At 48.2% G+C, this 57,479-nt stretch carries 55 protein-coding genes, 1 tRNA gene and 1 riboswitch (2 of these 57 cut by a window edge); of the genes, 45 read left to right on the top strand and 11 right to left on the bottom strand.

Going from position 1 to position 57,479, the window contains the following annotated elements:
* The 4 genes from CLFS41_RS20565 to radA form a co-directional block, all read left to right on the top strand.
* Positions 1–243 carry the end of an ATP--guanido phosphotransferase gene (locus tag CLFS41_RS20565; RefSeq protein WP_007863837.1) on the top strand. It extends 798 nt beyond the left edge of the window, so the window shows 243 of its 1,041 coding nt (coding positions 799–1,041); its start codon lies beyond the left edge, outside the window; it ends in the stop codon at positions 241–243.
* Positions 244–268: 25 nt separating this feature from the next.
* Positions 269–2,821, top strand: a complete 2,553-nt coding sequence (locus CLFS41_RS20560) for an ATP-dependent Clp protease ATP-binding subunit (protein ID WP_045093324.1) — start codon at positions 269–271, stop codon at positions 2,819–2,821.
* A gap of 107 nt (positions 2,822–2,928) precedes the next feature.
* Entirely contained in the window at positions 2,929–3,345 is a 417-nt protein-coding gene (locus tag CLFS41_RS20555) for a hypothetical protein (RefSeq protein ID WP_007863841.1), read from the top strand.
* 97 nt (positions 3,346–3,442) lie between these two features.
* On the top strand, positions 3,443–4,825 hold the full coding sequence (gene radA, locus CLFS41_RS20550) for a DNA repair protein RadA (protein ID WP_040416687.1): 1,383 nt from the start codon (positions 3,443–3,445) through the stop codon (positions 4,823–4,825).
* A gap of 26 nt (positions 4,826–4,851) precedes the next feature.
* Here radA and CLFS41_RS20545 read toward each other — a convergent pair whose 3' ends face one another.
* Positions 4,852–6,543, bottom strand: coding sequence for a sensor domain-containing diguanylate cyclase (locus CLFS41_RS20545; protein ID WP_045093323.1), 1,692 nt, complete (start codon positions 6,541–6,543; stop codon positions 4,852–4,854).
* Between the two features lie 238 nt (positions 6,544–6,781).
* Between CLFS41_RS20545 and CLFS41_RS20540 the strand changes: the two genes are divergently transcribed.
* From CLFS41_RS20540 to CLFS41_RS20510, 5 genes are all read left to right on the top strand, one after another.
* A tRNA-Trp gene (locus CLFS41_RS20540) sits at positions 6,782–6,852 on the top strand.
* Positions 6,853–7,486: 634 nt separating this feature from the next.
* Positions 7,487–7,750, top strand: coding sequence for a hypothetical protein (locus CLFS41_RS20535; protein ID WP_007863849.1), 264 nt, complete (start codon positions 7,487–7,489; stop codon positions 7,748–7,750).
* 1,153 nt (positions 7,751–8,903) lie between these two features.
* Complete coding sequence (locus CLFS41_RS20520) at positions 8,904–9,833, top strand: LysR family transcriptional regulator (RefSeq protein ID WP_040416618.1); 930 nt, start codon at positions 8,904–8,906, stop codon at positions 9,831–9,833.
* Positions 9,834–10,060: 227 nt separating this feature from the next.
* The gene (locus CLFS41_RS20515; RefSeq protein WP_045093320.1) at positions 10,061–11,092 is read left to right on the top strand and encodes a uroporphyrinogen decarboxylase family protein; all 1,032 of its coding nucleotides are present in this window, start codon (positions 10,061–10,063) and stop codon (positions 11,090–11,092) included.
* Positions 11,093–11,127: 35 nt separating this feature from the next.
* Positions 11,128–12,366, top strand: coding sequence for an SLC13 family permease (locus tag CLFS41_RS20510; protein WP_045093319.1), 1,239 nt, complete (start codon positions 11,128–11,130; stop codon positions 12,364–12,366).
* Between the two features lie 220 nt (positions 12,367–12,586).
* Here the strand turns inward: CLFS41_RS20510 and CLFS41_RS20505 are convergent, their stop codons facing one another.
* A complete protein-coding gene (locus CLFS41_RS20505) occupies positions 12,587–13,051 on the bottom strand; it encodes a TspO/MBR family protein (RefSeq protein ID WP_045093318.1) in 465 nt (154 codons plus the stop codon).
* Between the two features lie 92 nt (positions 13,052–13,143).
* On the opposite strand from CLFS41_RS20505, the gene CLFS41_RS20500 reads away from it, so the two are divergent.
* Positions 13,144–13,425 (top strand): DUF503 domain-containing protein, encoded by a 282-nt coding sequence (locus CLFS41_RS20500; protein WP_045093317.1) that lies wholly within the window; start codon positions 13,144–13,146, stop codon positions 13,423–13,425.
* A 16-nt stretch (positions 13,426–13,441) separates the two neighbouring features.
* Positions 13,442–13,981 (top strand): RNA 2'-phosphotransferase, encoded by a 540-nt coding sequence (locus CLFS41_RS20495; RefSeq protein WP_045093316.1) that lies wholly within the window; start codon positions 13,442–13,444, stop codon positions 13,979–13,981.
* An 81-nt stretch (positions 13,982–14,062) separates the two neighbouring features.
* Here the strand turns inward: CLFS41_RS20495 and CLFS41_RS20490 are convergent, their stop codons facing one another.
* The 4 genes from CLFS41_RS20490 to CLFS41_RS20475 all read right to left on the bottom strand — a co-directional run bounded on the left by CLFS41_RS20490 (position 14,063) and on the right by CLFS41_RS20475 (position 17,217).
* Positions 14,063–14,239 (bottom strand): (2Fe-2S)-binding protein, encoded by a 177-nt coding sequence (locus CLFS41_RS20490; RefSeq protein ID WP_007863857.1) that lies wholly within the window; start codon positions 14,237–14,239, stop codon positions 14,063–14,065.
* A gap of 97 nt (positions 14,240–14,336) precedes the next feature.
* Positions 14,337–14,687: a cupin domain-containing protein gene (locus CLFS41_RS20485; RefSeq protein ID WP_007863858.1), complete on the bottom strand. Its 351-nt coding sequence runs from the start codon at positions 14,685–14,687 to the stop codon at positions 14,337–14,339.
* 20 nt (positions 14,688–14,707) lie between these two features.
* The gene (gene lsrK / locus CLFS41_RS20480; protein WP_045093315.1) at positions 14,708–16,273 is read right to left on the bottom strand and encodes an autoinducer-2 kinase; all 1,566 of its coding nucleotides are present in this window, start codon (positions 16,271–16,273) and stop codon (positions 14,708–14,710) included.
* Positions 16,274–16,302: 29 nt separating this feature from the next.
* Positions 16,303–17,217, bottom strand: a complete 915-nt coding sequence (locus CLFS41_RS20475; protein WP_045093314.1) for a sugar-binding transcriptional regulator — start codon at positions 17,215–17,217, stop codon at positions 16,303–16,305.
* Positions 17,218–17,582: 365 nt separating this feature from the next.
* On the opposite strand from CLFS41_RS20475, the gene CLFS41_RS20470 reads away from it, so the two are divergent.
* The 5 genes from CLFS41_RS20470 (at position 17,583) to lsrF (ending at position 23,366) form a co-directional block, all read left to right on the top strand.
* A complete protein-coding gene (locus CLFS41_RS20470; protein ID WP_007863866.1) occupies positions 17,583–19,106 on the top strand; it encodes a sugar ABC transporter ATP-binding protein in 1,524 nt (507 codons plus the stop codon).
* A gap of 16 nt (positions 19,107–19,122) precedes the next feature.
* Positions 19,123–20,142: an ABC transporter permease gene (locus CLFS41_RS20465; RefSeq protein ID WP_007863868.1), complete on the top strand. Its 1,020-nt coding sequence runs from the start codon at positions 19,123–19,125 to the stop codon at positions 20,140–20,142.
* The gene (locus CLFS41_RS20460; RefSeq protein WP_007863869.1) at positions 20,139–21,128 is read left to right on the top strand and encodes an ABC transporter permease; all 990 of its coding nucleotides are present in this window, start codon (positions 20,139–20,141) and stop codon (positions 21,126–21,128) included. The genes CLFS41_RS20465 and CLFS41_RS20460 overlap by 4 nt, the downstream gene beginning before the upstream one ends.
* 112 nt (positions 21,129–21,240) lie before the next feature.
* A complete protein-coding gene (locus tag CLFS41_RS20455; protein WP_045093313.1) occupies positions 21,241–22,425 on the top strand; it encodes a substrate-binding domain-containing protein in 1,185 nt (394 codons plus the stop codon).
* 62 nt (positions 22,426–22,487) lie between these two features.
* Complete coding sequence (gene lsrF / locus CLFS41_RS20450) at positions 22,488–23,366, top strand: 3-hydroxy-5-phosphonooxypentane-2,4-dione thiolase (protein WP_045093312.1); 879 nt, start codon at positions 22,488–22,490, stop codon at positions 23,364–23,366.
* A gap of 291 nt (positions 23,367–23,657) precedes the next feature.
* Here lsrF and CLFS41_RS20445 read toward each other — a convergent pair whose 3' ends face one another.
* Positions 23,658–24,206 carry a ferritin-like domain-containing protein gene (locus CLFS41_RS20445; RefSeq protein WP_045093311.1) on the bottom strand — a complete coding sequence of 183 codons (549 nt, stop codon included), beginning with the start codon at positions 24,204–24,206 and terminating at the stop codon, positions 23,658–23,660.
* 242 nt (positions 24,207–24,448) lie between these two features.
* Between CLFS41_RS20445 and CLFS41_RS20440 the strand changes: the two genes are divergently transcribed.
* The 9 genes from CLFS41_RS20440 (at position 24,449) to CLFS41_RS20400 (ending at position 33,954) form a co-directional block, all read left to right on the top strand.
* Complete coding sequence (locus tag CLFS41_RS20440; RefSeq protein WP_007863877.1) at positions 24,449–24,910, top strand: peptidoglycan-binding protein; 462 nt, start codon at positions 24,449–24,451, stop codon at positions 24,908–24,910.
* Positions 24,911–25,054: 144 nt separating this feature from the next.
* A riboswitch (purine riboswitch) is annotated at positions 25,055–25,151 on the top strand.
* A gap of 140 nt (positions 25,152–25,291) precedes the next feature.
* Positions 25,292–26,725, top strand: coding sequence for an NCS2 family permease (locus tag CLFS41_RS20435; protein ID WP_207740175.1), 1,434 nt, complete (start codon positions 25,292–25,294; stop codon positions 26,723–26,725).
* A gap of 126 nt (positions 26,726–26,851) precedes the next feature.
* Complete coding sequence (locus CLFS41_RS20430) at positions 26,852–27,538, top strand: response regulator transcription factor (protein WP_045093309.1); 687 nt, start codon at positions 26,852–26,854, stop codon at positions 27,536–27,538.
* 8 nt (positions 27,539–27,546) lie between these two features.
* Positions 27,547–28,584, top strand: a complete 1,038-nt coding sequence (locus CLFS41_RS20425; RefSeq protein ID WP_045093308.1) for a HAMP domain-containing sensor histidine kinase — start codon at positions 27,547–27,549, stop codon at positions 28,582–28,584.
* A gap of 73 nt (positions 28,585–28,657) precedes the next feature.
* Positions 28,658–29,341 (top strand): ABC transporter ATP-binding protein, encoded by a 684-nt coding sequence (locus tag CLFS41_RS20420; RefSeq protein WP_045093307.1) that lies wholly within the window; start codon positions 28,658–28,660, stop codon positions 29,339–29,341.
* On the top strand, positions 29,338–31,161 hold the full coding sequence (locus tag CLFS41_RS20415; protein ID WP_045093306.1) for an ABC transporter permease: 1,824 nt from the start codon (positions 29,338–29,340) through the stop codon (positions 31,159–31,161). Before CLFS41_RS20420 ends, CLFS41_RS20415 begins: the two co-directional genes overlap by 4 nt.
* Before the next feature lie 89 nt (positions 31,162–31,250).
* Positions 31,251–31,985, top strand: a complete 735-nt coding sequence (locus CLFS41_RS20410) for a hypothetical protein (protein WP_045093305.1) — start codon at positions 31,251–31,253, stop codon at positions 31,983–31,985.
* Positions 31,986–32,263: 278 nt separating this feature from the next.
* The gene (locus tag CLFS41_RS20405) at positions 32,264–32,746 is read left to right on the top strand and encodes a dCMP deaminase family protein (RefSeq protein ID WP_007863901.1); all 483 of its coding nucleotides are present in this window, start codon (positions 32,264–32,266) and stop codon (positions 32,744–32,746) included.
* Positions 32,747–32,883: 137 nt separating this feature from the next.
* Entirely contained in the window at positions 32,884–33,954 is a 1,071-nt protein-coding gene (locus CLFS41_RS20400) for a 5'-3' exonuclease H3TH domain-containing protein (protein ID WP_045093441.1), read from the top strand.
* A 21-nt stretch (positions 33,955–33,975) separates the two neighbouring features.
* Here CLFS41_RS20400 and CLFS41_RS20395 read toward each other — a convergent pair whose 3' ends face one another.
* Both CLFS41_RS20395 and CLFS41_RS20390 read right to left on the bottom strand, forming a co-directional pair.
* Positions 33,976–34,251 carry a GNAT family N-acetyltransferase gene (locus tag CLFS41_RS20395; RefSeq protein ID WP_007863903.1) on the bottom strand — a complete coding sequence of 92 codons (276 nt, stop codon included), beginning with the start codon at positions 34,249–34,251 and terminating at the stop codon, positions 33,976–33,978.
* Between the two features lie 136 nt (positions 34,252–34,387).
* Positions 34,388–35,857: a GntR family transcriptional regulator gene (locus tag CLFS41_RS20390; RefSeq protein ID WP_045093304.1), complete on the bottom strand. Its 1,470-nt coding sequence runs from the start codon at positions 35,855–35,857 to the stop codon at positions 34,388–34,390.
* A 204-nt stretch (positions 35,858–36,061) separates the two neighbouring features.
* Between CLFS41_RS20390 and CLFS41_RS20385 the strand changes: the two genes are divergently transcribed.
* The 3 genes from CLFS41_RS20385 (at position 36,062) to CLFS41_RS20380 (ending at position 39,934) form a co-directional block, all read left to right on the top strand.
* Entirely contained in the window at positions 36,062–38,335 is a 2,274-nt protein-coding gene (locus CLFS41_RS20385) for an EAL domain-containing protein (protein WP_045093303.1), read from the top strand.
* Between the two features lie 151 nt (positions 38,336–38,486).
* Positions 38,487–38,633, top strand: a complete 147-nt coding sequence (locus CLFS41_RS30480) for a hypothetical protein (protein WP_007863907.1) — start codon at positions 38,487–38,489, stop codon at positions 38,631–38,633.
* A 149-nt stretch (positions 38,634–38,782) separates the two neighbouring features.
* Positions 38,783–39,934 carry a DUF4317 domain-containing protein gene (locus CLFS41_RS20380; protein ID WP_045093302.1) on the top strand — a complete coding sequence of 384 codons (1,152 nt, stop codon included), beginning with the start codon at positions 38,783–38,785 and terminating at the stop codon, positions 39,932–39,934.
* 73 nt (positions 39,935–40,007) lie between these two features.
* Here the strand turns inward: CLFS41_RS20380 and CLFS41_RS20375 are convergent, their stop codons facing one another.
* Positions 40,008–40,430 (bottom strand): hemerythrin family protein, encoded by a 423-nt coding sequence (locus CLFS41_RS20375; RefSeq protein WP_007863909.1) that lies wholly within the window; start codon positions 40,428–40,430, stop codon positions 40,008–40,010.
* A gap of 271 nt (positions 40,431–40,701) precedes the next feature.
* Between CLFS41_RS20375 and CLFS41_RS20370 the strand changes: the two genes are divergently transcribed.
* From CLFS41_RS20370 to CLFS41_RS20350, 6 genes are all read left to right on the top strand, one after another.
* Positions 40,702–41,157, top strand: coding sequence for an NUMOD1 domain-containing DNA-binding protein (locus tag CLFS41_RS20370; protein ID WP_007863910.1), 456 nt, complete (start codon positions 40,702–40,704; stop codon positions 41,155–41,157).
* A 222-nt stretch (positions 41,158–41,379) separates the two neighbouring features.
* On the top strand, positions 41,380–41,535 hold the full coding sequence (locus CLFS41_RS30155; RefSeq protein WP_007863912.1) for a hypothetical protein: 156 nt from the start codon (positions 41,380–41,382) through the stop codon (positions 41,533–41,535).
* Positions 41,525–41,935, top strand: a complete 411-nt coding sequence (locus CLFS41_RS20365) for a PH domain-containing protein (RefSeq protein WP_045093301.1) — start codon at positions 41,525–41,527, stop codon at positions 41,933–41,935. The genes CLFS41_RS30155 and CLFS41_RS20365 overlap by 11 nt, the downstream gene beginning before the upstream one ends.
* Before the next feature lie 24 nt (positions 41,936–41,959).
* Complete coding sequence (locus CLFS41_RS20360) at positions 41,960–43,198, top strand: 6-phosphofructokinase (RefSeq protein ID WP_007863915.1); 1,239 nt, start codon at positions 41,960–41,962, stop codon at positions 43,196–43,198.
* 322 nt (positions 43,199–43,520) lie between these two features.
* Positions 43,521–43,766: an HPr family phosphocarrier protein gene (locus CLFS41_RS20355; RefSeq protein WP_007863918.1), complete on the top strand. Its 246-nt coding sequence runs from the start codon at positions 43,521–43,523 to the stop codon at positions 43,764–43,766.
* A gap of 161 nt (positions 43,767–43,927) precedes the next feature.
* Positions 43,928–46,384 (top strand): ATP-dependent DNA helicase, encoded by a 2,457-nt coding sequence (locus CLFS41_RS20350; RefSeq protein WP_330376790.1) that lies wholly within the window; start codon positions 43,928–43,930, stop codon positions 46,382–46,384.
* Here CLFS41_RS20350 and CLFS41_RS20345 read toward each other — a convergent pair.
* Complete coding sequence (locus CLFS41_RS20345; RefSeq protein WP_007863922.1) at positions 46,365–47,243, bottom strand: LysR family transcriptional regulator; 879 nt, start codon at positions 47,241–47,243, stop codon at positions 46,365–46,367. The two genes, CLFS41_RS20350 and CLFS41_RS20345, sit on opposite strands and share 20 nt — an antisense overlap.
* A 152-nt stretch (positions 47,244–47,395) precedes the next feature.
* Between CLFS41_RS20345 and CLFS41_RS20340 the strand changes: the two genes are divergently transcribed.
* The 11 genes from CLFS41_RS20340 to CLFS41_RS20290 all read left to right on the top strand — a co-directional run.
* Positions 47,396–47,995 carry a sigma-70 domain-containing protein gene (locus tag CLFS41_RS20340; protein WP_045093300.1) on the top strand — a complete coding sequence of 200 codons (600 nt, stop codon included), beginning with the start codon at positions 47,396–47,398 and terminating at the stop codon, positions 47,993–47,995.
* Between the two features lie 13 nt (positions 47,996–48,008).
* Entirely contained in the window at positions 48,009–48,614 is a 606-nt protein-coding gene (locus CLFS41_RS20335) for a histidine phosphatase family protein (protein WP_045093299.1), read from the top strand.
* Positions 48,615–48,788: 174 nt separating this feature from the next.
* Positions 48,789–50,036, top strand: a complete 1,248-nt coding sequence (locus CLFS41_RS20330; protein WP_045093298.1) for a 6-phosphofructokinase — start codon at positions 48,789–48,791, stop codon at positions 50,034–50,036.
* Between the two features lie 91 nt (positions 50,037–50,127).
* The gene (locus CLFS41_RS20325; protein WP_045093297.1) at positions 50,128–50,931 is read left to right on the top strand and encodes an alpha/beta hydrolase; all 804 of its coding nucleotides are present in this window, start codon (positions 50,128–50,130) and stop codon (positions 50,929–50,931) included.
* 19 nt (positions 50,932–50,950) lie between these two features.
* Positions 50,951–51,670, top strand: a complete 720-nt coding sequence (locus CLFS41_RS29120) for a GntR family transcriptional regulator (protein ID WP_048930659.1) — start codon at positions 50,951–50,953, stop codon at positions 51,668–51,670.
* A 44-nt stretch (positions 51,671–51,714) separates the two neighbouring features.
* Positions 51,715–52,545 carry a helix-turn-helix domain-containing protein gene (locus CLFS41_RS20315; protein ID WP_045093296.1) on the top strand — a complete coding sequence of 277 codons (831 nt, stop codon included), beginning with the start codon at positions 51,715–51,717 and terminating at the stop codon, positions 52,543–52,545.
* A gap of 260 nt (positions 52,546–52,805) precedes the next feature.
* Positions 52,806–53,921 carry a mannonate dehydratase gene (locus tag CLFS41_RS20310; protein WP_200895103.1) on the top strand — a complete coding sequence of 372 codons (1,116 nt, stop codon included), beginning with the start codon at positions 52,806–52,808 and terminating at the stop codon, positions 53,919–53,921.
* The gene (locus tag CLFS41_RS20305) at positions 53,911–54,684 is read left to right on the top strand and encodes an SDR family oxidoreductase (protein ID WP_045093295.1); all 774 of its coding nucleotides are present in this window, start codon (positions 53,911–53,913) and stop codon (positions 54,682–54,684) included. Before CLFS41_RS20310 ends, CLFS41_RS20305 begins: the two co-directional genes overlap by 11 nt.
* Before the next feature lie 44 nt (positions 54,685–54,728).
* Positions 54,729–56,123 carry a glucuronate isomerase gene (gene uxaC, locus CLFS41_RS20300; RefSeq protein WP_045093294.1) on the top strand — a complete coding sequence of 465 codons (1,395 nt, stop codon included), beginning with the start codon at positions 54,729–54,731 and terminating at the stop codon, positions 56,121–56,123.
* A gap of 157 nt (positions 56,124–56,280) precedes the next feature.
* Positions 56,281–57,336 (top strand): C4-dicarboxylate TRAP transporter substrate-binding protein, encoded by a 1,056-nt coding sequence (locus tag CLFS41_RS20295; RefSeq protein ID WP_007863941.1) that lies wholly within the window; start codon positions 56,281–56,283, stop codon positions 57,334–57,336.
* Positions 57,337–57,360: 24 nt separating this feature from the next.
* Positions 57,361–57,479 carry the 5' end (the start) of a TRAP transporter small permease gene (locus CLFS41_RS20290; protein WP_007863942.1) on the top strand. The gene runs 358 nt beyond the window's last position, so only the first 119 of its 477 coding nucleotides appear in the window; it begins with the start codon at positions 57,361–57,363; its stop codon lies beyond the right edge, outside the window.

Here is a 57,479-nt window from a genome sequence, read left to right as displayed (position 1 = left end):
GTTCTCAAATATGCAAGGAAGATATCTGAAAAGGATGCGCGCATCTTCATTTCCCAGCTAATGGCAGGGGAGGAGGACGGACTGATGTCCTTTGATAAAAAATGTTCCCTTTACAACCTGGTTCTGGGTATTAAGCCCGCAAACCTGAATCTTTGGGCAAAGCGTCCCCTGGATAAGGATGAGATGGACTCTGTAAGGGCAGCATATGTGAGACAGAATCTACCTGAGATAGAAGTTAAGTAACACTTGTAAGGAGGACATAAAACTTATGATGGAACGATATACACAGCAGGCCCAGGAAGCGCTGGGACTGGCAGTGGGCGTGGCGGAGAGCCTGAACCATGGATATGTGGGCACGGAGCATCTTCTCATCGGCCTGCTGCAGGAAGGAACCGGCGTTGCGGCCAAGGTGCTGGAGGACAATGGGGTGGAGGAGGATCGGGTGATCGAACTGGTAAGCCAGCTGATCGCGCCTAATCCCACCATTCAGACTACCAACCAGACCGCATATACCCCAAGGGCCCGCAGGGTCATAGAGAACAGCTACAGGGAGGCAGTGCGTTTTAAGGCGGCACAGATAGGAACGGAGCACATCCTTATAGCCATCCTCAGGGAAGGCGACTGTGTGGCAAGCAGGCTTCTCAACACCATTGGTGTCAGCATCCAGAAGCTTTATATCGATCTGCTGGCAGCTATGGGGGAGGATGCCCCTGCTGTAAAAGATGATATTTCAGGCGCAAAGGGAGGCAGAAAAAGCAATGCCACACCAACCCTGGACAGCTACAGCCGCAACCTGACACAGCTGGCGGCGGACGGAAGGCTGGATCCTGTGATCGGACGGGAGCAGGAGATACAGAGGGTGATCCAGATCCTGAGCCGCAGAACCAAGAATAATCCCTGCCTGATCGGAGAACCGGGCGTGGGCAAGACCGCTGTTGTGGAGGGGCTGGCCCAGATGATCGTTTCCGGCAATGTGCCGGAAACCATTGCGGACAAGAGGGTCATGACCCTGGACCTGTCCGGTATGGTTGCCGGTTCCAAGTACAGGGGAGAGTTTGAGGAGCGGATTAAGAAGGTGATCTCTGAAGTGATCGATTCAGGGGATGTGCTGCTGTTTATCGATGAGATCCATACGATCATCGGAGCCGGCGGAGCGGAGGGCGCGCTGGACGCGTCCAATATCCTGAAACCATCCCTGGCAAGAGGAGAGCTGCAGCTTATCGGCGCCACCACCATCAACGAATACCGCAAATATATTGAGAAGGACTCCGCGCTGGAGCGCCGTTTCCAGCCTGTGACCGTAGACGAGCCCACGGAAGATGAATCCGTGGCCATTTTAAGGGGGCTTCGCAGCCGCTATGAAGAACACCATAAGGTGGAGATTACGGACGAGGCCCTGGCAGCTGCCGTGAAGCTGAGCAGCCGTTATATCAATGACAGGTTCCTGCCGGACAAAGCCATTGACCTGATCGATGAGGCGTCCTCCAGGGTAAGGCTTGCCAATTATACAAAACCTTCCAAGATCAAGGAATACGAGGAAGAGATAGAGGCACTGGAAGAGAGCAAGGAAGAGGCCATTAAAAAGGAAGCCTATGAAAAGGCGGGAGAGATCAAGAGCAAGCAGGAAAAGCTGCGTGAAAAGATCAATCAGACCATGGAGAAATGGCAGAAGGAAAAGGAAACAAAGAAACTGCTTGTAAGCGATAATGAGATCGCTGATGTGGTTTCCGGATGGACCAGGATACCGGTGCGCAAGCTGGCTGAGGAAGAGTCCGAGCGCCTGAAGAACCTGGAGGGAATCCTTCATCAGCGCGTGGTAGGGCAGGAGGAGGCGGTTACCGCCATTTCCAAGGCTATCCGAAGAGGCAGGGTAGGGCTTAAGGATCCGGGACGTCCCATTGGCTCCTTCTTATTCCTGGGCCCCACGGGCGTTGGAAAAACAGAACTCTCCAAAGCCCTGTCCGAGGCCATGTTTGGAACAGAGAATGCACTGATTCGGGTGGATATGTCTGAATACATGGAGAAACACAGTGTGTCCAAGATGATCGGATCCCCGCCAGGATATGTGGGCTATGATGAGGGCGGACAGCTCAGTGAAAAGGTACGCAGGAATCCCTACTCCGTGATCCTGTTTGATGAGATAGAGAAAGCCCATCCGGATGTGTTTAACATTTTGCTCCAGGTGCTGGATGACGGACATATCACGGATGCGCAGGGCCGCAAGATCGATTTTAAGAATACCATTATCATTATGACAAGCAATGCGGGCGCGGAGAATATCATTTCCCCGAAGCGCCTTGGATTTGGTGCGGCCAGTGACGCAAAGGCTGATTATACCTTTATGAAGGAACGGGTCATGGACGAGGTGAAACGTCTGTTCAAGCCGGAATTCCTAAACAGGATCGATGAGATCATCGTATTCCACCAGCTGAGCAAGGATCATATCAAGGGAATTGCGGACATCATGCTGAGTACCATCGGAAAGCGCAGCAAGGACCAGCTGGGAATCGAACTTACAGTGACCGATGAAGCCAGGGAATACCTGATCGATAAGGGCTATGATGAGAAATACGGCGCAAGGCCGCTGAGACGTACGATCCAGAATCTGGTGGAGGATAAGATGGCCGAGGAAATGCTGGATGGCGGCATAAAGGCCGGTGATACGGTTCAGGTAGGGTTTGACGGAGAAAAGCTGACCTTTACATCAAAATCCAAAGCAGCTCCAAAGCGCAGGACTTCCGGTACCAAGACAGAGGCAGCTAAGGGAGACGCCGGCAAGACGCCGGGAAAAAAGAAATCAACCGCTGCTGCAAAGGCTTAATGAGAAGGAAATCAATTTAAGAATATTTTCACTGGTTATTTGTTTGGTATTGATGTATAATTTTTATGAGGAAGTTACTTAAGCACATTTAGCAGGAGGATAAGAAGATGCCGGTCATTGAAGAGTTAATCTGCACAGAGCAGGATGGCACCATTAGTTTTGGCAATTATACGTTAGGGCAAAAGGCAAAGAAGTCCGATTTTGAATATCAAGGGGATATGTACAAGGTCAAGACCTACAATGAGATTACCAAGCTGGAGCGCAATGACATGTTTGTATATGAATCTGTTCCGGGAACCGCAGCAGAGCATTTCAAGGTTACGGATGAGGGCGTGGAGTTCACAGTAGAAGGAAGCAAGGATGCGCAGATCACGATTCAGCTGGAGAATGATACAGACTACGAAGTTTACGTAAACGATGCAGCCGTGGGCAATATGAAGACCAACATGAGCGGTAAGCTCAGCGTAAGCGTGGAGTTGGAAGAGGGCCTGGCAGTCAATGTCAAGGCGATCAGGAGAGTATAATATGCAGGAAGCGGGCTGGAAGAGATTCCAGCCTGTTTCTATACAGAGCAGATCATATACGGCGTATTGGCTGACAAAAGGAATCCGGGAGGAAAGAATGGCAAAAGCAAGGACAACCGCGTTTTTTTGTAAAGAGTGCGGATATGAATCTTCAAAATGGATGGGACAATGCCCGGCGTGTAAGGAATGGAACTCCCTGGTGGAGGAGCCGGTGTCCAAAACGCCGGCCGGCAGTCTTGGACGCATGGGGGGCGGCAGCTCAAAGCCGGCAGCTTTGACAGCCAGGCCATCCCTTTTATCGGAAATCGATTTGGATGAGCAGGACAGGATCCCCACTGGCTTCCGGGAGCTGGACCGGGTGCTGGGAGATGGTATTGTGGCAGGTTCCCTGGTATTGGTGGGAGGGGATCCGGGTATAGGGAAATCCACCCTTCTTCTTCAGGTGTGCAGGCACCTGGCCGGAGCGGGGCAGAAAGTGTTATACATATCAGGTGAGGAGTCGCTGAAGCAGATTAAGATGAGGGCAAACCGTATCGGACCCGTGACAGGGGAACTGAAATTCCTGTGTGAAACCAGCCTGGAACATATTGAACAGGCCATAGACGCTGAAAAGCCCCAGATCGCAGTCATTGACTCCATCCAGACCATGTACCGGGAGGAGATATCCTCTGCCCCGGGAAGCGTCAGCCAGGTAAGGGAGTCCACCAGTATTCTCATGCAGATCGCCAAAAGCCGCGGGATCGCTATCTTCGTGGTGGGGCATGTTACCAAGGAGGGTGTGGTGGCCGGTCCCAGGGTGCTGGAGCATATGGTGGATACGGTGCTTTACTTTGAGGGGGACAGGCATGCTTCCTACAGGATTTTGAGAGGTGTAAAGAACAGGTTTGGCTCCACCAATGAGATCGGCGTGTTTGAGATGCAGGAGGAGGGGCTGGTGGAGGTTGAGAACCCTTCCGAATATATGCTGGACGGCCGGCCGGAGGAGGCCTCAGGAGCAGTGGTTTCCTGTTCCTTTGAGGGCACCAGGCCCATTCTGCTGGAGGTCCAGGCCCTGGTGACCGAGACAAATTTCGGTATGCCCCGGCGCACGGCCGCGGGTACGGATTATAACCGGGTGAATCTTCTGATGGCTGTTCTGGAAAAGCGGTGCCGCTACGAGATGTCCCGTCTGGACGCCTATGTCAACATTGCCGGAGGCATGAAGATGAATGAACCTGCATTGGATCTGGCCATTGTCATGGCCATCATCTCCAGTTATAAAGACCGGCCGGTGGACCCAAAGATGCTGATATTCGGAGAGGTGGGACTGTCAGGAGAGGTGAGAGCCGTGTCCCAGGCAGGGCAGCGGGTGAGCGAGGCTGCCAAGCTGGGCTTTACCTCCTGCGTGCTGCCAAAGGTGTGCGCGGATAAGATGAAGCCGGTGGAGGGGATTAAGATAATTGGAGTGGCCAATGTGCGGGAGGCCATTGGCGTGATCTAGGAGAGCGGATCCGGACAATTGCGGTTTCAGGCCGGGGGAGCATAGGAGAAACCGCCGTTGTGGGTTGCCTTGGCCCGATATAAGGCCGCGTCCGCTGCTTTGATCAGCTGGGAATAGCTGTCTCCCTGGCGGGCGGTAACAGCCCCTGCGGACAGGGTAATGGGAGGCATATTTCTCCGGGATGCCTCTGCGGCGATGGTATGATTGATATCATCAATGATCCGTTTGGCCACGGAATAGTCCTCTGTTTTGGACACGAATATGGCAAACTCATCTCCATGGAGCCGGGAGGCAAGGTCAATGGTGCGGATACGCCCAACGATCATTTGGGCGGACAGCTTGATGACTTCATCGCCAACGGAATGCCCGTAATTATCATTGATCGCTTTAAAGCGGTCTCCGTCCAGCATAATAAGGATCCCGGATTCGTCCTTTTCCATGGAATTCAGGTATTCTGCAACATTTTTCCGGAATGATTTAAAATTCATCATGCCGGTCAGGTCATCTATGGCAGCCGCCTTCTGGGCAACGGACAGGGCCAGTTCCAGGCGCCGCTGCGTCTGTCCAAGCTCTATGTATGCTGCTTTCAGTTCACGGCTTTTCCGGTCCTTGCTTATACGCCCAAGGATGTAGAAAAGGAGAAGTTCCATAAGCAGGAGAGGGACCAGCCAGATCTGGACCGAGGACTTCAGCATGGAGGCCACGGGTACCAGGGTGAGGGAGTGGTAACCATTCCCGGGCTGAAGATATCCAAAGTAGGTGCTGTTCCCGGATTTTACGGTGAGAACCGTGGATGTTTGGTCCAAAAGATTGGACAGGCCGGCATCAATGCCTTTCCTGAAAGAGAGAAATGCTTCTGCGGACTGAATCTGCTCCTTTAGCTTTTCTGTCTGTGCGTCCGAAAGGCTGCCGGCAGCTGCAGGTGTATGCTCCTGCTCCGGGCCGGCCTTTGTTTCTTCCGGGGAAGCCCCGGTTTCCGCTATGGAAGCCCCGGTTTCCTCTATGGAAGCCCTGGTTTCCTCTATGGAAGCTTTGATATCTTCCAGGGAATCCCAAAGGTTCCCTCCGAGATAGTCGGAGTTGGTGCTTCCGATCACGGTTCCGTTGTCATCAAAGATCATCATCTGCTCACGGTCATAGCTTACCAGGGAAGATACAAGATTCTGAATATTCCCCATTTTGATATCATAGGCAAAGACGGTCTGCTGATCCGGCTGAAGCTGGGAAATCGTGGACAGGATATAATGGTTGGCATAGCTCATGTATGGAGGAGTGAAGACAATGTCCCCCTTTCCTGCCGCGGCATCCTTGTACCAGGGACGCTCTGTGGCTGTATAGCCGGTGCTTTCATATTCAGAGTAAGGCGTGTCCCAGCTGTACAGATAACGGCCCTGATAATACATATAAAGGCCGTCAAAGGTATCCCCTTCAATGTCCAGCATTTCCGAGTCAATGGATTTTAAGTAGTCCAGGACGTCATCGGGATCACGGTTGTCCTCTGTCTCCCTGGCCATCATGTGGGAGAACAGCTGGAAGGAGTGGATATAATTATTCATGACCCCATTGATCTGGCGTATGTTTTCCTCACCATGAGCGGCCATGGCGTTTTGGATATAAAAGGATTCCTTTTTTCCCAACAACAGAATCGCAATAAGATTAACTGCCAGAAAAACAGCGGTATACCCGAAGCGTTTATTCCATTTCCCCATAATTTTCATGTTTCCCTCCGATAGACCTTCCTGCCTCTTTATGCGGTGACTCATAACTGATTTATTTTATAGAAATATCAAATCACCTGTCTTTCTAACTATATTAGCACAGAAATATAACTGTGTCATTGATGTTGTGAATTGTTTAGAATTGTATGTATAATTTAGTCGCTTATTTTTAAAAAGTGGTTGACACTTTTCAAAACATATGGTATTCTAATTGAGGTTCGGAAATACAACAGACCATAGGGGAATAGTTCAATGGTAGAGCAGCGGTCTCCAAAACCGTAGATGGGGGTTCGAGCCCCTCTTCCCCTGCTGACTATTTTAACGAATAGCCCAACCCGAAGAAAGTCGAGAAGTCCTTATTTTATAAGGTTTCTGGGCTTTTTCTTTTTGCTTTTTTTCTAATATCACGTCTGTTACAGTCTTTGATTGTGGGGCAAAACTCCTTCGGACCCCAATCACCGTATTTTGGCGGCTGGCAGGGCAACGGATGGAGGCGTACTGGGCGTACGCCGACTGACGTTAACGCGGCCAGCCGCCAAAAGACGGCGGTTGGGGCGTGTATCCCCTTGTCCACTGAGGGTAAATAATAATGAATAAAAAATAAATCCTTATGGGGCTAGAGAGAGTCTCTTTTATGTTAAAATATTGTGATATAGGTATTGACTGACTACATTTGTCTGATATCAATTAATTATATAGCAAAATTTTGTAAATATTTCATATATTGAAGGATATAAATCCAATAAATATGTTATAATCATTATAGATAAAATAATCACAATCTGGCAGAGTTTTAGAAAGTAACATATTTTATAAAAGTAAAATACTTAACTTATAAAAAGTAATATCACACATTGAAACCCTTCTGAAGCGTACCTCATGGCATATTTTTCCAATTAACGATATAATTTTTACATACTTGTAGAATGTAGGAGGAATCTTCATGAATGAGAAAAAGCTTATGTTTCAAGACTATTTAAGAAGTCAAATTCATATGTACCGTAACTTTCATGCTTTCTCTCAAGAATATATGGCGGAAGCCCTACGTGTCTCGCCGCGATCATATATTGATCAAGAACATGGAAAGTATGGATTTTCTGCCATGACATTGGTATACTATGTTTTTTTATTAACAGACGAAGAGATTCTGATCTTCTTCAAGGAGTTGAAAATTTTGATAGGAAGGAGGAATGGAGATGCTGCATAAACCCGTATTTGATTCTTCAGAAATACATACATTACTGACTCTGCTTGGAGCAGACTTGCATTATATCGGATATCGTTACACGGAATATGCTCTTTTGCTTATGAAAGAAGATGAGGAGTGCATACATTCTGTTACTAAATGTCTATATCCTGAAATCGCGAAACAGTATCAAACATCATGTAATTCGGTAGAACGAAATATTAGGACTTTATCGCAAGTAGCATGGAGATCTGAGCCACGCCTTCTTCAAAAACTGGCTGGTCATAGGCTAGATAGAAGGCCAACCTCTAGTCAATTTCTTGCAATACTTTTTGCGTATCTTAGTAGATCAGGCAATTTAAAAATTCAAGCTTAATACTTATGGGGCAGTCGGTTAATACCGAATTCCGCCCCTTCCTTAAATCAAGTGCCTTTTACAAATATTTAAGCAAACCACTTCCTGAATCGGAGCAGGTGAAGGCTCCTCTTTGGAAATCAACTCAGGGATTTCACAGCAGGCCTTCTTCCTAAGTCTACGGACCCGGTTGTAAAAGGTTTCCGGATGGATACCGTGCTCCATGCACCACTGATAATCGGAGAAGCCACTGTTCATGCATTTGTATATAGGAATGGTGAGTTCGACAGGGCTCGGTGAAGAAAAGTCATTAATAGAATTAAAAAATGCAGATATAGAAGAATAGAACCTTATGATGGCTGGTTTTAGGAATCGTCATATTAAAAAATTGGAAAAGGACAATATAGGATTTGCCTAAAACAACGGGCAAAACGCCTTATATACAATGGAGTGATGAAGATGGGGGAAAGAAAAGAAGAAAAAATAAACGGTGTTATTTACAGTATACCTCCAAGTGCAAATTAAACCTTGGCTACAAATATCATCCGGATATCAATGATGGGGACATGACGGTCAAAAAGGATATTTACTACATCCATTGACGGCATATGAACTCAGAATCGAGGACATCCCCCCGCCGTAATCCGCATAAAAGAACACAAGCCTTTCTCTTTACCGCAAAATGTGGTATAATAAAAGACATTAGGGTGATGTCGGTCATTGGCTCTGCGGATAGAGAATGACTGAAATCTCTCTTATATTCTATCTTTGAAATTTGGCGGTATTAAGGAGGTTGTGGTGTATTGCATTTGAAACACCATGCAAATAAATATGAATGTTGAATATTATAAAAATTTTATAATGATTGCTGATTACGGGACGTTGACTCAAGCCTCGGAAGAATTACATATTGTACAGTCCGCGCTGTCTAACCAGGTAAAGCTATTGGAAAAAGAATATAATGCTTCGCTGTTTATCAGAAAGTCAAAGGGCTTGGAATTGACGGAAGCGGGCAAGATCCTGTATCCGATCGCAAAGCAGATCGCACATTGTGAAGAAACCGCACACAGAGATATTGATTGTTTATTAAACGGGGTGATCGGAACCGTAAGGATCGGACTTACCATGGCCCATCCTGACCTTGTCCTTAATAATATCCTGACAAATTTTAAGATCGCCCATCCGCGGATCGGGTATAGTATTTTTGAACGGCCGTCTGAAGAAATCATAGAACTTTTAATACAGAATAAGATCGATGTTGGTTTTATCAGACAGCGTAAAGCCATGTCGCCGTTGGTCAGGAAAGAGTTGGTGATCAAGCAGAAGTTCCATGTCTGTTGCGCGAAAGGCAACCCGTGGATATCCGAGGATGTTGATAAGGTATCCATTCGGGATTTAGATAATATCCCTCTTGCCATTCCCAGAACATTTGAAAACGTTTTACGGTTATCGTTCCAAAAGTTTGGAGTTAACCCTAACATTACCTGTGTATCGGGTTCAAGGCTTTATACTGTTATGCTGGCGCAGGCCATGGCAGGCATTGGGATTGTCTGTATATCTGATGTGAAAGATCTGGCGGCAAAAGATGTCTTTGTACGTCCGCTTGTAGATATTGAAGGGGAAAAAAGCGGTGATGTCAGTGCTGACAGGCATGTTATCGTATCATCAGAGCATCCGCTGTCATCCGCCACCGCGCATTTTATCAGCTTTTGCAGGGAGATGATTGAAAATTCCCACCCCTCCTCCTAAAGCATTTTGATGCTTGTTTATGAGCTAAATCATCCTAAAATCTTACTAAATAATTTTCAATTAAAGGCAATGTTTTGTTGCCTTTTTTTGATATCTAATTTTTAGATACAATATATCTAATTTTTGTGATTCTAATTCGACAAAAATAGTGATATTATCTAATAGTAAATAAACAATCAACGCGGGTTTATTTGTGATATTAAAATTTTATGAAAGGGGGAAAGGGCATGTGGTCTAAAAAAGAAAGGCTGGAGGCGGTTTTAAACGGTGAAAAGGCTGATCGTGTTCCGGTATCTGCATGGAGACATTTTTTAGAAGATGAACATAGCGGAGCTGAAAGATTTGCAAATAAAATGCTTGAATTTCAGAATACATATGACTGGGACTATATCAAACTTCAACCCAGAGCTTCTTCTTTTTGCGAAGCATGGGGGCAGAAATACTCCTATGACGATTACATGGGATCGGTTGTTGCGCCATGTATAGACCCGTTGCTTCATGGGGATGAGAACCTTGGAAAAGAATTAGAAAAAATTGTTGAGCTGACAGGAAGTGAGGATGTTTTTCTTGAGCAGATAGACGCAGTGAAACAAGTGATCGCTGGGTCTGAAGGCACTCCTGTTTTCCATACGATTTTTTGTCCGGGCGCGGTGTTTGAAATGTTTTTTGGACAAATTGCTTCCGGAAGATATCGGCCCACATCCAAGGAAGGCTTAGTGAGGGCGATTCAAGATTATCCGCAGCTTACCGATCAGGCCATGAGAAACATTACCGTTTCTTTGGCAAAATACGGGGAGAAACTGGTTAAAACAGGGCTCTACGGTATTTTTTATAGTTCGGCGGCACTGGCAAGAACTGGTTATCTTACAAAGGAAGAATGGGAGCGTTACGTCAGGAAATACGATCTTATGCTGATCGATGCTTTGAAACCTGCGAAGATATGGGTTCATACCTGCGGAATCAATTCAAATCCTGAGTACTTTACCGACTATCCAATCGATATCCTTCACTGGGCGGAATCCGCAACAGGAAATGTAAAATTGGACAGCGCTAAGAACTGGATTGGAAGGATTACGCCAATGGGCGGCTGTGATGAACGGCTGTTCGGCCAAAATAAAGCATTAGAAATAAGCGCAATGGCCCATAATGCCATTGAAAGAATGAAAGATCAGCCGTTTATTCTGGGGCCTGATTGCTCCATCTCAGTCAACACGCAAGAGGATGAACTTAAGGCATTCCGCGCGTCTGTTGAGGACTGATCGAATCATTAAGACAGTAAGAGGAGGGTTATGTTATGTCTGTACAAGCAACTATCACCTGTGTGATTTTTGTTATCACCATATTACTTTTAGTTTTTAAACCAATCCCCATTATTATTACAGGAGCAATCATTCCTACCGCTCTTGCACTTTTTGGGATTATTAAGGCAGATACAGCCTTTGCTGATTTCACCAATTCCACATCCATTTTCATGATCTGTTTCTGCATCATTGGTTCTGCTTTCTTTAAAACAGGGCTTGCGGATTTTCTCGGTACAAAGATCATCGGAGTTCTGGGAAAGAATGAAAAAGGATTGCTGGCAGGAACAGGTATCGTGGCCGGCGGACTTTCTGCATTCTTAAACGATACAGGCTCCACAGCATGTATGATGCCAATCGTCAGCTCCATGGCTGAGAAGGCTGGCGTTAAGAGATCCAGACTGTTACTTGCGCTTTCCTACTTTGCTTCTCTGGGCGGATGTATCACTCTTGCAGGTACCACCCCTCACATTGTTGCAAATGGTATTTTGAAGGATAATGGACTTCCCGAGTTTGCCTTTTTTGAATATGCAAAAATTGGTGTTCCGTTATTGATCGTTGGTATCTTATACATGATGTTTATCGGCGTTAGACTGCTTCCTGACAGAGACATCGATGTCAATGTGGACGGAACAAAAGATTACAACCTGAAGAAGATGCCTTACTGTGCAGCTATTTTCGTATTTACAATCCTTGCAATGGCAACCGGCGTTATTCCGATCATGCTGGCAGGCGTTATCGGTTCCGTGCTTGTTGTTTTAACAGGATGTATCACCATGGATGAGGCTATTAAGGCAATCCCGATCTCTTCCGTATTCCTTGTGGGAGGCGTTTTCCCAATTAGTAAGGCACTTGTCAGCACTGGAGCAGCTGAATTCTTCGTAACCCAGTTATCACCTGTTCTTGCAGGCTTTTCTCCAATCGCACTGCTTGGCGGTATTGCAGCCCTTCAGCTGCTGATCACTCAGTTCCTGATGAACTCTTCTGCAACTGTACTGGTTCTTCCAATTGCCCTTATGCTTTGCCAGGCAGCTGGAATCAATCCTCTTGCAGGCGCAATGCTTGTTAGTATCTGTGCATCTGGTGTGTTCGCATCTCCATTTGGTGCCGGAAACAACCTGATCGTTATGGAAGCTGGTGGATACAATATTCAGGACTTTATAAAATGCGGTTTCCCGTTAGTAGTCCTCTTTGGTATTGTAACAACCGTTCTCTGTGCGGTATTCTATCTGTAATTCATATTTGTGCGGTATTTGAATAATATCATAACGGATCATACTATGGACAGCAGGCTCATTGGAGCCTGCTGTTCTGCATATTGATAGTTGGCGGATTTTGTAGTATTCTTTAGGCAAAGCCTGTTTATAATTTTAAGGCGGGAGGAGATTAAAACTCCCCACCTTAAGATCATAGGATCTAAGCGGGGAGCATGGCAAGACGGTGCTGTAAAAAGTATTAATTCAATATTAATATGGATAAATTTAAGTAGGCGGCAAATATACACCATAGGAAATAGGGGATCTGTAAATAAGCAGCCAAAGGACTAACAATATAAAAATGCTTTATCATAATGGCTATTATATAGATTAAGGCTATGAGCCAAATAAAGGCAAACAGGTAAACTTTAAAATGAAAGAAGATTATGCTCCAGAAAAAATTAAAAAACAGCTGAATGCCATAAAGTAAAAATGCGTTTGTCTTATTGGGACGGCTTGAAGAATGGATGATATATGATGAAAATCCCATTAGGATGTAAAGTATGGTCCAAATGACAGGAAAGACAAATCCGGGAGGGCTTAAGGATGGTTTGTTTAATGCGGCGTATGTTGACATATTTCCGCCTATTAACGCAGAGACGGCACCAACAGCCAGGGGGATAAGGATTGATATGATAAAAGCACTTTTATTTTGGATTTTCATACAATGGCATACCTCTTGCTTGTATTTAGCTAATTATATGCACCGGGGCCGTGGCTTATGAATTATGTTTTTGATGAACGAGGTGTAATCATATGATGATTCTGACAATAACGATAAAATTACATGCACCTTGGGTGCATTCGTTAAAAGAGAAGCGGATGGTAGTAAAAAGTCTGCTGGCAAAACTGCAAAACAAATTTAATGTATCAGTGGCGGAACTTGATGAACAAGATATCCATCAGGTCATTGTTTTGGGGTTAGCTGGTATTGTTGCAAATAATGCCCAGGCAGACAGCGTTTCCGAGGCAATACAACATTTTGTGGACTCCAACACGGAAGCGGAGCTATTGGAGTTTGATCGTGAAATACGTTAACTAAAGGAGAACGTTCATGAAAAGTAATGACCGATTAAGTGTATTTATAAGTCTGGTGCTTCGCCATCAACCGGATGCCGCAGGTATAACTTTGGACGAACATGGCTGGGCAGATGTAAATGAGCTGATCCATGGCATCAATGGGACGGGCAGATTTATTGATCTGGATCTGCTGGAAAAGATTGTTCGGGAAGACAAAAAGAATCGGTATGGATTCGATGAAGGACATACGCGGATCAGAGCAAATCAGGGGCACAGCATTGCTGTGGACGTGGAGCTGAAAAAGATGCTTCCCCCGGATGTATTGTATCACGGAACAGCCACCCGATTCATGGAGAGCATAAAGACAAAGGGTTTAAAACCCATGAGCCGTTTATATGTTCATCTCTCAAAGGATTATGATACGGCCTTGAAAGTCGGAAAGCGCCATGGGGAGCCTGTGGTGATCAAAGTGGATGCAGCCGGAATGTGCCGGGATGGGGCTGATTTCTACTTGTCGGAGAATGGGGTTTGGCTTACAAAATATGTTGATCCCGGATACCTTTCTATTAATTAGATCCTGCGCTTAGTAGTTTCTGGAAGATAAATGCCCCCATGGAATTAATGGCAATTCCATGGGGGCACGGTCAAAGATGAATTATTCTGCCAACTCGTCAATGATCGCCTGGATATCATCAAGGCATCCGCCGCATGCGGTGCCGGCTCCTGTTGCTTCCTGTACATCTTCCAGGGTTTTGGCCCCTGCAGCAATGGCATCTTTGATCATGCCGCGGGTAACATCATTGCAAAAGCAAACGGTTTCATTGGGATCCATAAGACACACCTCCTAATAATGGTAGTATGTGCGGTTTGGATATGAATATGTATTGAAAGCAGGCTATATGTGAGCTTTCAGCAAAGAACACCCATTACTAGAATTTATAATCATCTATCTCCACTTTATCCGCTTCCTGGAACGGAGCCAGGGTGGAGATCATTTTCACGGTCTGCCCGTATGGATTGAAACAGTAGTGGACTTCCAACGGTTCGATGTGGATCAAGTCTCCCTGTTTTAAATGGTGCACGGTCCCGTCCACCACAATGTTGATCTCTCCTTCGAGTATAAAGAAGTCTTCCTCCATGATGTTGTGGTAATGTGCCTTGAAATCCTGGCCTGGCTGGAACTGGACTACAGCAAAATTCATTCTGGGACCTTTCATCAGGTACTTGGGGCCGCTGTCCCCGAAACGATATTCTTTTTCACTTTCATTTATAATAAACATTTTCTACTATTCCTCCTGTTTTATAATCCCGGGGCAGCCCACATACTTCTGGTCAGATCCTGGTTGCACAGATTCAGCTGAGCCTTATAAATTTTGCGCCATTGTTCATATATTTCACAGTAGAGCTGATGATTGGCGGAATCCGGAACATAGGTGGTATCCCATTGCACCAGTTTTTCTGCTGCTTTTGACATGTCTTTATAGATGCCGGTCCCATAGCCTGCCAAAATCGCTGCACCCAGGGCGGTTGCTTCTTTGACCACCGGAACCTTTACCGGAAGTCCAAGAACATCGGATAAAATCTGGCACCACAACGGGCTCTTGGAAGCGCCTCCGGCAAAAATGATCTCCTCAGGCTGGTTCCCGGTTGCCTCGCGCACCAGGTCCAGATGGCCCTTGGTTACCATGGCTGTATTTTCCAGGATAGCGCGGTAGAAGGTATACTTTGAAAAACGTACCGGATCCAGCTCGAAGTTGGTAAAGGTTGGCGAGGCGTGCTTCCAGTTGATGAAGTTCATCACATCGGAGAATGCACACATCATACCGTAGGAGCCTGCAGGAATGTCCTTGGCGTACTCATTCATCACATCATATGGGTCCGTGCCCTTCAGCTTCGCAAGCTCTTTTTCCGCCTGGCAGAAGCCGTCCCGGAACCAGCGCATCACGAGTCCGGGTTTAAATGCCAGGGCTTCGTACTGCCATACATCCGGCACCGCATGGCAGTTGACCCGGACTCTGCATTCCTTGTCTGTTCTGCCGTCCGCTGTATTATATTCATACTGCCAGAAACTTCCGCCGAACACAGCCGCCTGGTTTGGCCTGACAACCCCTACGCCGATACAGCCCAGCTGTGCATCGCCGCCTCCTACGATCACAGGTGTTCCTTGGGCCAGCCCGGTCTGTTCCCCGCACTGTGCAGTCACGGTTCCGGCCCTGGAGCCGCATTCCCTTACTTCAGGGAACATATCGGTGCGCAGTCCGCAGCGTCTGGCAATGGAGGGATCCCAGGATCTCTTTTTAAGGCTGAATAGTCCGGTGGTAGAACCGTTGCTTGGCTCCACGGCCAGGATTCCGGTCATCTTATGGATCAGCCAGTCGTTAAACATTCCCACATATGCAATTTTTTCATAGACATCCGGCATCTTATTCCTGACCCATAACAGGCGGGGGAGGGCGTCCAGGGCATAGGTCTGTCCGGATTCCATATATAATTCCTGTTCCAGTCCGGGATATGCCTTCTTTAGCTGGCTGACCTCATCCGTGCTTCTTGCATCCACATTGGCGCAGGCCCAAATTTCGTGTTCGTCCTTATCATAGAGTACAATACCCTCCCTCATGCAGGTGGTGGAGATTGCTGCAATGTCAGCCGGGGAAATGCCGGACTGTTCCAACACACCCCTGATGCATCCGCAGGTCAGCTTCCAGTTGTATTCCCAGTCAAAATCCATGCTGCCCGGGTATCTGGGATCTTCCCTGTGATCCCATTCCTGCTGTACACATGAGGTCTGGTTGCCCGCTAAGTCAAACAGGACGGCCCGGACGCTCCCCGTTCCGGCATCGACTGTAAGAAAATAATTCTTTGACATATGTAAACTCCTCCTTTACATTATCTTTTTCAGCTTAAATCAATCAGCTGCATGGCTGTTTCTTCATCTGTAATCAGTACATCCAGATATCCGCCCTTTAATGCTGCGCGGATGGCCTCCACCTTCTGAGGGCCGCCCGAAATCCCAATGACATTATTCAGACTTTTTAATGTCTCCAGAGGCGTGCTGAAAAGACGCTCTTCCACATCACTGTGAATCGGCTTTCCGTCTTTATCAATAAAGTGGGTCAGAATGTCGCCCACTGCCCCCTGCATGGAGAGATATAGGAAATCATTCTGATTTAAAATTCCGTTGGAAATGATAGTGGCATCATTGTTCATGGCTCCGATGCCGATCACTGTCATGGTTGCCAGGCGGACCATTCTTGCAATCTCTTCAATGGGAGGCTCGTTACGCATGGCTTTGCACATCTCCTTGGAAGAGACGAGAAGCGGCGCCGGATAGAGATAGAGCTTGGCATTGAAAATGTTGGAACGGATATTGGGCAGATAATAGCTGACTCCTCCTGTGAGGGACACCACGGAAATGGGCGACTCCGCAATGGTGGCCAAGTGGTTTAATACCCTGCTGGGGGTGTCTCCGTAGCCCATATTGATAAACATGTTTTCTGTCAGACGGTCCCCTATATACATAGCGGCTGCCTGAGCAATGGTTTCATTCAGATTGGAACCGCTTGGCGGAGTGGGAACCACAAAGATGTCCTTTAAATTCCATTGGGTGATCAGCTTCTGCTCGATCATCAGCTGCTGGCTCCGTTCCGGTGAAATTTTAAATTGAATCACACCTGTCTGTTTCGCCTTTTCCAATAGTTTGATGACTTTCATGCGGGATATGCCCAGTTTTTCTGAAATTTTCTGCTGAGTCATGTTTTCTATATAATAGTACCAAGCTGTTTTGACAATCAAGGAATCTTCGTAATCCATATCTGCCGTACGCACCTCCGATTTTTGTGTCGGTAGAAACAAATGTTTGACAATCAATAAAATGTTTCACCCTGTGATTAGTATATCAGAGCCAAATATGAATGTCAATATGAAATAGTATAGGAAATGTACATAAAATAGGAACAATAATCCACAAAAACATAATAATTGGCCAATATAAGAATGGATGGAGGTAAAAAATAAAGAAAAATATGCTTAAATAGAAGGGGCAAAACAGTGGGGGCAAGGGTTAAAATGCTTAAAACCCCTTGACAAACTTATATGGTTCCCGTATACTACAAGTGTTACAAATGTTTTGACTATAAACAAAAATATCAATAACAGGTGCGCTAAGGAGGATAAACATGAGTCAAGCAGAGACATGTGATTCTAAGGAAGTGCTGCTTTCTGTCCGTGGCGTCTTTAAGACATTTGGTTTGAATGCAGTATTAAAAGGAATTGATCTGGATGTCGGCAAGGGCGAGGTGCTGGCTTTGATAGGAGGAAACGGTGCCGGAAAGAGCACCCTGATGAAGATCATCATGGGTATTTATCAGCCGGATGGGGGAGAACTGGTCATCGCAGATGAAAAGATCCATTCATTCAAGCCTTCGGTGATATTGGCCAAGGGCGTTTATATGGTACCTCAGGAACCTATGCTTTTTCCTAACATGACAGTGGAAGAGAACGTCCTCATTGGATTTAAGGAAAAGACAGGGACCTTGAGAAAGCGGCTGCTACAGATTATGGATGATATCGGATGGCACCTGGACCTGAACAGAAAGGCCATGAGTCTTTCCATAGCAGAACAGCAGCTGGTGGAGCTGCTGCGCGGACTTTTGAGGAATGCCAGGGTGCTGATCCTGGATGAACCTACCAGCGCGCTTACATTTGACGAAGTTGAGAGCCTCTTCAAGATCGTGGAAGATCTGAAGCAGAAGGGCATCGGAATTGTTTACATAACACACCGTCTGGCAGAAGTGTTTCAGATCGCCACCCATGTGGCAATTATGAGGGACGGAATTATCACATTAAAAGGGCGCGTATCGGACTTCACCAGGGAAATGCTGGTAAAGGGACTCCTTCCTCCCAATATGGATGTGGCGGATCTCAAAGATGGGAAAGGGGAGGAGAAAACCCTTAATTATGAGGGACTGAAGCCGGTGTTTGAGCTTCAGGGCTACACCGGCTATGGTTTTGAGGATGTAAACCTTAAGGTGTACCCGGGTGAGGTGCTGGGAGTGGCCGGGGTTGTTGGCGCCGGACGTACGGAGCTTGCCACAACCATATTTGGAAGAGACAAGGTTTTAAGAGGAAAGGCGATTCTGGATGGCAGGGATATAACAGGATGCTCCACCGCACAAGTTCTGGAGGCAGGAATCAACTATGTGCCTGAGGACCGAAGACTCAACGGACTATTCGCCATCAGCGATGTGGCTGCCAACACCACATCTTCCTTATTAAGAGATAAGAAGATGGGAGGATTCTTTCTGAACAAAAAAGCCGAGAAGGAAGTGGCCGGCCGATATATTGACGACTTCCGCATCAAGGTTACGGGGCAGGATCAGACAGCAGGAAGCCTTTCGGGAGGAAACCAGCAGAAGATCATTATCGGCCGTTCCCTTTCAACCAATCCCAAGCTGGTGATCCTGGATGAACCCACCCGTGGTATTGACGCGGCGGCGCGAGGAGATGTGTATTCCATTATTCATGAACTGAAGGCCCGGGGTGTGGCGATTATGCTTATCTCCTCCGATATGGAAGAAATCGTGGAGCTTTCGGACCGGGCGGTGGTCGTATTTTCCGGGCGGATCAAGGGCGAACTGACCAGGGCGGAAATCAGCCAGGCCAGCCTGATGGCGGCATCCTTTGGCGTGACAGAAGAATGAAAGCAGGTGGAGAGACATGAATCAATTGAAGAAAATAATGAAAACCCATGAAATGAGCAGTTTTTTATTTCTGGCAGCATTGATATTCATTGTAGGCTGTGTAAATCCAAGCTTCTGGCAGCCCACATCGATCCTGAACTGCTTTAATGACAGTGTGGTGTTTACTTTGCTGGCGGTGGGAAGCGCCTTTGTCATCCTGACAGGTGAGATCGATGTTTCGGTGGGCGCGACTCTGGGCATGTCGGCGGCAGTGGGAGCAACGCTGCTGAGGGACGGCTCCAACTGGGCCGTGGCCATTCTGGCAGCGCTGGCTATCGGAGCAATCATTGGATTTGTCAACGGGTTCGGAGTGTCGGTGCTTCAGATTCCATCCCTTATATTTACCCTTGGCGTCAATGGTGTTGTCCGCGGCCTGATTTACGTATTTACAAAAGGAGCATGGGTGGAAAACCTTCCCGCCGAATATACAAGGATGTCCAATACCCTGATCGCGGGACAGCTCACCACCTTTTATGCGGTGGCAATCCTGGTAGTGATCGCGGGGCATATGATTCTGACGCAGACTAAAAAGGGCAAGTATTTTATCGCGGTAGGGGATAACGCGGCAGGAGCAACCCTTGTTGGTATCCCTGCATCCCAGACGAAAATCACAGCATACATAGTAAGCGGAGTTTTTGCGGCAGCGGCCGGCATGATCTACACATCGCGTATCGGCTTCATTACGCCCACCGCGGGCAACAGCTACGAGATGAAAGCCATTGCGGCATGTGTTCTTGGAGGGATCAGCCTGACAGGAGGCCAGGGCAGCCTGATCGGCGCGTCCATCGGCGCAATCATTATGTCTTCTATCAGCAGGATCCTTGTATTCCTGGGGTTTTCTTCTGACTATGACAATACCATTACCGGAATTCTTCTCATTACGATCGTGGTGATCAATACAGTGACACAGAACAGGGCCATCCTGAAGAACCGGCACCAGATTCTGTCTGCGAGGACAGCGATGGGCGCTGATAAAAAAGGAGGAGTTCAGTCATGAAAAAGGCGTTAAAAAGCTGGGAGACCGTCCTGATCTGTATTCTGGCCCTGGAGTTCATAATATTCGCAACAGCCAACAGTAAATTTCTGATGCCCCGTGTACTGTTCGGAAGCATCAATGATATGATATCCATCTGTATCATTTCCTTATTTGTTACCTTTGTCATGATTACTGGAGGAATTGATATTCAGGCTGGTTCCATTGTAGGACTGACCTCCATTGTTCTCGGTGTATCCTGGCAGGACTGGGGACTTAATATCTGGGTTGCGGCAGGGCTGGGAATCATAGTTGCAGCGCTGTGCGGTGCTCTGTCCGGATATTTTGTGGCTTACTGCGGCGTACAGCCCATGGTGGTCACACTGGGCGGAAGCTTCCTGTTTTCTGGTCTTGCGCTGCTGGTATCCAATTTGTCGGCCACTGAAAGCTATAAGGGGATCAACGGGTTTCCCGACAGCTTTATCAGGATTACCAAGTTTAAGTTGTTTGGGGTCATACCCAACCAGGTGCTGATTTTTCTGGTGCTGGCAGTTATTGCCTACATCCTTTTGCATAAGACGAAATACGGACGACAGATTTTCTTAATTGGCGTAAACCAAAATGCGGCGGAGTATTCCGGCATCAACAGCAGGCTGGTGATCATGAGCACCTATGTGTTGTCGGCCATGAGCGCGGCGGTGGCAGGTATTGTCCTCACCTCCTATCTGGGCACTGCCAAAAGTGATATCGGAGCAACCCTGACCATGCCTATCATTACAGCCGTGGTGCTGGGAGGAACCTTGAGCACCGGGGGCAAGGGAAGTGTTCTGGGAACTGCATTGGCAGCGGTTGTGATCGGAGTATTAAGATTCGGGCTCCCTCTCTGCTTCAAGGTAAGCCAGCAGTACCTGGATATTCCCGTTGGACTGATTCTTCTGGTGGTGGTGGTTGGCCGCTCTCTGGTCAATAACCAGAAGGTGATCGCCATGTTCCGCAGGAAGAAATTGTAACAGCGCGGACAGCGCATCTTCTTTGATACGAAGAGAAGTATTATGGGAACGGAATTTCCCTGAAAATACGATAACAATCACAATTATAAATAATTTAAGGAGGAACAATGTTATGAAGAAAAAATGGTTATCAGTGGTTCTTGCAGGAGCAATGACAGTTTCACTGGCAGGCTGCGGCGGCGGTACTGCTGCCACGGCAGCGGCGCCCGCAACAGAGGCAAAGACAGAAGCGGCAGGGAGCAAGACGGAGGAGGCTCAAGCGGAAGACGGCAAGACAGAGGCGGCAGCTCCCGAAGCAGGCGCAGATGTTGCAGGCAAGACGGTTGCCTTTGTTCCAAAACTGACAGGAAACGCATTCTTTGAGTCCGCCAACAACGGTGCACAGGAGTATTCCAAGGGTTGGGGCTTTACCGTTGACTACCAGGGCAGCGCCAATGCGGCGGTTGCAGACCAGGTTAACGTGATCAACAACGCAGTTGCCAGCGGCGTGGATGCGATCTGTATTTCATCCGTTGACGCAACCGGACTGGACTCCGCGCTGGCAGAGGCAAAAGAGGCCGGCGTTACCGTTGTTACATGGGATTCGGATGTTTCCGATACAGCACGTACCCTTATGGTCAGCCAGGGAACACCGGATCTGTTAGGTAAAATGCTGGTTGATATGGGTGCTGATTCCCTGACCAACCGCGGCAAAGATACTAAAAATGATACCATCAAATATTGCTGGCATTATTCACAGGCAACGGTTGCCGATCAGAATTCCTGGCAGGTAGCAGGCGAGGCCTATATCAAAGAAAACTTCCCGAACTGGGAAAATGTAGCTCCTGACAATTATTATTCAGAGCAGGATGCAGAGAAGGCGGTTTCCATCGGCGCATCCATTCTGGAAGCACACTCTGACATTGACCTGATCATCTGCAATGACTCCACCGCCCTTCCGGGACAGTGCAAGGCAGCTCAGAACAAGGGACTGACCAAGGAAGATGTTACAATAACAGGCTTTGCATCACCTATGTCCATTAAGGATTACTGTGCAGCCGGCGTGATCGAGCAGTGGGGACTGTGGGACTGCGGCGTACAGGGCGCAATGGGCTGCTACCTTGCAGCTTACCTTGCAGCAGGCAATGAAGTACATGTAGGCGACAAGATTAATATTCCTGACATCGGTGAGGTAGAAGTTATGCCAAATGACAGCCTGGTTGAGGGCGCATCTACCGCAGAGGTAAATAACGGTGTTGTATTGCTGCCGGAACGCACTGTATTTAACGCAGATAATATGAATGATTATAACTTCTAAGTTAAAAATGAATCAAAATTGTATGAACTTATAGGAGAAGAATTGGAAGGAGATTTCTGGTTATGGCTGATTTGGAAGGTGTAAAGGTTGCAAAGGATTACCACGTGGATGTACCCTTTGCAAATAACGATGGCTTCTATGTTAAGGGAGCAAACAACCTGGATTGGGGAATGAAAAAACATTTGTCCAATATTTTTAATCCCAAAAGCGGGAACACGGTTATGTTTGCCTTTGACCATGGATACTTTATGGGGTCAACTGCCGGACTGGAGCGTCTGGATCTGGTGATTCCTAAGCTGATTCCCTATGTGGATGTACTTATGGGGACCAGAGGCGCTCTGCGCTCATGCGTGACACCGGCGTGCGGCAAGGGCATTGCCCTTCGTTCCACCTCCGGCTCCTCTATGCTGAACGATGACCTGTCCCATGAAATTTTGGCGGTTGATATTGAGGACGCGATCCGTATGAATGCAGACTGTATGGCGATCCAGACCTTCATCGGCGCCGATGGACAGCTGTCCAGTATTGAGAACCTCTCAAAGGCGATCAATCTGGGAATGAGATACAGTATCCCTACCATGGGCGTTGTGGCCGTGGGTAAACAGATGGAGCGCACGGACCGCTTCTTCAAGCTGGCGACCAGGATTGTTGCTGAAATGGGAGCCAACATCATTAAAACCTATTACTGTGAAAACTTTGAAGAAGTTGTAGCGGCATGCCCTGTTCCCATCGTAGTGGCAGGAGGCAAGAAGCTTCCGGAGAAGGAGGCCCTGACCCTGGCTTACAATGCAATCAGCGGCGGAGCACACGGCGTGGACATGGGAAGAAACATTTTCCAGAGCGCCCACTCCCTGGAGATGGCGGCAGCAATCGGAAAGATTGTGCATGAAGGATTTACGGATAAAGAAGCATACGAATTTTTTGAGGATGCAATCCACTAGAAGTGTATTTGGAACGTACTTTCTGGCAGATGTGCGGAAGAATTGATTCAGAAAGAACTGATTCAGAAAGGCAGGCTGTGTTTTTTGCCTGCCTTTAATTTATAATTGAATGCTTTACTTAACAGCCTAATTTCTTTAATTCATTTGTAAATGCAGATAATTGCAGTGGTCTAAGCGTTAAAATCGTATTTTGCGGAGTTTCCATACCAGGCTGCAACTCCGCAAAATTCTTACGGCCGGTATAACAGAAATGTTCAATGTCTTCTAATATGGATTGCCTTAGGAATCCTGTTAACAGATGGGCTGCTCAGGTATTTGAGATAAAAAATCACTGAATATTTTGTGATGCAGTTTCTCATCAAGGGACAGCCTTGCAAGCATTTTGGAAACATGGGGATCGTTGATTTCTTTTGCCTGGGCTGCGTATGCCTGGGCTGCGAACTGCTCTGATTCAGCATTTTTTGACAGCAAAGTCCGAAGGTCACAGTCATAGTCCACCATGTTGCCGCACCAGTACGAGTCAGGTTCCAGAGAACGGCATTCCGGCCGGCCGCCGAGAAGAGCGATGAGCTGCCCGATGATCGTAAAATGATGCTGTTCCACCACGGCAATGCGCTGGATCACGCGCCGGATGGTCCTGTAGTCATTGCTCAGGGTCCAGGACTGGTACAGATACTGGTGTACGGTCGTCATTTCGCTGGCGGCAGAGGCAAGGTCCGGCGTGAGGATCTCTGCATATTGTAAGTTCTTTTTTGCAACGGCAACCGGGGGATACCAATTGGAATGTATAACTGGAAAAGAATCCGGATTTGCGAGGATACTGTATTGGATACGATTCATGGAACATCCTCCTGAAAAGGGCAGGTTAGGTGATTTAATAAACTTTATGAGAAAGGATGATAGGATAGAACTGTTTTTATAGAGGTTCTCACCCAAGGGAGAAGCCTTCCCCATCAAGATATAGTCGTAATATCGACTATAAAAATACTCCAAACACATGGTTACATATTTTGACAATTTCGCTATAATTATGCTATATACAGTAACTTGTTTTAAAATATTAAAAAAAGGGGCGGGAGAATATGAGGAATATAAGAAACAAAATCATTGCAATGGGCCTGGGGATCATGGTGGCCGGAACATCGGTAAGTTACATCAATACATACTCGGTCATCACCGCAGAAGCGCACTCGGGAAGGACTGATTCCAACGGAGGCCATAAGGATAATAAAAATAAGAGCGGCTTAGGCTCCTATCATTACCATTGCGGAGGACATCCCGCACATTTACATACGGGCGGCGTATGCCCTTACGCCTCTGATTCCGCCGCTGCATCGGGCGCTAAGTCGGCTTCCTCATCGGACAAGGAGCTTGTGAAAAAGGTGCAGCAGGCCCTCAATGACAAAGGGTATGACTGTGGAGAAGCTGACGGCATAGCGGGCACAAAGACAAAGGAGGCCGTCCAATCCTTTCAGGAGGACAATGGACTCACCGTTGACGGAGTGATCGGTGATCAGGTAAAAGAAGCATTGGGGATTGAGTGATAAAAGAAGGTAATCCGGCGTAATTCCTTCTGAAAATCATAAAAAAACGAAAAAAATATACAATGTGCACAAAAATAAAGTGATTTATTGATAAAAAGGCAAATGGACTAAAAAACTTTTAGGATATATAATTATTTTTGTATTAAAAAATAATGCTATTCACTATGTATATCCTGAGAATTGGCTCAGAGTTTCTACCAACTACCGTAAAGAGTTGACTACATGGCTTTTGTAGTTGACTCTTTTTTTGGTAATCAGGTATTTATTGGTGGAGGGGAGTGGAAACGAAAAGCCAATGAGATTCCGGCTACAAGGCAGGGATAGCGGCGTTGGACTGTTGATACGCTCAGAAGGTTGATACGTTCAGACAGAAAAAATGATATGGAGGACATAGTAGTGAAACAAAAGGCAGACTTTGCAGACAGGTTTTTCGGAATATCTCAAAGCCGTTCAAGCATTAAAACGGAGGTTCTTGCAGGAATCACAACGTTCATAACCATTGCCTACATTCTGATTTTGAATCCGCAGATCTTATCTGACCCGTACGTGATCATGGGGGATCCGGTCATGGCGGAGAAAATTGCAAATGGTGTATTTATCGGAACATGTATCGGGGCGTTTATCGGAACCGTGCTCTGCGCACTGTACGCAAAAGTTCCCTTTGCCCAGGCCCCGGGCATGGGACTGAATGCATTCTTTGCATATACGGTTGTGTTGGGAATGGGATATACATATGGGCAGGCCCTTGTTATTGTATTTCTTTCAGGTATTTTCTTTATTGTGATCACAGCGATCGGCCTGAGGGAGGCGATCATCAGATCCATTCCCGATGCGGTCAAGATGGCGATCACACCTGGGATCGGATTGTTTATCACCATTATCGGACTGAAGAATGCGGGTATTATTATTTCAAACCCGGCCACCCTTGTCAGCCTGGTGGATTTTTCACAGTGGAAGCTGGAGGGAGCGGATATGATGCTCATCAACGGCGCCCTGACTGCCCTGATCGGACTGATCATAATGGGGATCCTGCATGCGAGAAAGGTGAAAGGCTCCATTCTTTTAGGAATTGTAGCCGCCACGCTGATTGGAATACCTCTTGGTATCACCCACCTCTCAAACCTGGATATGAACATCGGGGTGAAATTCAGGGATTTTGCAGAGGTTTCCTTTATGAGAATGGACTTCGCGGGCTTATTTGCAGGAACCAATTTTATGGAAACCGTATTTACAGTGACCATGCTGGTTATCAGTTTTTCCCTGGTGAATATGTTTGATTCCATCGGAACTTTGCTGGGAGCCGCCCGGCAGTCCGGAATGATCGATGAAAACGGTGAAGTCATCAGGATGAAACAGGCCCTGATGTCAGATGCTGTCTCCACCCTGGCAGGCGCTATGGTTGGAACCTCTACCGTGACGACCGTGGTGGAGTCCAGTGCGGGAATTGCAGTGGGAGGAAGAACCGGGCTCACAAGCCTTGTGACAGCGTTTATGTTCCTGGGATCCATCCTTTTTGTTCCCATTGTCAGCATTGTCCCGGCAGCGGCAACCGCGCCCGCCCTGATCTTTGTCGGCATTCTGATGCTGGGTAATATCAGGGAAGTGGACTTCAGTGAGATGAGCAATGCCCTTCCGGCATTCTGCACTATCGTATTCATGCCATTTACCTACTCCATTGCAAACGGTGTGGCATTCGGCCTGATCACTTACTGCCTGATGAAGCTTATGACCGGCAGGAAACAGGATGTAAAAGCCCTGACGCTGGTGATATCTGTGGTATTTGTGGTCAGATACGCATTTATGACATTGGGCTAATCAATTGTTATCGGGAACTGGCATAGCTGCGGTTATGCCAGTTTTTCTTGTTTTCTTGTACTCTTCCAATGAATGGACTATAATGGGATGATCGGAAGTGCATGCATGTTAAGGACGGTGAAAAGAATGAGGCGTATTTTTTTTGTTGAAGATGATTTGAGTTTAATAAGCGGTTTGTCCTTTGCCATCAGAAAACAGGGGTATGAGATTGATGTTGCCCGGACAAAATTAGAAGCAGAAACGCTGTGGATGAATGGAACGTATGATCTGGTTATTCTGGATGTATCCCTGCCTGATGGCTCCGGCTATGATCTATGCAGGAAGATCCGCCAGACCTCCAAAGTACCGGTCATTTTCCTGACAGCGGCGGACGAAGAGACAGATATCATCATGGGGCTTGATATAGGCGGTGATGACTACATTACAAAGCCTTTTAAGCTGACGGTGTTCCTTTCGCGGGTCAATGCGCTTCTTCGCAGAAGTGATAATTTCAACCAGGCCGATACGGAACTAAGCTCCAATGGCATCAAGATACAGCTGCTAAAGCGGGAGGTCTATAAAAGCGGAGTGATGATCGATCTGACGGCCGGCGAGTACAAACTGCTGTGCCTGTTTATGGAAAATCCGAATATCGTCCTTTTGCCGGAGCAGATCTTGGGCAGACTTTGGGACTGTGATGAAAACTATATAGACAGCAGTGCGCTGACGGTCTATATCCGCAGGTTACGCACAAAAATTGAGGATGACCCAGGCAATCCGCAAAAGATCGTGACGGTCCGCCGTGTGGGCTATAAATGGAATGCTGAGGATTGAGGAGAGCCATGAAAATATTCACAGATCGAAAAATCAAGCATCTTTTTTGTATGGTGTTTCTGTCCGCCGCGGGATCCGTTCTGCTTTCCGCTGTCCTGATCGGTCTGAAGGTGGAATATGCGGAGCTGTATGTACTGGGATTGTCTGTCTGCATGGAAAGCTTTGTTCTTGCGGCCATGTACCTGTATTTTAGGAACCGGCATAAGATCATGGAAAAAGCGATCGCGCAGATCAAAGAATATATTGGGGGAGATAAGGATGCCCGGATCCACTGTGATGACGAGGGCGAGCTGTACCGATTGTTTCATGAAGTCAATTCTCTGGTGTCCATCCTGAACGCCCATGCCGAGAATGAGGAACGTGGAAAAAGGTTTATGAAAGATACCATATCCGACATATCCCACCAACTCAAGACACCTCTGACCGCCCTGAATATCTATAACGGGATCATGCGGGAAGATGCAGAGGATGCGCCGGCCATCAGGGAGTTTGCCGCCCTTTCGGAACAGGAGCTTGACCGGATAGAGACACTTGTGCAGAATCTTTTGAAGATCACAAAGCTGGACGCTGGGACGATCACTTTGGAAAAGACAGTTGAAAATGTGTCCGACATGATGGCAAGTATTGAACGGCATTTTGCTTTTCAGGCCGGGCAGGAAGGAAAAACACTGTCTTTTTTTGGAGATGATATGGTTGTACTGCTGTGCGACCGTAACTGGCTCACAGAGGCGGTCGGTAATATTGTGAAAAATGCCCTGGACCACACCAAGGCAGGAAATTCTGTTTCTGTTGAGTGGAGAAGCTTTGCGTCAATGGTCCAGATTGTTGTGAAAGACAATGGCAGCGGCATCCACCCGGAGGACATACATTATATCTTCAAACGGTTTTACCGCAGCCGTTTTTCAAAAGACACGCAGGGGGTGGGACTTGGGCTTCCCCTTGCAAAGGCAATTGTGGAAGCGCACAGGGGAACCATCGAGGTGGACAGTGTGTTGGGCGCCGGCACGGTTTTTACCATCAATTTTTTGATTCCTACAAAATTGTAGGCTGTGTGTCATCCGGCAGTAATGTTGATGTGGTACTCTTTCCTGATCAAGGAAGAAAGAGGTGTTAGACTTTATGGATCTGTTAGAAGTACAGAATGTTTCAAAAACCTATGGAAGGGGGGAAGCTGCTGTACATGCATTGAAGCAAGCGGCTTTCTCTGTCCCAAAGGGTGAATTCGTTGCCATTGTCGGAGAGTCCGGTTCAGGGAAAAGCACGCTGCTGAACATGATAGGCGCGCTTGATACGCCTACTTCAGGCAAGGTGTTGATTGATGGCAGGGACATTTTCTCCATGAAAGACAGCAGCTTGACTGTTTTCCGCCGCAGGAATATAGGCTTCATCTTTCAAAACTTTAATCTGATCCCGGAATTGACCGTGGAGCAGAATATCATCTTTCCTGTCCTGCTTGATTATGAGAAACCCAACAAGAAGTATTTGGAAGAACTGCTTGCTGTATTGAATTTAAAAGAGCGCCGCCATCATTTGCCCAGCCAGCTATCCGGCGGCCAGCAGCAGCGCGTTGCGATCGGGCGGGCTTTGATCACACGGCCGGCGCTCATCCTCGCTGATGAGCCTACCGGCAATCTTGACTCCCAAAACACCAGCGAGGTGATCACTCTGCTCAAGGAAGCCTCAAGAAAATATGAGCAGACCATAGTTATGATCACTCACAGCAGGAGCATTGCACAGACAGCGGACCGGATCCTGCAGGTGTCCGATGGGGTGGTGTCCGACTTGGGGAGGTGCCGCGAATGAAAAGTTACCTTAGCCTGATCCCGATATCAGCCAAAGTACACAGGCGGCAGAACCGTATGACCCTGCTGTGTATTATTTTTTCCGTGTTTATGGTAACGGCTGTGTTCAGTATGGCCGAGATGGGGGCCAGGATGGAGCAGGAAAGACTGCTGGAAAAACATGGTAGTCTGCCGGTTCAAAATTTGTTTAACAGCGCAATGGGACAATCCCTTTTGTTGATTGCCGCGGTTTTATTTCTGCTGGTATTGATCGCCGGAGCTTTAATGATCTCCAGCAGTATGAACAGCAGCGTGGCCCAAAGAACACAGTTTTTTGGTATGATGCGCTGCATCGGAATGAGTAAACAGCAGATTTATCGTTTTATCAGGCTGGAGGCTCTCAATTGGTGTAAAACCGCGGTCCCCATTGGTCTTTTACTTGGAACGTTTGCCTCATGGGTCCTGTGTGCCGTCCTGCGTTTTATTGTGGGTGAGGAATTTTCTCATATACCCTTGTTTCGGTTCAGCATTGTTGGTTTGATCAGCGGTATTGTGGTGGGCGTTGTCACCGTATTGCTTGCTGCAGGATCACCGGCAAAAAGAGCGGCAAACGTATCGCCTGTGACGGCAGCTTCCGGTCATTGGGAAAATGCGCGGACAGGAGCGCAGGCGGTACGCTGTGCGGTTGATTTCCGTTTTCTTAAAATCGAAACAGCCCTGGGCATTCATCATGGGGTATCGGCAAAGAAAAACCTGTTTCTGATGACGGGGTCCTTTGCCCTTACCATTATCCTTTTTCTCAGTTTTTCCGTATTGATCAACTTTGTAAACTACGTGATGCCGCAATCGGCCAGCACCTCTGACGTGGATATTTCAAGCAGTGACGGTTCCAACTCAATCCCAGGCGGACTGGTCCGCACCATCAGCGGTATGAAGGGGGTAAAATATGTCTATGGCCGTCAAAGCTGCCTTGGGGTCCCGGCAGAAGTAATGGGCGATACCACGGTTTACGGTGCGGTTGATATCATTTCCTTTGATGATTTCGATTTAGACTGCCTTAAAAAGGACCGTGCGTTAACACGGGGCAGCTGCCTTTCAAAGGTTTATGGAAACAGCGGTCATGTCCTGGCAGCCTGGGATCAGAACAGTCCCTTGAGGATCGGAGACAGGATTCTGGTGGCTGGCAGTGAACTGGAAATCGCCGGTCTGCTTAAATATGACCCCTTCAGCAGTGACGGCCTTACTAACGGCAAGATTACACTGATCACCTCCAGGGATACGTTTACCCGCCTGACGGATGTGGAGGATTACTCCCTGATTATGATCCAGACAACAGGTGATGCCACCGATGAGGACATCAAGGCGCTGGGGCGGGCGGCAGGCGGTGGGTATGTATTTAACGATAAGCGCGATGAACGCACCACCGGCACATATTTTGCTTTTGTATCCTGCGTATATGGATTTTTGGGAATCATCACCCTGGTTACCCTGTTGAATATTGTAAACAGCATTTCCATGAGCGTATGCGCAAGGATCAAGCAATACGGCGCCATGCGGGCAGTGGGGATGGACCGGCGCCAGATCACCCGGATGATCGCTGCTGAAGCTTTTACCTATGCTTTCTGGGGCTGCGCCGCCGGCTGTGCGGTGGGAGTGCCCTGCAGTAAGCTGCTGTTCGATCAACTTATTGCCAGCCATTTCAGCTATGCTGTTTGGCGGTTCCCCGTTGTCAATTTGGCGGTCATACTTGTGTTTGTACTCTTGGCAGCGGCCATAGCAGCTTATGCTCCGGCGAAAAGAATAGGAGATCTGTCCGTAACCGAAACCATCAATGAACTGTAAAAAAGCTTCTCTTGGATTAAAAACAGTAAACTTTTCAGGCTATGGTACGATAATAGATAAGAGTACTCATAAAGAACAGGAGGATTAAGATGAGAGTTAACCTTGCGATGCAGCAGCCTGGACATTCTGTTATCAATACCGCCCGGATCAATGCCTCTGTTGCCAGGAATCATCCGGATGGCGGTAGAGCTAAGGCGGGGCATATGAAAAAGGACCGGGTGAACCTTTCGCCCCAGGGCAAGCTGATGAGTATGATCGAGAATCTGAGGAAGCAAAAGGAGGCGGTCATAAAGAACAGGAATGACCTTGTGGAATCCACGCTTAAAAACGGAGGAAAGGTGGAGGACATTAAAGAGCAGCTGAAATATTATGGAAAGCAGCTGGAGCAGATCGACCATCAGATTTCCGATGCATATGCAAGCCAGGCAAAGCAGGCCGTGGAACAGGACGATCAAAAGAAGCCGGGGAGAGATGATGGACACAAAACCCGGCAGCAGCGGGACGCGGAGCATATGAGCAGGCTTGCGGGGGCATCGGCGGACTTAAAACATGCTGAAAAGATCGCAGCGGCACAGGACAAGGCAGAAGGGGATGCACGGGTGCAGGAAGCTGAGATACACATGGGCGGGATACACATTGACAAGCTGGAAAGCAAGGGAATGGGAACCGGTGCAAATGTTGGCGATATGATTGAAAATGAGAACCGTTCACTGGAGGCAAAGCGGAAACAGGCCGGCCGTCTGTGGGACAGTGCCATGGATCTTCAGGAAAGCCAGGGGGATAAGCTGAAGGAAGCCAGAGAACAGATAGACGAGAAACCCTAAAAAAGAGGGGAGCCGCCAGTAATGATCCCGGCGGCATGAGTATGAAAGGTATATATAAAAAGGTTTGTGCCTTGTACATGTTCTATACTACTGGAAAAGTATGACAAAAGTTTGTCCGTGGAATAAAAGATACATAAAAACAATTAAGACTTTCTTACAGATTCCTGGGTTATAATTAGTTGATAGTTCCGTATTTTTGATATAAGATATTAGTTAAATGATGTGTACTCTCGGAGACTCCGAGAGTACATTGAACTTATGGGGAGGGAACAGATACCATGGTACAGCCCAATGGAATACAGAGAATTTCAAAGACAGACACATATCTGAATGTGGCTGAGACATTTGCCTACAGGAGCACCTGTATTAAACGAAAATACGGAGCCGTGATTGTTAAGGATGATGTGGTAGTCTCCACGGGCTACAACGGTTCGCCCCGAGGGTATGACAACTGCTGTGACACGGGGAAATGTCCCAGGATCGAACTGGGAATGCACCAGGGAGAGGGATATGGGATCTGCCGTGCGGTCCATGCGGAGCAGAATGCGCTGTTAAACTGCTCAAGGGAACAGACCATGGGTGCTGACCTTTATCTGGCAGGGGTCAATCCCATGGACAATTCCGTGCACAGGGCCAAACCATGTCCTTTATGTGCAAGGATGATCATTCAGGCGGGGATCCGCAATGTGATCATGAGGATGGGAGCCCGGGCGGATGAGTATGTTGTGGTGCCCGCAGGTGAACTGACCTGGCATTGTTGAATCCAGGCCGGGGACTCAGGCCGGGGACTCAGGCCGGGGATTCAGGCCGGGGATCCGGCCCGGAATTTTTTGCATTGACGGTGGGGCGGGCAAAAGATATACTGGACTGTGACTAAAATGAAAGCGATGGAATGAATATGTCAGAGAGAAAATTTGTGATCGTTGACGGCTCCTCCCTGTTGTCAACCTGTTATTATGCTGTTTTGCCAAGGGAAATCATGTTTGCAAAGACCGAGGAGGAGAGGCAGAAACACTACGATAAAATACTCCATTCAGAGAACGGTACGTATACCAATGGGATTTTCGGCGTGCTGAAGGCCACAGCCTCCCTGCTAAAAAAACAGGCGCCGGACCACATTGCCTTTGTGTTTGATAAAACAAGGGATACATTTCGCAGGAAGCTGTACCCGGACTATAAGGGGACCAGGTCCGCTACGCCGGAACCGCTGAAACAGCAGTTTGTACTCCTTGAACAAATCCTGGAGGATGCAGGGTTTCGGGTCTTATATGACAGTCAGTTTGAGGCGGATGATTATGCAGGCAGTCTGGTGATGAAATTCAGGGATCAGATCCCCATGGTGGTGATGACAAAAGACCACGATTACCTTCAGCTTGTCAGTGACGAGCACAATGTAAGAGCCTGGATGGTCCAGTCCAAACAGGAAAAAGCAGATGAATTGTACAATAAATATTATGCTCCCTACGGCCTGGATAAAAGGAGCGTCAACCTGCCGGAAAAAACCTTTGAGTTCACAGCAGAGCACGTATTTGCGGAGGAAGGGGTATGGCCCTGCCAGATAACCGACTTAAAGGGGATCCAGGGGGACACCTCAGATAATATCCCGGGAGTCAAGGGGGTGGCAAGCGCTGCGCCGATCCTTTTGAACGAATACAAAAGTGTGGAGGATCTCTATGAGGCCATTCATGATGTAAAGGAGGATAAGACAGTTTTAAAAGAACTGCAGGACTTCTGGAAAAATGGTCTTGGGATCAGCCGTTCCCCGTACAAGGCCCTGACAAAGACCGAAGAGGGCGAGGTGTGCGGGGAAGCGGCTGCCATGCTCTCCAAACAGCTGGCCACGATTAAGACTGATATCCAGATCGGCCTCTCCCTGGACGACTTCTCTGTTTCATATTATGATGAGTCAAAGATGAGGGAATGGTGCAGCCGTCTGGATATCAAGGAAGAATCTGTTTTTGGAAAGTGACATCAGGTTGATGTCAGGTGATCAGCCCTTCACCACTGAGCTGTATTCAGGATGCTTTTCAAACCACTTCACGGCATAGGAGCAAGTCAGAACCGCTTTTTTATCTGTTTCCCGAAGCTGTTTTGCAGCTGCTTCCATCAGTTTGCCGGCAACCCCCTGTCCTCTCAGAGAGTCATCCACAAAGGTGTGGTCGATATTGACCGTATCCGTATCCACGTCCGGGAATGATACCTCGGCAAGAATGGCGCCATTGTCTCCTGGCAGCATGATCCTATTCTTCTCATAAATAAAGTCCATGTGAAACCTCCTGTGTTTTTATATGATGGTAATGAGAGATACATTATAGCATGCGGCCGTATCCTCATCAAGCCCTATCGGCAATGTCAGCCTACAGTAATATCCCAGTAATGTCTCCGCTCATCAATGTCCGGGATCAGTAAGTTCCGGGATGGGGCGTTGCCAGGACGGCAGCCTCCGGAAGGCCGCAGCCTGTGAGAAAATTGCGGACAAATTCCAGCATATGGCAGTAGCATTGGGAAAGCTGATCCGCAAACCGTTCCTTTTCACCAAAAGCCAGACAGCGGAATGCCTTCATGCTTTTCTGGTATAATGCGTCTGCTGCGTTCAGCCCCTCGCTGTAAAAGGAATAGTAATAACCCCAGTGGAGCATTTCTTTGACCTCTGTAAGGATTACCTTGTAGGGCTGTAGGGGAAGATGGTCTATGATGCACTGCACCAGCAGGTCCAGGGGAATGACGTTGTTTTTTTTCATATCCTGTTTCAGGCGCTCAATGCTGGCGCTGTCAATGAAATCAAATGCCAGAACGGCGGCAGGGTACACTGCGATGGCCATGAACTGAAGTCCGCTGAGATACAGCAGTGTGTCCTTTTTAAAGACCTTGTTCTTCATGCACTGCAGTGTGGCGTCATCGTTAAAAAGGGTCACCTGGGTACCCCTGACATTGTAGGTTTGGCAGAAACCGGTCTTGTTGAGCACGGCAAGGGCTTTCCGTATGGTGGACACAGAGACCTGGTATTCCTCAGCCAGTGCCGCCTCCGGTGGAAGAAAGGAACGGTCCTTGTAATAGCCTGTCCCGATCTTATCGATCAGATCGCGGGTAATCTGCATATAGTAATGGTCCCTTCCCTGTTCCGCGCTCCAGGTGTAGTAATCGGGATCATCCATTATGGGAACCGTCATGTGGGAGGACAGGTCATCCAGATACTGTCTGACCGCGCTTGTGATGGAACGATACATACCGGTAAAACAGCGATGGATCTCCCTTGGATGTTTTCTGTTCACAGCATCCATCATCCACATGGGATCTTTGTAATCCTTATAAGCGGATGCAAAGAACTCAGACTGGGTGCAGTCCAGGAAAAACGGTACCCGAGCACAGATTTCAAGGCTTGTGAAAATATCCCTGAACAGCAGGTTATCAGATGCGTCCAGCAGGCTGTGGAGGGCAACGGATGAGGCTTTCCAGCGGATCCGCAGGGATTTTCTGCTGCTTTTCTTTAATTGCTGGAAACAGTGCTCCAGCGTCTCTGCGCCGCACACTTGGGCGGAAAAGGAAAAAAGGCAGGGCATCAGCAGGGTCATGGTTTCATAGACCTGAAGGATCGAGGTCTTTTTCTCCATGACAGTTTGTATGGCCGCCTCATTTAACGCACCGGTACAGGGACGGTATATAACTACGGAAGGCCTTCTCTCCTCGGTCCGGATCAGGCCCTCCTCCTTCAGATCCTTTAATACATCCTTTGCTGTCCTGATCCCCACGTGATAGATATCGCACAACTGGTTAAGGGAAGGGAGGGTATCCCCATAACCCAGGTAACCGGTCAGGATCTGTTCGCGCAGGCATTGGTACAGGTATTCGTATAATGTTCTTTTTTTCTCCATTAACAAATCCTCCAAATGTCTCTAATGCACTCTCGGAAAATCAGCCGCAGGAATGGGGGCCAGGACTCCGAGAATACACTCTATTATATCATAGATTTTCCAGAATACTATATGCTTACGTACACAAATCGTATGTTGATTTATCCTGTGCCGTATTTTAAAATAAAACAGAATACACTTTAAGATAATGGAGAACAAAAGGAAATGAAGCAGATAGAAAACAGATTTCCTGATGATCAAAAGCCTTTTTTCCGGGGAGTGCAGATGATACTGTTATCTGTAGCCCTGGTTTTTGTTTTTGCGGTATCCATTTGGAATGCGGCAGGACTGCGTGTGGTGTTAAACCAAAGCACCCAGGAATACCTGTATGATGTGACATCACAGCTTACAAGGGATATCAGGGATGCAATGATCAATAAGATGACCGACCTGGAGATGGTGTCAGATTCCATTTCCCGCCTGACAATGTATCAGGAAGAGGAGTCGATCACTGAATTTCTGAACCGTAAAGCCCGCATACTGGAATGTGATCCTTTGATCATCATGGACAGACAGGGGAATTTTATTTCTTCCGACTCTAACCTTTCTTCCTGGGAATTGACACCGGAAGACTATTTAAAGATACCCGGCATCCAGTCCTCTTTTTTGGGAAAGGTAAGTGCCAATTATCTGGGAGGGCGGAGCATTTTTTATTCCGTTCCCGTTTACAGGGATAATCAGGTGGAGGATGTGCTGGTTGGGATAAGAAGCAAGGAAAATATGCAGGCTATGATATCCTCTAAAAGTTTTAACGGGCAGGTGATCAGCTGCATTGTTGACAGCACCGGCCAGGTGATTATTTCACCCACTGATTTAAAGCCGTTCCTCCAGCTGGATGATATATTCAGAAAAGAGAAGGACAGTAAGGTGAAGTCGGATATTTACCAGATGCAGTCTGACATGCACAAGGGCAGCAGCGGCATTCTGGAATTTACCGCAGTTACCGGGGAGGATCTGTTTCTGGCATACAATGAACTGGAGATCAATGACTGGTTCCTCTTTACACTTATCCCCTCTGATATTATTTCCGGCGGAGCCGATCGCTATATCATCCAGTCCTTTGTGATCATGGCGGTCACAATGCTTATCTTTTTTATTTTTCTTTTTGCCGTATACCGGTTTTATCATATCCACAGGCTGCAGCTGGAACGCCTTGCCTTTGTGGACCCGGTGACAGGGGGAAGGAATAACGCCGCTTTCCAGCTGAAGTACCGGGAACTGGCCAGGGGGATGGAACCGGGTACTTATACGGTGGTGCTGTTGAATGTGAAGAATTTTAAACTCATCAACGAACGGTTTGGAAGCCTTACAGGCAACCGAATACTGGGCTACATATACCAGGTGCTGGAACAGCACGTGTGCCCGCACAAGGATGAGTTTGTGGGAAGAGGCGAATCCGACTATTTTTTCCTTTGTATCAGGGCCAACACACCTCAGGAGGTCCAGGGCAGGCTGGACAACATGATCCAGGACATCAATTCCTTCCGCAACACAGACCTGCCCGGCTGCCATATGGCTTTCAGGCAGGGAGCCTGCCGGGTGGAGGATCCCTCCCAGGAGATTACGATCATACAGGACAGGGCGAGGCTTGCCTGCCGGGGCCGGGATCTGGATTTCTGGCAGGGATGTGTGTTCTATGATGAGAGCCTGACGGAACAATTAAAAAAGGAACAGGAGCTTAATGACCTGTTTGAGGATTCCCTTGAGAATCATGATTTCCATGTGTATCTGCAGCCCAAGGTAAGGCTTGGCGATGAAAAGATCAAGGGAGCCGAGGCATTGGTGCGGTGGATCCACCCGGAGAGAGGCGTGATCTATCCATCGGATTTTATCCCGCTGTTTGAGCGCAACGGAAAAATATGCAGGCTGGACCTCTATGTGTTTACAGAGGTATGCGCTTTGATCCGCGGCTGGATCCGGCAGGGCAGGGAATTAATCCCTGTTTCTGTGAATCTGTCCAGGCAGCATTTTACAAAGGAAGATTGTTTGGATGAGTTTTACCGCATTGCGCAGGAGTACGGGATTCCGCGGGGAGCCATTGAGTTTGAACTGACCGAATCCATTTTCTTTGACAACCAGCAGATTGACCGGGTGAGGGACATTATCCGCCAGATGCATATGCTGGGATTTGACTGTTCCCTGGATGATTTTGGCTCTGGGTATTCCTCACTGGGACTTTTAAAGGAGTTTGACGTGGACACGATCAAGCTGGACCGGTCCTTTTTCCTCAACATGACGGGGTCAAAGGCCAGGGATGTGATCACATGCCTGGTGGACCTGTCAAAACGGCTGCATGTGCAGGTGGTGGCTGAAGGTATTGAGACAACGGAGCAGGTGGAGTACCTGCGCTCTATCGGCTGCGACATGGTACAGGGATATGTATTTTCCAAGCCTCTTCCGGCCCGGGAGTTTGAGAAGCTGTGGTTTGAGCATATTTAGAGGACAGGCTGCATAAAATGTAATATCTGTGTCTGACATGAGAATCCCTTTGGCAAATGTGCAAAGCGCCCGCCTGATTATGCCCGGAGCAAAACCGGCGTTGGCGCCAGCACGCCAAGGCAGACCGAACCATTGAAAGGAGTTATTACATATGCCCATCTATCCGCCCTGTGAAAGCCTGATGAAATACGGAGTTGTCCAGAATATTGTTGAGAAATATTACCGGTTCAGAATCAAACGGCCATGCTTTGTCATGATGCAGAATGAGAGATGGACACTGGTGACCCTGGACTGTTAAAATCTTTCCTTACTCTCAGCAGACCGGTAAGTTCGGGAAACTGGCTACTTGACTTATGGGAGATTCTGTTCTAGTATAAAAGCTGTCAATATGAACCGTCCGGTCCATTTTGGTGTGGGACAAGGCGGTAAGGACAGGAGAGAGACAGGATGAATAAAAAAGAAGCAAATGAAATAAAAAAGCTTTTTACTCCGGCAAACTGTGCCATCACACGTATCTGCGGCTGTTACGTAGATGCTGAGAAGAATAAGAAGACGGAACTTAAGGAGGCGTTCCTTTCCCTGCCCGAGGAGGAAGCCTTTAAGTATTTTACCATTTTCAGGAATGCCCTGTCCGGTACGGTGGGGAAGAACCTGATCAATATGGAATTTCCCTTACATACCGAGGCCGAGGGAGGCACACATCATTTCCTTATGAAGCTGCGGGACAGCCAGCTTAAGGATGATGGGGTTTTGGAGGAGTTTTATGATAAGGTGATCGCAAACTATGACTATGGTGAAAATTATTATATCATACTGATCCACTGTGCGTATGATATTCCGGCCAAGGCCACGGACGGAATGGAGATGTTTGACGCCTCCGAATACGTGTATGAGTTTATTCATTGCACCATCTGTCCGGTAAAACTGGCCAAGGCCGGGCTGAGCTACAATCCCCTGACCAATGCCATTGAGAACCGCAGCAGGGACTGGCTGGGGGAGGCGCCGGACCAGGGATTCCTGTTCCCGGCCTTTAATGACAGGAATACGGATATCCACAGTCTTTTATATTATTCAAAGAACCCGGAACAGATGCCGGAGATCCTGATCGATGAGCTTCTGGGGTGCGTGGTTCCCATGTCGGCCAAGAGCCAGAAGGAAACCTTCCAGGCCATTGTGGAGGAGACATTGGGAGAAAACTGCGATTTTGAGACGGTGAAGACCATTCACGAGAACCTGGCCGAGCTGGTGGAGGAGACAAAGGATGAGCCCGTTCCCCTGACCCTGGATAAGTATCAGGTGAAAAAGCTTCTGGAGACCAATGGGGCAACGCCGGAAAAGCTGGAAGAATTTGAACAGCGGTACGCGCAAGTGGAGGATGGCCCGGGAACCAGCTTTGTGGCGGCAAACGTGGTGAACACAAAGAGTTTTGAGATCAAGACCCCGGATGTGAGCATCAAGGTTGCGCCGGATAAAACCTATCTGGTGGAAAACAGGATGATAGAGGGGCGGCCCTGTATTGTCATTGCCATCAATGAACATGTGGAAATAAATGGAATCTCAGTGAGACCGGTGGGAATTAAGAGGCCGGAGGAAGAGTAGATTTTTAATCAAGAACAGCCGATTCCAGCACCTGGTCCGGTGCCTGGAATCGGCTGTTTTGAATGTGGGGACATCAGATACGCTCCGCGTTGTCCCTCATGAATTTGAATTCCGCCACAGAGCGGTCAAAGGTCTGGATGTGGTAGTAGAGCCAGTCCCTGACTTTTTCACTGACCTTTTCCACAAATGCATCAGTGGGACCTTCCTCCTCCATAAGCATCTCGTGGAGTTCCTGTACGGTGTTCCTCAGCTCTTTGTGTTTCTCCTTGTGCTCATTGATGCCAGGATAATTGATGGAAGCCTGGAGTTCCTCCTCTTCCCTGAAGTGATAGTCTGTATAGTCTGCCAGGAAGTTTAACATCCTGGCCGCCCCGCTCTGGTTGGACCGTTCCTCGCAGCTCTTTAATAGGTCGTTGATCTTGCTGATCAGCTCCTTGTGCTGGGAATCAATCATCTCATTACCTGTAATCAGGTCATCTGTAAATTCTGCATACATATTCCATTACCTCCGTGCTGAATGTTTGATATATATAATTTATCACAAACAATGGAAAATTACTATGACTTTTGCAACAAGTACAAGCCTTTTTGAGAAAAGGCAGACAGCGGGCGGTAGTGTTTTGAAAAAAACATCTTCGCAAAAACGAATACACTATAAATAGGGGGAGGTATACGTGTAAGGAGTTGTCTGGACAAAGAAGTCAATAGTTGATATAATGACTATGTGCATTTGGCAATCTTACAATAACGGGAGGATAATACTACAGATGAGTCGGACAATTAGTGCAGGTTATGTATATCGTCAATATTCTACAGAAGGTGTGTATCTGGCAGACTACAAAAGCTCCAGGGCGGCCCATGAGGCCACAGGAGTTTCCATTGGCTCCATAGCCAGGGCGGCTCACGGCGAGCGCAGAACCGGAGGCGGATTTGTGTGGAGGAAGGTTTTGGTGGATTCTCCCAAGGAGAACATAGAGATCGATCTTACAAGTAAAATAGGAAACCACGATAAGCGGCCATTGCTTCAAAAAACCCCGGACGGAGAGGTGGTTGGGGAGTTCCTTTCCATTGCCCATGCCAGCAGAAGCCTGAAGATCAGCAGAAGAAGCCTGTCATGTGCCCTCAGCGGGGCTCAGAAAACAGCCGGCGGTTTTATCTGGGAAGAAGTGGAATTGCCTGAGGAGCAGGAGGAAGACGCTGAACAGGAGAACCTTAAGGATTGAGATATACATACACTATAATTACCCTCAGTGGACAAGGGGGACATACGCCGAGCGACAGTAACGCCGCAGAATCGCAAAGCTGTGGTGCAAAACCGTGTGTCCCCTTGTCCACTGAGGGTATAGAAGAAACAGAGATATAGAAAAACAGAGATCATCAAGAGATCATCAACAGCTGTCCTTTGGGCAGCTGTTTTCATTTGTTCAGAAGATAGGAGCGTTTTTATGAGTTATAAGAAAACATTGGAAACAAAAGAGAAAAAACGCAGAATTATGAATGTATTTGCGAGATTTTTATGGAAATTTGCGAGAATTTATAGTACAATAGGAAAAGAGACATTGGCAGGATCGCTCAGAGGAGGAACTGGAAATGAAACGTGATGATTTGGTATGGAGAGACAGAAAACGAAACTGGCTGGGTCTGCCCTGGACCTTTACTGTATATGGACTGACGGAAGACCGTCTTTTTATCAAGTCGGGTATGTTGAATATACATGAGGATGAGGTGCGTCTGTACCGCATTCTGGACCTATCCCTGCGCAGGTCCTTTTGGCAGAGGATCGTTGGGCTGGGCACGATCCATGTGGACAGCAGCGACAAGACCATGAAGGCCTTTGATATACATAATATCAGGAATTGCGAGGCGGTGAAGGAACAGTTATCCCAGCTGGTAGAGCAGGAGCGTGACAATAAGCGGGTATCCTCCAGGGAGTTTATGGGTGGATATGAGGGCGATGGGAACGATGAGAGTGAGTTTGATGAGCCGGACGGCCATTATTAATACTACTAAGAAAGGGGATATTGTATGGGGAAAAGACGTAATATCATAGTTGGGCAGTCAGGAGGACCCACGGCAGTTATCAATTCCAGTCTGGCAGGGGTATACAAGACGGCAAAGGAGAGGGGATTCCACAAGGTGTATGGAATGCTCCATGGGATTGAAGGCCTGTTGGAGGAAATGTATGTGGACTTGTCCACTCAGATCCACTCGGACATGGATATTGAGCTGTTAAAGCGGACGCCCTCTGCATTTTTGGGTTCCTGCCGCTATAAGCTGCCGGACATCCATGAGAATCCAGGATTTTATGAAAAGATTTTCGGGATCCTGGATAAGCTGCAGATCGAAGTCTTTATCTATATTGGCGGCAACGACTCCATGGATACCATAAAGAAGCTGTCAGACTATGCCATTGTGAAGGGCCATGACCAGAAGTTCCTGGGGGTTCCAAAAACCATTGACAATGATCTGGCGCTGACGGACCATACTCCTGGCTTTGGAAGCGCTGCCAAGTACATAGCCACATCCACCAAGGAAGTGATACGGGATGCCATGGGCCTTTCCTTTAAGCGCAAGACCATCACGATCATGGAGTGTATGGGAAGGAATGCGGGATGGCTGACCGGTTCCACGGCTCTTGCAAGGACTGAGGACTGCTGCGGACCGGATCTCATTTACCTGCCGGAAATTCCCTTTGACATTGATAAATTCCTTAAAAAATGCAAGGATCTTATTGAGAAAAAACCATCCAGTGTGATCGCCGTTTCTGAGGGAATCAAGGTTTTGGATGGACGGTACGTGTGCCAGCTGGCAGGCGGAAGCGATTATGTGGATGCATTCGGACACAAGCAGCTGGCAGGTACGGCAGATTATCTGGCAGGTTTCCTGGCTGCTGAACTGGGCTGCAAGGCCAGGTCCGTAGAACTTTCAACCCTGCAGAGAAGTGCCTCCCATATGGCGTCCAGAGTGGATATCAATGAGGCCTTCATGGTGGGCGGCGCTGCTGTGAAGGCAGCGGATGAGGGAGATACCGGTAAGATGGTGGTGATCGACCGTGTTTCAGATGATCCGTATATGAGCGCGGCAGGTATCTATGATGTGCACAAGATCGCAAACAATGAAAAGGTGGTGCCCAGGAACTGGGTGAACAAAGACGGCAGTTATGTGACCCAGGAATTTGTCAACTATGTGGAGCCGCTGATCCAGGGAGATTATCAGCCGTTTATGGTCAACGGACTGCCGCAGCACCTTGTTTTAAAGCGGTAAATGATGGCTTCGGGCCGGAATTTTCTATGAAAAGCTAAAATTCAATGAACAAAATCAGGCTGCAGCGGATAAGAATCAGGATGGTTCCCCAGAAATTTGGGAACTGTCCTGAACTATTTTACAAAAAAATAATGGATTTTTTTGTTGTTTAGGTGATAATGGACATAAAAATTCCTCCCCCCGGCAGGGGCGAGGGGTGAAACGAAATTTGACAATTGAATATAATAGTGATATATATATTTCAACCTTTCCAATTGTCATTGATGGACACCCGGATCCGTGCAACAGGGATCAGGGGGTGCCCCTAAAAGGAGACTGAACTATGAAAGAAAAGAAGATTATGTTACCAACAATAGCTGAAGCAAAGCGGTTTGTAGAGGAAGCTACCAGGTGTGACTTTGATATTGACGTATTTTACAACAGGGTAACCATTGACGCAAAGTCCATTCTGGGAGTACTGAGCCTGGATCTCACCAGGGTACTGACAGTCCAGTTTAACGGAGCCGATGAACGGTTTGAGGAATACCTGGACACCATTTTACCCCATGCAGCTGTGACGGCTGCCTGATGGACGGCTGCCTGATGGCAGCGGCCGGGAGGGATTGCGAACGTCTGTTTGCAATCCCTCCTTTTTTATGGTATGATATGTGGGATATAAGGACGGACAGATGACAGGTATGGATGTTTCATTGAATTTTGGGCATCCGGGGAGCAAGGAGGGAGCGGGAATTGGAGGAACAGACCCAGGCGCAGCCGCCAATCAGGATATCGGTACGCAATCTGGTGGAATTTGTGATGCGAAACGGTGATCTGGATAACCGCAGGACAGCAGGGGCAAAGAAAGAGGCCATGCAGGCCGGAAGCAGGCTTCACCGCAAGATACAGAGGCGTATGGGAAGCGATTACCGCTCTGAGGTGATGTTAAAGCACAGGGTCCGGGAGGATATGTTCGAGATCCTGGTGGAGGGAAGGGCGGATGGGATCATTACGGAACCGGCCGGCACTGTGATCGATGAAATCAAATGTATTTATATGGATGTAGACCGGCTGGAGGAGCCGGACCCGGTCCATTTGGCCCAGGCATTGTGTTACGGCTATTTTTACAGCCATGACCATGATCTGGATACCATTGGGATCCAGATCACCTACTGCAACATAGAGACGGAGGAGATCAGGCGGTTCAGGGAGGAGAGGGACTTTGAGAACCTGACCCAGTGGTTTCAGGGACTGATCCACGAGTATGTAAAGTGGGCGAGATACCTTTACCACCATGGCCTGCGCAGGCAGGAGTGCCTTAAGGAGCTGCCTTTTCCCTATCCCTACAGGGAAGGACAAAAGGAACTGGCTGTGGATGTGTACCGCTCCATTGCCAGAAAGCGCAACCTGTTCATCCAGGCACCCACAGGAGTTGGCAAGACCCTTTCCACCATCTATCCCAGTCTGAAGGCCATGGGTGAGGGGCACGGGGAAAAGCTGTTCTATCTCACCGCCAAGACCATTACCAGAAGTGTGGCTGAGGAGGCTTTTGCCATATTGAGGCGAGGGGGACTGTATTTTAATACGGTTACCATCACTGCCAAGGAAAAGCTGTGCATCATGGATAAGCCGGACTGCAATCCCCAGTCCTGTCCGCGTGCCAGGGGCCATTATGACCGGGTTAATGATGCGGTCTATGAGATCATTGGGGAAGTGGACGGCATTACCAGGGACAAGGTGCTGGAATATGCGGAGCGCTTTCAAATCTGCCCCTTTGAGTTCTGCCTGGATATCAGCAACTGGGTGGATGGGATCATCTGTGACTACAACTACGTGTTTGATCCAAATGTAAGGCTGAAGCGGTACTTTTCAGAGGGGGAGCCGGGACAGGGGTATCTGTTCCTGGTGGACGAGGCCCACAACCTGGTGCCAAGAGCCAGGGAAATGTACAGCGCCAGCCTTGTAAAGGAGGACGTGCTTTTAGTAAAACGGATTTTAAAATCCCAGCCAGGAGCAGGCCGTGTCCTGCCACAGCTGGACAAGTGCAACCAGAAGTTTCTGGAGCTGAAGCGGGCATATGGGTCAGGGAATGAGGAGGGGATCGTTCACAGGCAGGTCCTGGGAAGTGACTATGAACTTCTCCCTGATGTGAATCTTCTGGCGCTGCAGCTCATGTCTTTGTTCGGGGAACTGGAAACCTTTATGAACGAGAACGTGGAGTTTCCGGACAGAGATCTTGTATTGGAATTTTATTTTGCTGCAAGGGATTTTCTATATGTCTATGACAGGCTGGATGACAATTATCGGATCTATGCCAGGCTTCTTCCTGACGGACAGTTTATGGTAAAGCTCCTGTGCATCAATCCGTCCCTGAACCTGAAGGAATGTCTGGACAGGGGGGAGAGCACCGTATTCTTTTCCGCGACCCTGCTGCCCATCCAATACTATAAGGAACTGCTCAGCGGCAGCCAGGAAGAGTATGCCGTATATGCAAAGTCCCCCTTTCCCCAGGAAAACCGCCTGGTACTGGCAGCCAGTGATGTGAGCAGCCGGTACAGCAGGCGCAGCAGGCGGGAGTATGAGAAAATAGCGGATTATATATGCCGGATCGTGGAAGGAAGACAGGGGAATTATATGGTGTTCTGCCCATCCTACCAATATCTGAATGAGATAGGAGAGATCCTTGGCCGGCGGCAGGAAGAACATGTTTTGGATTTTACCTGGATCGCCCAGAAGAATCGTATGACCGAGGAGGAGAGGGAAGATTTCCTGAAGCATTTCGAGGAGGAAAGGGACCGGTCTTTGGCAGCGCTATGCGTTATGGGCGGGATCTTTTCAGAAGGGATCGATCTAAAGGAGGACCGCCTTATTGGGGCCATTATCATTGGGACCGGCCTGCCCCAGGTGAACACGGAGCAGGAGATACTGAGGGATTATTTTGATGAGCAGGGCGGCTGCGGCTTTGATTATGCCTATCAGTATCCGGGTATGAATAAGGTGATGCAGGCCGCAGGCCGCGTGATTCGTACCATCAGGGACAAGGGGGTGATCGCCCTGTTGGACGACCGCTTCCTGAATCCCCAGTGTGTATCCCTGTTTCCAAGGGAGTGGGGGACCTATACGGTGGTCAACCGCTATAATGTGGGGCAGGCGGTAAACGCATTCTGGGACCGGACGGACCAGGCGTGCTCTACTGCAGGATATCCATAAACTGTCTGGCAGCCTGGGATACGGGCAGGCTTTCATTGTAGGCCACCATCATCTGGCGGGAGGGAAGCTGCTCCTTCAGGTTCAGGATAAACAGATTCTCATCCTGGGCAGGGATGCAGAAATCAGGCACAAATGCGATCCCAAGGCCGATGCGGGCCAGATCAATCAACAGGTCGTTGCTGGAGAGCTCGATCTCGGGAACCAGGTCCAGCTGGCTTTTTTGGAAAATCTGGTGAAGGAATTCACTGGTGGTGCTTTTCCGGTCCAGCATCATAATGGGATAGTCCAGCAGCTCCTCCAGGGTGAGCTTCCTGCCTTCCAGAGGAAAGGCGGACCTGCTGGCCACAAACACATCATGGAATTCGTTGATGACCCGGGTGTGCATGTTTCCGGCCAGGGCGGAGTTGGGATAGTTGGTCACAATAAAATCAGCCTGACCATTTTCCAGAAAACGGGCGCACTCAATAGAGGTCTGGTTGGTAACCTTAATATGGATATTGGGAAACTCCTTGTGGAACCGGTTCAGGTAGGGGACCAGATAGTAGCGGCAGATGGTATCGCTGGCGCCGATGCGAAGCTGTCCGCCGTTTAGGGTATGGGCTTCCAGCAGCTGGTTTTCCCCCCGCTTGATCAGGTTCATGGCAGGCTCAATATGTTTTAAAAGGATCTCACCTTCCGGGGTCAGCTGTACTTTCTTAGTGCTTCTGATAAACAGGGGCTGGTTCAGTTTTTTCTCCAGGACCTTAATGGACTGGCTGACCGCTGACTGCGAGATGAACAACTGCTTGGAAGCCTCGGAAAAACTCAGTGTGATGGCGACATGGTAAAATACTTTATATAGTTCATAGTTGATATCCATTATTAAGTCCTCCTTATAAACTATGCCTATCTTATCACGTATCACAAGTGTTTGTAAAGAGGTTTCTTCCTGATCTCTTGACTTATACAGGGGGATGGATTATCCTATTAAATACAATAAAGGGAACAGAGTGAAAGGAACTGAATAAATATATGGCTGAAAACTTTTTTGAAATGTATCTGGAGGAGATCGGGGATATTGCGCCCATGACCTTGGAGGAGGAATCTGTCCTTCTGGAAAAAACAGCCCGGGGAGATGGGGATGCCAGGAGCCGCCTGGTGGAGGGCAGCCTGAAAAAGGTCCTGGACCTGGTGGCAGAATACCAGGGCAGCGAACTGCCCATGTCAGACATTGTGCAGGAGGCCAACACAGCCCTCATGCTGGCGGCCGTGGAATATGATGCCAGCGAGGAATGGGAGGGCCTGCTTGAGCGCCGCGTAAAGGAAGGGGTGGAACTTGCCCTGAAAGAGCAGAAGGCCGAGCATGAGATTGAAGAAAATATGGCTGCCAGGGTGAATGTCCTCCAGACCGTATCCCAGATGCTGGCCGCTGAACTGGGCCGTGAAGCCTCAGTGGAAGAACTGGCGGCCAAGATGAAGATGACGGAGGATGAGATCAAGGACATCATGAAGCTGGCCCTGAATGCCATCACGGTAAATGGTGAAGGACAGGCAGACCCTGCTGATGGAGGCGGGGATCAAGCTTTGGGACACAATCCTGTAAGGGATGGATGGAGCCTGGAAGAACTGTAAGGGGAGAATACAAATGAAGATATATATAATTCGTCACGGACAGACAGACTGGAATGTGGAAGGAAAGATCCAGGGAAGGCAGGACATTCCTCTGAATGCCGCAGGCAAAATGCAGGCCCAGGCCCTGGCCAAAGGCATGGAGAACCGTCCCATAATCGCCATCTATTCCAGCCCCCAGCTTCGGGCCATGGAGACGGCCCAGGCCATTGCAGCGGCTCAGAACGTGCCGATCCACACCTTGCCTCAGCTGGTGGAGATCGGCTATGGGAACTGGGAGGGGCGCAGGGCGGAGGACATACTTACCACGGACCGGGAACTGTATGAATCATGGTGGCAGCACCCTGCCACCGTAGCTCCGCCCGGAGGCGAGACGCTGAACCAGGTGGACAGCCGATGTCAGGAGGCCTGGAACATTATCCGCCGGGATATTGAGGGGGATACTGCGGTGGTGGCCCACGGAGGTACTCTGGCCCACTTTATTGTCCACCTGTTAAAAGGACAGCCCGAGGCCAAGGAGATCGTGGTCAGCAATGTGAGCATCACCACCATTGACTATGACCCCGGCACAAATACCTGCCGCCTTGTGGAGTTAAATGACTGCCGTCATCTGGACGAGTGAGTGGGGAGAGCAGGGCAGCGCAGCGGGATGGCTGCCCTGCGGATTTCCCTCCGGGAAAACCGCAGGAAAAATTTCCGCAAATAAATATGATTCCCCCCTTGCGTTTCTTTTTTCTTTATATTAAAATATAAGTAGTTTTGTAAGCGCTTACAATTAAATATGGGAGGTATTCTTATGACAGAGGTTAAAGGTAATGTGATCGTAGGGCAGTCCGGAGGACCTACGGCGGTGATCAACTCAAGCCTGGCAGGGGTTTATAAGACGGCTAAAGACAGGGGAGCCAAGAAGGTGTACGGCATGCTTCACGGTATCCAGGGGCTTTTGCAGGAACGGTATGTGGACCTGTCGGAGCACATTAAGACGGACCTGGATATTGAACTGTTAAAGCGGACGCCCTCTGCTTACCTTGGCTCATGCCGCTTCAAGCTCCCCGAGATCTGCGAGGACCGGGAGATCTATGACAGGATATTTGCTATCCTGGACAAGCTGGAGGTGGAGTTTTTCTTTTACATAGGCGGCAACGACTCCATGGATACCATTAAGAAACTGTCAGATTACTCCCTCTTAAACGGCAGCAGGATCCGCTTTATGGGGGTGCCCAAAACCATTGACAATGACCTGGCGGCCACGGACCACACGCCGGGGTACGGAAGTGCGGCAAAGTATATAGGGGCCATAACAAAGGAAGTGATCCGGGACGGACTGGTGTATGACCAGCAGAACGTTACAATCCTGGAGATCATGGGGCGCAATGCCGGCTGGCTGACAGGGGCGGCGGCCCTGGCAAAGTGTGAGGACTGTGAAGGCCCGGATATGATCTTCCTTCCCGAAGTAACCTTTGATGTGGATAGCTTTATGAAAAAGGTGGAGGAGCTACACAGGCACAAAAAGTCAGTGGTGGTGGCCGTGTCCGAGGGCGTGAAGCTGGCTGACGGCCGTTATGTGTGCGAACTCATGGAGGGGATTGAGTTTGTGGACGCATTTGGCCACAAGCAGCTTACAGGTACGGCCAGATATCTGGCGGAAAAGATCAACCGGGAAGTGGGGTGCAAGACAAGGGCCATTGAGTTTAACTCCCTTCAAAGGTGTGCGTCCCATATTGTGTCCAGGGTGGATATCACGGAGGCGTTCCAGGTTGGAGGCGCCGCGGTAAAGGAAGCCTTTGAGGGGGAGACCGGCAAGATGATCATACTGAAGCGGGTGTCGGATGATCCCTATATCTGCGTGACGGATATCTATGATGTCCACAAGGTAGCCAATGTGGAAAAGAAGGTTCCGCGGGAGTGGATCAATAGGGATGGAGATTACGTGACCGAAGAATTTGTAAACTACATACGCCCCCTGATCCAGGCGGAGCTGACTCCTATTATGACAGACGGACTTCCCAGGCATCTGTATTATACGGATGTGGAAAAGAAATAAGACAAGCAAAGCTCTTTGCAAAATTGGGATACTTGTGGTACAATCAGAAGAGTTGACATGTTATAATAACATACCAGTAAGGGGAGAGACAATGAGATATTTTGAAATGCAAATTGGCAAGGAAGGTGCACTTATGCGGGGCTATCTCCACGAAAAGTCAGAAAGCTGGCCGCAATTTGACGAAAGGCCCTGTGTGGTGGTATGCCCGGGAGGCGGATATGGATTTTTATCTGACCGCGAGATGGACCCGGTGACACAGGAATGGCTTGCCCAGGGATATCAGGTCTTTTTGCTTCTGTATTCAGTGGCGGATAAAGCGCGGGGATACCAGCCCTTAAAGGAACTTTCTGAATGTGTTGCCACGATCCGCAGGAACGGGGATGTGTGGGGAGTGGACCGGAACCGGCTGGCTGTTCTGGGATTCTCCGCAGGCGCGCATCTGGCTTTGAGCATGGGAACGCTGCGGGACAGAGCACCGATTGCGGAAGATAAGGGATGGAACCGCCCGGACGCCTTGATCCTGTGTTACCCCGTGGTATCTGCCGGGGAGTATGCCCATGAAGGCTCTTTTGAGAATATAACAGGCGAAAAGCGGGGAGAGAGCTGGAAAGAATTCAGCCTGGAGAACTTTGTGAGCGAAGATACGCCGCCCTGTTTTATCTGGCATACTGTGGATGATGCAGTGGTTCCGGTCCAGAATTCCCTGCTTTTGATCAATGCTCTCCAGCAGGCCGGAGTATCCTACGAATGCCATTTGTATCCCACAGGTGCCCATGGGCTGTCCATGTGCACAGAAGAGGTATGCAGGCCCGGTGCAGAAGTGGATCCGCATCCGAGAACATGGTTTTACCTGTGCTGCCAGTGGCTTGGACAGCAGTTTCATTTTGCCAAATAAGATCCGGGGGAATATTGTGATGATGAATGGACAGAGAGCGCCTGTTGTCAAGGACCGCCATACCATGCAGGAGAATATTTACGCGACCCTTCGGGGACAGATCTGCTGGCTGGAGCGGGCTCCAGGGTCGATCATGAGCGCCAGTGAGATTGCGGCATCTATGACGATTTTGATGGAGAGAACAGTGAGCAGGACACCGGTCAGGGAGGCGTTTTTACAACTGGAAAAGGAAGGCCTTGTTTCCATGATGCCCCAATACGGGACAGTGGTGACAAAGATCGACCGGGAAAGGGCAAAGGAAGAACGGCAGCTTCGTTATCTGCTGGAACTGGAGAACATAAACAGCGTTGTGGAACGGGCCACAGAAGATGACTACAGGCAGCTGCGGGAGTTGATCGAACAGCAGGAAAAGATGATCGAGCAGTATTTGAATTTGCAGTATTTTGCCCTGGATGACAAGTTTCACCATGACCAGTTCCTGATCGGAGGCCATCCGCTTTTTCTGGAAATTTTGAAAACCAGGAACAGTCATTATGACCGGATGCGGACAATGACAACCTGGGATATCAATAACGTGAAAAACTCGATCCGCCAGCATGTGGAATTGGTGAATGCCCTTGAAAAGAAAAAGGCAGAGGAAGCCAAACAGATCCTTCAGGATCATTTGTGCAAATTAATGGATGAGGAAGGGGATCTGTTCCGGCAATACCCTGAATACTTTACTGTTCTGCAAAGCTGACCCTTACAGATGGCGCAAAGACGTTATGTTTGGTGGAGGATTACATGGTTGACCACGCTGGAATTTTGATGGAGCAGGGAAGATCAATGGCCTGCGAGAGAGTCTGTGGAGTAAATGACAATATAGAAAAAGCACATTACCACAGTTATTATGAAATCTACTATATGGAAGCAGGGGAACGCCATTTTGTCATTAACAACCAGCCGTATTTTGCCAGACAGGGGGATTTTGTCCTGTTTTCTCCTTATATCATGCATTGTGCATATAGCGGGAAGGACATTGCGTTTAAACGGATCCTGATCTGCTTTCGTGAACATGAAATTAGTTCTGAAGAACTGCGGGAAAAACTGTCCGCAGGCACCGGTATTTATCGCATGGATGCCAAATCCAACAAGAGGATGCACGTTCTCATGGAGATGTTTATGGAGGAGCAGGACAGGGCGGGAGAATACCGGGAAGAATATATGAAATCTATTTTAAATACAATGGTGCTTACCATGCTTGAAAAATCCGTTATGTCAGGTGCTGAAAAGTTAAAGAATACGGATTGTGTTTCTGAAATCATGGATTACATTAATTACCATTACCAGGAGGATCTTACGCTTCAGAAGCTGGCTGACCTGTTGTTTATCTCACCGCCCTATTTGTGTAAGATATTTAAGGAATACGCAAATCAGACAGTGGTGCAGTATATCAATACTACCCGCATACTGAACGCCCAGAGAATGGTGATGGAGACAGAGGATCGGATAACGGAAATAAGCCGTTCCGTGGGATTTGTTAATGTGACTCATTTTAACCGGGTATTTAAAAGTATCACCGGCATTACGCCGTCCGTATTCCGTAAGAGGGTCCGAATGAGGGAAAACAAATAAACGGACTTAAATAGTTCGGCTGTTATACTTGGATCTATGCCTGATCCAAGTATGACAGCCGAATTTTTTTTACTGTTTACACAAGTGACCCATTCCTTTCCCGGACCCCCTGATGATTTTGATATATTTGGGAGAAATGATTAAGATATGTTAAAAATACGTCCCAACATTATAAAATATGTCTAGTAACCCACCTGAGTAATTGGTACAATTGAAAAACAATCCAGGCAAACGCTTATACTTTATGAAAGGAGCAGGTGATGTCGGAAATAAAACTTGGCTTAGGCCTATACAGACATATGTTAACTGATGAATATTTTGCATTTGCAAAGCAGTGTGGATGTACGCATTTGATCATTCATCTTGCGGACTACTACTCAAAGCAGATCGTGACAGCAACCAATGACAGCACAAACTATGGACTTGCAAAGGGGGGAGAGGATATATGGAGCGCGGAATATATGACAGACCTCCAGAAAATGGCGGGAAGATACGGTCTGTGTATTTACGGAATCGAGAATTTTAGCCCGGCAGACTGGTATGACATACTGTTGGACGGTCCCGGACGGCAGGAGCAGATGGAGGTTTTAAAGCAGATCATCCGAAATGCGGGAAAAGCCGGGATACGCTCCTTTGGCTACAATTTCAGTCTGGCCGGTGTCTGGGGGCACCAAAAGCATCCCCATGCCCGGGGCAGAGCAATGAGCACCTGCTTTGACAGTTCCGAAATCAAATATGACGCCCCTATTCCCAAAGGACAGATCTGGAATATGACCTATGCTGCGGGGGATGGCACATGTTTGGAACCGGTGTCCTCATTGCAGCTGTGGGACAGGCTGAAGCGGTTTTTGGAGGAAATCCTTCCTGTGGCTGAGGAAGCCGGGGTGGAGATGGCCCTGCATCCGGATGATCCTCCAATGGATTTGCTGCGCGGCATGCCAAGGCTTGTATTTCAGCCAGAGCTATACCAGAGGGTGATCGACATTTCGCCAAGCAAAAGCAATAAGCTGGAACTTTGCCTGGGCAGTATTCAGGAAATGACCCATGGATCGGTCTATGATGCCATAGAGCAGTACGGCGGTCAGGGAAGAATCAGTTACGTGCATTTTCGGAATGTAAAAGGAAAGGTGCCAAAATATGACGAGGTCTTTGTGGATGAGGGCGATATTGATATGCTGCGAGCGTTAGCTCTGCTGGAAGCCCATAACTTTGACGGGGTGATCATTCCCGACCACACACCTGAAATACTGTGCAGCGCGCCCTGGCACGCGGGAATGGCGTTTGCCCTGGGATATATGCGGTCAGCCCTTCAGATGGCAAGCAAAGGACTGCTTAAAGAAATATTAGAACAGGGGGAGGGATCGTATGAGGGATGAAAGACTTCTTGACGTATTTGGACTGGATGGAAAAACGGCTCTGATCACGGGGGGAGGCACCGGACTGGGGGCTGCCATGGCAAAGGCATTCCTACTGGCAGGAGCAAAGGTGGTAATTACCGGGCGGCGCAGGGAGGTTTTAGACTCCGCCTGCCAAAGTCTGGGGCCGGGGGCCAGTGGTATTGTCTGTGATGTCACCGACACCAGCTGTGCTCCAAAGCTTGCAGAAGACATTGTGAAACAGATGGGCAGTCTGGATATATTGGTCAATAATGCGGGGGTTCACAGTAAAAAGCCCATGGAACAGATAACCCAGGAAGAATTAAAACGTATTATGGATGTGCATGTATTTGGCGCTTATGCGCTGACACAGGCGGCAGTTCCTTATATGAAAAAGGCAAAGGGCGGGAGCATCATCTTTATCTCTTCCATGTCGGCCTGTATTGGTATGACAAATGTAACTGCATATTCTGCGGCAAAATCAGCGGTGCTGGGGCTTACACGGACAATGGCAGGGGAATTGTCAGGGGAAGGGATCCGGGTTAATGCGATCGTGCCTGGTTTTATTGACACTCCCATGTTTCACCAGGCAGTGGACCTGGATCCTGACAGGCAGGCCAAAATTTTGGGACATACTCCTATGAAGAGGTATGGAACACCGGAGGATATTGGGTGGGCTGCCCTGTATCTTGCTTCAAAGGCATCGGAATTTGTGACAGGCACCACGTTAATGGTGGACGGGGGCTGTTCCATCGGCTTTTGATCAACGCGTTTGGAAATGTATAGGCAGAAGAAGGGGGAAGATAAATGCAGAAATTTATGGATGATACATTTATGCTGTACAATGAAACCGGGAGACGGCTTTACGAAAGCTGCAGGGAAATCCCGATCTTTGATTATCACTGTCATTTGAGTGCAAAGGAAATATACGAAAACAAAAAGCCTTCTAACCTTACAGAGCTTTGGCTGAGCGGAGATCACTATAAGTGGAGGATCATGCGGGCACATGGTATTGAGGAAGAGATGATCACCGGAACCGCGGATGACTATGAAAAATTCCATGCTTATGCCGGAGCGCTGCAGGAGGCGGTGGGCAACCCTCTGTTCCATTGGTCCCATTTGGAACTACAGCGGTATTTTCATATAACGGATGTGCTGACAGAGAAAAACAGCAGGGTAATCTGGGACAAATCAACTAAAGTGATGGAAGCAGAGGATTTTTCCCCCAGGTCATTAATTCTAAGATCCAATGTATATGGTCTTTGTACCACAGAAGATCCCGCCGCTTCCTTGATTTATCACAAAAAGCTGATAGAGGAGGCATTTCCGGTAAAAGTACTTCCGGCGTTCCGGCCGGATCTGGTAATGGAAATGACAAGGGAATCCTGGCGGGATTATATGGTGCGATTGGGACAGGCTACGGATGTGGAAATTTCAGATCTGGAAACACTGGAGAAAGCGCTTCTGGCGCGTATGGATGTATTTGAAAAAGCAGGATGCGTTGCCTCGGATCATGGGTTTGAACAGTTTCCCTGGAGACCTGAGGGAACAGCAAAGGCGGACCGGATCATAAAAAAGGCTCTGTCAGGAGAGTGCCCTGCAAAAGATGAGATCGATGTGTTCCAGACAGAGCTGCTGATTTGGCTGGCAGAGGAATATTCCAGAAGAGGCTGGGCCATGGAGCTGCATGTGGGATGTATCCGCTCCAGAAATACCAGAATGGTGAAATGCATTGGGGAAGCCACTGGATTTGACTCTGTTGGGGATTTTGGGATTGCCGTGCCGCTGGCTTCCTTTATGGACCACATGGAACAAATGGAAATGCTTCCCAAAATGATCCTCTTTTCGCTTAATAACCGGGATCTGTCAGTGCTGGCAACAATGGCTGGAAATTTTCAGAATGCCGGCATAAGGTCCAAAATTCAGCTGGGCAGTGCATGGTGGTTCCAGGACCACAGGGACGGAATGGAGGAGCAGATGCGTGTGCTGGCAAATACAGGGCTTTTGGGTCATTTTATCGGTATGCTCACTGACAGCCGCAGCTATCTTTCCTATACACGCCATGAATATTTCAGGAGAATCCTCTGTAATCTGGTGGGCAGCTGGGCAGAGAAGGGGGAATTGCCTGACGATCAGGACATGCTTCAAAGAATAATTGCAAACATCTGCTTTTGGAATGCAAAAGAATATTTTGGAGTATAGATATTGACTTAATAGCACAATAAAAAACAAAAAAGGATCATTTATTTAGGAATAGTTAATAACGCTTGACACTAACATGTTAATATGGTATGTTAATGACAGGAGGCAATTAGACCGTGCCACTTTTACTATCTATCATTAAATGGAGGGAAAAAAGATGAAAAGAAGAATTTTGATGACACTTGTATTAACAGGATGCCTGGCTTTGGCGGGCTGCGGGAGTTCTGCAAGCACAACAAGCACAACAACGGCTTCTTCGGAAAAATCAACTCAGGATTCCGGCGCATCCGCCGGGCAGGATGCAAAAAAGGTAACGATCAAATTTGGTAATACAGCCGGAGAGGATGATATCCAGACCATGGCCCTTCGCGAGGTTGCAAAACGTCTTTCAGAGGAAAGCGGCGGACGGATCGAGGCAGAGATCTATCCAAGCTCTTCACTGGGAGATACAGATGACCTGACAGAGCAGGCAATGCAGGGAGCTGCCATCCTGACCGTATCAGATCCCAGCCGTTTGGCATCTTTTGTAAATGATTACGGTATGCTGCAGATGCCGTATATCTTTGATGATTATACCGGACTGGACAAGGTGATGGAAACAGAATTGTATGCACAGTGGGAAAAGGAATTTGCAGACCAGGGCATATGGCTGGTAACCTCCAACTGGTTCAGCGGCACCCGGAACTTCTGCCTTAACAAAGAAGTGAATGTACCCGCAGACCTGAACGGACAGAGGATCCGTACCATTGGTAACGATCTTTGCACAAGCTCAGTCAAAGCCATGGGCGCAGTGCCGACTCCTATGAGCTGGAGTGAGGTTTATACTTCGATTCAGCAGAAAGCACTGGACGGAGCAGAGGTTCAGACCCCTTCCTTTTACGCAACCCGTCTGTGGGAAGTGACAAAGTACATCAATAAGACGGAACATTTCCAGCTGATCGGATCCGTAGTGACAGGCACCAAATTCCGCGACAGTTTAAGTGAGGAGGACAGGGCGCTGATGGAAAAGGTTTTCCGTGAAGTAGGTACGGAATACCAGCAGAAGTGCGTTGAGCTCAGCGAGCAGTATGAGAAAGAGATGGCTGAGAAATACGGTGTGATCATTAACAATAATGTTGATATTGATGCATTTAAGGAAGCATCTGTTCCAGTATATACACAGCTTGGATATGAGGAAGTACGCAGCCAGCTGATGGAACAGATGGGAAAATAATGGAATGATAACGGGGGTGCCGTAATGAAGAAATTCTATCGGTTATTTTGTAGGGGTGAGGAGGTTCTGAGCTGTACGCTGTTTTTTATGATGGTAGTGCTTGTTATGTGCTCAGCCCTTGCCCGATTGGTAAAGCATCCCAT

Origin of the sequence: Clostridium sp. FS41 (assembly GCF_000954015.1) — a bacterium.
GTDB classification, from domain to species: Bacteria; Bacillota; Clostridia; order Lachnospirales; family Lachnospiraceae; genus Enterocloster; species Enterocloster citroniae.
The sequence above is the reverse complement of the archived record's forward strand: the minus strand, read 5'-3'. Positions and strand labels throughout refer to the sequence as shown.

Bases quoted from the DNA above. Each gene is read 5' to 3' on its own strand.
- CLFS41_RS29120 (WP_048930659.1), top strand. From the start codon at position 50,951: ATGATGAATGGACAGAGAGCGCCTGTTGTCAAGGACCGCCATACCATG.
- CLFS41_RS20445 (WP_045093311.1), bottom strand. From the start codon at position 24,206: ATGAATCGTATCCAATACAGTATCCTCGCAAATCCGGATTCTTTTCCA.
- radA (WP_040416687.1), top strand. From the start codon at position 3,443: ATGGCAAAAGCAAGGACAACCGCGTTTTTTTGTAAAGAGTGCGGATAT.
- CLFS41_RS20415 (WP_045093306.1), top strand. From the start codon at position 29,338: ATGAAAAGTTACCTTAGCCTGATCCCGATATCAGCCAAAGTACACAGG.
- CLFS41_RS20425 (WP_045093308.1), top strand. From the start codon at position 27,547: ATGAAAATATTCACAGATCGAAAAATCAAGCATCTTTTTTGTATGGTG.
- CLFS41_RS20385 (WP_045093303.1), top strand. From the start codon at position 36,062: ATGAAGCAGATAGAAAACAGATTTCCTGATGATCAAAAGCCTTTTTTC.
- CLFS41_RS20545 (WP_045093323.1), bottom strand. From the start codon at position 6,543: ATGAAAATTATGGGGAAATGGAATAAACGCTTCGGGTATACCGCTGTT.
- CLFS41_RS20475 (WP_045093314.1), bottom strand. From the start codon at position 17,217: ATGGATTACGAAGATTCCTTGATTGTCAAAACAGCTTGGTACTATTAT.
- CLFS41_RS20455 (WP_045093313.1), top strand. From the start codon at position 21,241: ATGAAGAAAAAATGGTTATCAGTGGTTCTTGCAGGAGCAATGACAGTT.
- CLFS41_RS20360 (WP_007863915.1), top strand. From the start codon at position 41,960: ATGGGGAAAAGACGTAATATCATAGTTGGGCAGTCAGGAGGACCCACG.
- CLFS41_RS20355 (WP_007863918.1), top strand. From the start codon at position 43,521: ATGAAAGAAAAGAAGATTATGTTACCAACAATAGCTGAAGCAAAGCGG.
- CLFS41_RS20495 (WP_045093316.1), top strand. From the start codon at position 13,442: ATGAAAAGTAATGACCGATTAAGTGTATTTATAAGTCTGGTGCTTCGC.
- CLFS41_RS20440 (WP_007863877.1), top strand. From the start codon at position 24,449: ATGAGGAATATAAGAAACAAAATCATTGCAATGGGCCTGGGGATCATG.
- CLFS41_RS30155 (WP_007863912.1), top strand. From the start codon at position 41,380: ATGAGTTATAAGAAAACATTGGAAACAAAAGAGAAAAAACGCAGAATT.
- CLFS41_RS20345 (WP_007863922.1), bottom strand. From the start codon at position 47,243: ATGGATATCAACTATGAACTATATAAAGTATTTTACCATGTCGCCATC.
- CLFS41_RS20465 (WP_007863868.1), top strand. From the start codon at position 19,123: ATGAATCAATTGAAGAAAATAATGAAAACCCATGAAATGAGCAGTTTT.
- CLFS41_RS20380 (WP_045093302.1), top strand. From the start codon at position 38,783: ATGAATAAAAAAGAAGCAAATGAAATAAAAAAGCTTTTTACTCCGGCA.
- CLFS41_RS20470 (WP_007863866.1), top strand. From the start codon at position 17,583: ATGAGTCAAGCAGAGACATGTGATTCTAAGGAAGTGCTGCTTTCTGTC.
- CLFS41_RS20340 (WP_045093300.1), top strand. From the start codon at position 47,396: ATGGCTGAAAACTTTTTTGAAATGTATCTGGAGGAGATCGGGGATATT.
- CLFS41_RS20460 (WP_007863869.1), top strand. From the start codon at position 20,139: ATGAAAAAGGCGTTAAAAAGCTGGGAGACCGTCCTGATCTGTATTCTG.
- CLFS41_RS20505 (WP_045093318.1), bottom strand. From the start codon at position 13,051: ATGAAAATCCAAAATAAAAGTGCTTTTATCATATCAATCCTTATCCCC.
- CLFS41_RS20305 (WP_045093295.1), top strand. From the start codon at position 53,911: ATGAGGGATGAAAGACTTCTTGACGTATTTGGACTGGATGGAAAAACG.
- CLFS41_RS20515 (WP_045093320.1), top strand. From the start codon at position 10,061: ATGTGGTCTAAAAAAGAAAGGCTGGAGGCGGTTTTAAACGGTGAAAAG.
- CLFS41_RS20390 (WP_045093304.1), bottom strand. From the start codon at position 35,857: ATGGAGAAAAAAAGAACATTATACGAATACCTGTACCAATGCCTGCGC.
- CLFS41_RS20365 (WP_045093301.1), top strand. From the start codon at position 41,525: ATGAAACGTGATGATTTGGTATGGAGAGACAGAAAACGAAACTGGCTG.
- uxaC (WP_045093294.1), top strand. From the start codon at position 54,729: ATGCAGAAATTTATGGATGATACATTTATGCTGTACAATGAAACCGGG.
- CLFS41_RS20325 (WP_045093297.1), top strand. From the start codon at position 50,128: ATGAGATATTTTGAAATGCAAATTGGCAAGGAAGGTGCACTTATGCGG.
- CLFS41_RS20330 (WP_045093298.1), top strand. From the start codon at position 48,789: ATGACAGAGGTTAAAGGTAATGTGATCGTAGGGCAGTCCGGAGGACCT.
- CLFS41_RS20405 (WP_007863901.1), top strand. From the start codon at position 32,264: ATGGTACAGCCCAATGGAATACAGAGAATTTCAAAGACAGACACATAT.
- CLFS41_RS20435 (WP_207740175.1), top strand. From the start codon at position 25,292: ATGGAGGACATAGTAGTGAAACAAAAGGCAGACTTTGCAGACAGGTTT.
- CLFS41_RS30480 (WP_007863907.1), top strand. From the start codon at position 38,487: ATGCCCATCTATCCGCCCTGTGAAAGCCTGATGAAATACGGAGTTGTC.
- CLFS41_RS20485 (WP_007863858.1), bottom strand. From the start codon at position 14,687: ATGTTTATTATAAATGAAAGTGAAAAAGAATATCGTTTCGGGGACAGC.
- CLFS41_RS20560 (WP_045093324.1), top strand. From the start codon at position 269: ATGATGGAACGATATACACAGCAGGCCCAGGAAGCGCTGGGACTGGCA.
- CLFS41_RS20535 (WP_007863849.1), top strand. From the start codon at position 7,487: ATGAATGAGAAAAAGCTTATGTTTCAAGACTATTTAAGAAGTCAAATT.
- CLFS41_RS20500 (WP_045093317.1), top strand. From the start codon at position 13,144: ATGATGATTCTGACAATAACGATAAAATTACATGCACCTTGGGTGCAT.
- CLFS41_RS20490 (WP_007863857.1), bottom strand. From the start codon at position 14,239: ATGGATCCCAATGAAACCGTTTGCTTTTGCAATGATGTTACCCGCGGC.
- CLFS41_RS20370 (WP_007863910.1), top strand. From the start codon at position 40,702: ATGAGTCGGACAATTAGTGCAGGTTATGTATATCGTCAATATTCTACA.
- lsrK (WP_045093315.1), bottom strand. From the start codon at position 16,273: ATGTCAAAGAATTATTTTCTTACAGTCGATGCCGGAACGGGGAGCGTC.
- CLFS41_RS20555 (WP_007863841.1), top strand. From the start codon at position 2,929: ATGCCGGTCATTGAAGAGTTAATCTGCACAGAGCAGGATGGCACCATT.
- CLFS41_RS20400 (WP_045093441.1), top strand. From the start codon at position 32,884: ATGTCAGAGAGAAAATTTGTGATCGTTGACGGCTCCTCCCTGTTGTCA.
- CLFS41_RS20375 (WP_007863909.1), bottom strand. From the start codon at position 40,430: ATGTATGCAGAATTTACAGATGACCTGATTACAGGTAATGAGATGATT.
- CLFS41_RS20395 (WP_007863903.1), bottom strand. From the start codon at position 34,251: ATGGACTTTATTTATGAGAAGAATAGGATCATGCTGCCAGGAGACAAT.
- CLFS41_RS20510 (WP_045093319.1), top strand. From the start codon at position 11,128: ATGTCTGTACAAGCAACTATCACCTGTGTGATTTTTGTTATCACCATA.
- CLFS41_RS20420 (WP_045093307.1), top strand. From the start codon at position 28,658: ATGGATCTGTTAGAAGTACAGAATGTTTCAAAAACCTATGGAAGGGGG.
- CLFS41_RS20520 (WP_040416618.1), top strand. From the start codon at position 8,904: ATGCAAATAAATATGAATGTTGAATATTATAAAAATTTTATAATGATT.
- CLFS41_RS20335 (WP_045093299.1), top strand. From the start codon at position 48,009: ATGAAGATATATATAATTCGTCACGGACAGACAGACTGGAATGTGGAA.
- CLFS41_RS20430 (WP_045093309.1), top strand. From the start codon at position 26,852: ATGAGGCGTATTTTTTTTGTTGAAGATGATTTGAGTTTAATAAGCGGT.
- CLFS41_RS20310 (WP_200895103.1), top strand. From the start codon at position 52,806: ATGTCGGAAATAAAACTTGGCTTAGGCCTATACAGACATATGTTAACT.
- lsrF (WP_045093312.1), top strand. From the start codon at position 22,488: ATGGCTGATTTGGAAGGTGTAAAGGTTGCAAAGGATTACCACGTGGAT.
- CLFS41_RS20315 (WP_045093296.1), top strand. From the start codon at position 51,715: ATGGTTGACCACGCTGGAATTTTGATGGAGCAGGGAAGATCAATGGCC.
- CLFS41_RS20410 (WP_045093305.1), top strand. From the start codon at position 31,251: ATGAGAGTTAACCTTGCGATGCAGCAGCCTGGACATTCTGTTATCAAT.
- CLFS41_RS20295 (WP_007863941.1), top strand. From the start codon at position 56,281: ATGAAAAGAAGAATTTTGATGACACTTGTATTAACAGGATGCCTGGCT.